This is a genomic window from Pseudomonas cichorii, assembly GCF_018343775.1.
GTDB classification, from domain to species: domain Bacteria; phylum Pseudomonadota; class Gammaproteobacteria; order Pseudomonadales; family Pseudomonadaceae; genus Aquipseudomonas; species Aquipseudomonas cichorii.
Genome location: NZ_CP074349.1, coordinates 1,317,726 through 1,375,396 on the forward strand (window position 1 = coordinate 1,317,726; position 57,671 = coordinate 1,375,396).

The 57,671-nt window shown below is 59.0% G+C and carries 49 protein-coding genes and 1 pseudogene (1 of these 50 only partly in view); 39 read left to right on the forward strand and 11 right to left on the reverse strand.

Annotated elements, in window-relative coordinates; all coding sequences use genetic code 11:
- Positions 1 to 282: 282 nt before the first annotated feature.
- Complete coding sequence (locus KGD89_RS05885; RefSeq protein WP_025258881.1) at positions 283 to 1,527, reverse strand: transporter associated domain-containing protein; 1,245 nt, start codon at positions 1,525 to 1,527, stop codon at positions 283 to 285.
- A 12-nt stretch (positions 1,528 to 1,539) separates the two neighbouring features.
- Entirely contained in the window at positions 1,540 to 2,352 is an 813-nt protein-coding gene (locus KGD89_RS05890) for a cytochrome C assembly family protein (RefSeq protein ID WP_025258882.1), read from the reverse strand.
- A gap of 209 nt (positions 2,353 to 2,561) precedes the next feature.
- Here KGD89_RS05890 and ffh point away from each other — a divergent pair, with 209 nt between their 5' ends.
- The 11 genes from ffh (at position 2,562) to KGD89_RS05945 (ending at position 16,084) form a co-directional block, all read left to right on the forward strand.
- Positions 2,562 to 3,938 (forward strand): signal recognition particle protein, encoded by a 1,377-nt coding sequence (gene ffh, locus KGD89_RS05895; protein WP_025258883.1) that lies wholly within the window; start codon positions 2,562 to 2,564, stop codon positions 3,936 to 3,938.
- 248 nt (positions 3,939 to 4,186) lie between these two features.
- The gene (rpsP, locus tag KGD89_RS05900) at positions 4,187 to 4,444 is read left to right on the forward strand and encodes a 30S ribosomal protein S16 (protein WP_025258884.1); all 258 of its coding nucleotides are present in this window, start codon (positions 4,187 to 4,189) and stop codon (positions 4,442 to 4,444) included.
- Between the two features lie 5 nt (positions 4,445 to 4,449).
- Positions 4,450 to 4,989, forward strand: a complete 540-nt coding sequence (gene rimM, locus KGD89_RS05905) for a ribosome maturation factor RimM (RefSeq protein ID WP_025258885.1) — start codon at positions 4,450 to 4,452, stop codon at positions 4,987 to 4,989.
- Positions 4,990 to 4,994: 5 nt separating this feature from the next.
- Positions 4,995 to 5,747 (forward strand): tRNA (guanosine(37)-N1)-methyltransferase TrmD, encoded by a 753-nt coding sequence (trmD, locus tag KGD89_RS05910; RefSeq protein ID WP_025258886.1) that lies wholly within the window; start codon positions 4,995 to 4,997, stop codon positions 5,745 to 5,747.
- A gap of 44 nt (positions 5,748 to 5,791) precedes the next feature.
- Entirely contained in the window at positions 5,792 to 6,142 is a 351-nt protein-coding gene (rplS, locus tag KGD89_RS05915; RefSeq protein WP_025258887.1) for a 50S ribosomal protein L19, read from the forward strand.
- A gap of 102 nt (positions 6,143 to 6,244) precedes the next feature.
- Positions 6,245 to 7,141: a site-specific tyrosine recombinase XerD gene (gene xerD, locus KGD89_RS05920; protein WP_025258888.1), complete on the forward strand. Its 897-nt coding sequence runs from the start codon at positions 6,245 to 6,247 to the stop codon at positions 7,139 to 7,141.
- A gap of 132 nt (positions 7,142 to 7,273) precedes the next feature.
- Positions 7,274 to 8,014 carry a bifunctional protein-disulfide isomerase/oxidoreductase DsbC gene (dsbC, locus tag KGD89_RS05925; RefSeq protein WP_025258889.1) on the forward strand — a complete coding sequence of 247 codons (741 nt, stop codon included), beginning with the start codon at positions 7,274 to 7,276 and terminating at the stop codon, positions 8,012 to 8,014.
- A 149-nt stretch (positions 8,015 to 8,163) separates the two neighbouring features.
- Positions 8,164 to 9,468, forward strand: coding sequence for a homoserine dehydrogenase (locus tag KGD89_RS05930; protein ID WP_025258890.1), 1,305 nt, complete (start codon positions 8,164 to 8,166; stop codon positions 9,466 to 9,468).
- A gap of 107 nt (positions 9,469 to 9,575) precedes the next feature.
- Positions 9,576 to 10,985 carry a threonine synthase gene (gene thrC / locus KGD89_RS05935; RefSeq protein WP_025258891.1) on the forward strand — a complete coding sequence of 470 codons (1,410 nt, stop codon included), beginning with the start codon at positions 9,576 to 9,578 and terminating at the stop codon, positions 10,983 to 10,985.
- 210 nt (positions 10,986 to 11,195) lie between these two features.
- Entirely contained in the window at positions 11,196 to 14,720 is a 3,525-nt protein-coding gene (locus KGD89_RS05940) for an ATP-binding protein (protein ID WP_051427763.1), read from the forward strand.
- 86 nt (positions 14,721 to 14,806) lie between these two features.
- On the forward strand, positions 14,807 to 16,084 hold the full coding sequence (locus KGD89_RS05945; RefSeq protein ID WP_025258893.1) for an EAL domain-containing response regulator: 1,278 nt from the start codon (positions 14,807 to 14,809) through the stop codon (positions 16,082 to 16,084).
- On the opposite strand, the gene KGD89_RS05950 is transcribed toward KGD89_RS05945, so the two are convergent.
- Positions 16,057 to 16,719, reverse strand: coding sequence for a response regulator transcription factor (locus KGD89_RS05950; RefSeq protein WP_025258894.1), 663 nt, complete (start codon positions 16,717 to 16,719; stop codon positions 16,057 to 16,059). The genes KGD89_RS05945 and KGD89_RS05950 overlap by 28 nt on opposite strands.
- Positions 16,720 to 17,002: 283 nt before the next feature.
- Between KGD89_RS05950 and KGD89_RS05955 the strand changes: the two genes are divergently transcribed.
- Complete coding sequence (locus tag KGD89_RS05955) at positions 17,003 to 17,281, forward strand: DUF3509 domain-containing protein (protein ID WP_025258895.1); 279 nt, start codon at positions 17,003 to 17,005, stop codon at positions 17,279 to 17,281.
- 186 nt (positions 17,282 to 17,467) lie between these two features.
- Here the strand turns inward: KGD89_RS05955 and KGD89_RS05960 are convergent, their stop codons facing one another.
- Positions 17,468 to 18,304: a TIGR02285 family protein gene (locus KGD89_RS05960; protein ID WP_025258896.1), complete on the reverse strand. Its 837-nt coding sequence runs from the start codon at positions 18,302 to 18,304 to the stop codon at positions 17,468 to 17,470.
- A 296-nt stretch (positions 18,305 to 18,600) separates the two neighbouring features.
- On the opposite strand from KGD89_RS05960, the gene KGD89_RS05965 reads away from it, so the two are divergent.
- The 3 genes from KGD89_RS05965 to KGD89_RS05975 all read left to right on the forward strand — a co-directional run bounded on the left by KGD89_RS05965 (position 18,601) and on the right by KGD89_RS05975 (position 22,117).
- Positions 18,601 to 19,143: a YaeQ family protein gene (locus KGD89_RS05965; RefSeq protein WP_025258897.1), complete on the forward strand. Its 543-nt coding sequence runs from the start codon at positions 18,601 to 18,603 to the stop codon at positions 19,141 to 19,143.
- Positions 19,144 to 19,203: 60 nt separating this feature from the next.
- The gene (recJ, locus tag KGD89_RS05970) at positions 19,204 to 20,919 is read left to right on the forward strand and encodes a single-stranded-DNA-specific exonuclease RecJ (protein WP_025258898.1); all 1,716 of its coding nucleotides are present in this window, start codon (positions 19,204 to 19,206) and stop codon (positions 20,917 to 20,919) included.
- Positions 20,920 to 21,010: 91 nt separating this feature from the next.
- Positions 21,011 to 22,117, forward strand: coding sequence for an NADH:flavin oxidoreductase/NADH oxidase (locus KGD89_RS05975; RefSeq protein ID WP_025258899.1), 1,107 nt, complete (start codon positions 21,011 to 21,013; stop codon positions 22,115 to 22,117).
- Here KGD89_RS05975 and KGD89_RS05980 read toward each other — a convergent pair whose 3' ends face one another.
- Positions 22,118 to 24,235 carry a hybrid sensor histidine kinase/response regulator gene (locus KGD89_RS05980; RefSeq protein WP_025258900.1) on the reverse strand — a complete coding sequence of 706 codons (2,118 nt, stop codon included), beginning with the start codon at positions 24,233 to 24,235 and terminating at the stop codon, positions 22,118 to 22,120. It lies immediately after the preceding gene.
- Between the two features lie 284 nt (positions 24,236 to 24,519).
- Between KGD89_RS05980 and KGD89_RS05985 the strand changes: the two genes are divergently transcribed.
- From KGD89_RS05985 to KGD89_RS06050, 14 genes and pseudogenes are all read left to right on the forward strand, one after another.
- Positions 24,520 to 25,260, forward strand: coding sequence for a tellurite resistance TerB family protein (locus tag KGD89_RS05985; RefSeq protein WP_025258901.1), 741 nt, complete (start codon positions 24,520 to 24,522; stop codon positions 25,258 to 25,260).
- Between the two features lie 259 nt (positions 25,261 to 25,519).
- Positions 25,520 to 27,142, forward strand: coding sequence for a methyl-accepting chemotaxis protein (locus KGD89_RS05990; RefSeq protein WP_025258902.1), 1,623 nt, complete (start codon positions 25,520 to 25,522; stop codon positions 27,140 to 27,142).
- A gap of 9 nt (positions 27,143 to 27,151) precedes the next feature.
- Entirely contained in the window at positions 27,152 to 27,688 is a 537-nt protein-coding gene (locus KGD89_RS05995; RefSeq protein ID WP_025258903.1) for a chemotaxis protein CheW, read from the forward strand.
- Entirely contained in the window at positions 27,685 to 28,971 is a 1,287-nt protein-coding gene (locus tag KGD89_RS06000) for a CheR family methyltransferase (RefSeq protein ID WP_025258904.1), read from the forward strand. The genes KGD89_RS05995 and KGD89_RS06000 overlap by 4 nt, the downstream gene beginning before the upstream one ends.
- On the forward strand, positions 28,968 to 29,657 hold the full coding sequence (locus KGD89_RS06005; RefSeq protein ID WP_025258905.1) for a chemotaxis protein CheW: 690 nt from the start codon (positions 28,968 to 28,970) through the stop codon (positions 29,655 to 29,657). Before KGD89_RS06000 ends, KGD89_RS06005 begins: the two co-directional genes overlap by 4 nt.
- Positions 29,654 to 31,301: pseudogene (locus KGD89_RS25950) on the forward strand (chemotaxis protein CheA); the annotation flags it as partial. The gene KGD89_RS06005 and the pseudogene KGD89_RS25950, both read left to right, overlap by 4 nt.
- The gene (locus KGD89_RS25955; protein ID WP_025258907.1) at positions 31,275 to 32,282 is read left to right on the forward strand and encodes a response regulator; all 1,008 of its coding nucleotides are present in this window, start codon (positions 31,275 to 31,277) and stop codon (positions 32,280 to 32,282) included. The pseudogene KGD89_RS25950 and the gene KGD89_RS25955, both read left to right, overlap by 27 nt.
- Before the next feature lie 112 nt (positions 32,283 to 32,394).
- Positions 32,395 to 33,490 (forward strand): peptide chain release factor 2 gene (gene prfB, locus KGD89_RS06020; RefSeq protein ID WP_117148217.1). Its coding sequence is split into 2 segments (ribosomal slippage): positions 32,395 to 32,466 and positions 32,468 to 33,490, totalling 1,095 coding nucleotides; the frame shifts between segments, so codons are not numbered across the junction.
- Positions 33,491 to 33,583: 93 nt separating this feature from the next.
- Positions 33,584 to 35,086 carry a lysine--tRNA ligase gene (gene lysS, locus KGD89_RS06025; RefSeq protein WP_025258909.1) on the forward strand — a complete coding sequence of 501 codons (1,503 nt, stop codon included), beginning with the start codon at positions 33,584 to 33,586 and terminating at the stop codon, positions 35,084 to 35,086.
- Positions 35,087 to 35,200: 114 nt separating this feature from the next.
- On the forward strand, positions 35,201 to 35,926 hold the full coding sequence (locus tag KGD89_RS06030; RefSeq protein WP_025258910.1) for a TetR/AcrR family transcriptional regulator: 726 nt from the start codon (positions 35,201 to 35,203) through the stop codon (positions 35,924 to 35,926).
- 25 nt (positions 35,927 to 35,951) lie between these two features.
- Positions 35,952 to 36,497, forward strand: a complete 546-nt coding sequence (locus tag KGD89_RS06035; RefSeq protein ID WP_025258911.1) for a hypothetical protein — start codon at positions 35,952 to 35,954, stop codon at positions 36,495 to 36,497.
- A gap of 33 nt (positions 36,498 to 36,530) precedes the next feature.
- On the forward strand, positions 36,531 to 37,808 hold the full coding sequence (locus KGD89_RS06040; RefSeq protein WP_025258912.1) for a flavohemoglobin expression-modulating QEGLA motif protein: 1,278 nt from the start codon (positions 36,531 to 36,533) through the stop codon (positions 37,806 to 37,808).
- A 90-nt stretch (positions 37,809 to 37,898) separates the two neighbouring features.
- The gene (locus tag KGD89_RS06045) at positions 37,899 to 38,813 is read left to right on the forward strand and encodes an alpha/beta hydrolase (protein ID WP_025258913.1); all 915 of its coding nucleotides are present in this window, start codon (positions 37,899 to 37,901) and stop codon (positions 38,811 to 38,813) included.
- Positions 38,806 to 39,135, forward strand: coding sequence for a hypothetical protein (locus KGD89_RS06050; RefSeq protein ID WP_025258914.1), 330 nt, complete (start codon positions 38,806 to 38,808; stop codon positions 39,133 to 39,135). The genes KGD89_RS06045 and KGD89_RS06050 overlap by 8 nt, the downstream gene beginning before the upstream one ends.
- A 53-nt stretch (positions 39,136 to 39,188) precedes the next feature.
- On the opposite strand, the gene KGD89_RS06055 is transcribed toward KGD89_RS06050, so the two are convergent.
- Complete coding sequence (locus KGD89_RS06055; RefSeq protein WP_025258915.1) at positions 39,189 to 39,971, reverse strand: OmpA family protein; 783 nt, start codon at positions 39,969 to 39,971, stop codon at positions 39,189 to 39,191.
- A 59-nt stretch (positions 39,972 to 40,030) separates the two neighbouring features.
- A complete protein-coding gene (locus KGD89_RS06060) occupies positions 40,031 to 40,444 on the reverse strand; it encodes a DUF4398 domain-containing protein (RefSeq protein WP_025258916.1) in 414 nt (137 codons plus the stop codon).
- Between the two features lie 426 nt (positions 40,445 to 40,870).
- On the opposite strand from KGD89_RS06060, the gene ppc reads away from it, so the two are divergent.
- The 7 genes from ppc (at position 40,871) to KGD89_RS06095 (ending at position 48,154) form a co-directional block, all read left to right on the forward strand.
- Positions 40,871 to 43,507 carry a phosphoenolpyruvate carboxylase gene (ppc, locus tag KGD89_RS06065; RefSeq protein WP_025258917.1) on the forward strand — a complete coding sequence of 879 codons (2,637 nt, stop codon included), beginning with the start codon at positions 40,871 to 40,873 and terminating at the stop codon, positions 43,505 to 43,507.
- A gap of 258 nt (positions 43,508 to 43,765) precedes the next feature.
- On the forward strand, positions 43,766 to 44,413 hold the full coding sequence (gene adk, locus KGD89_RS06070; protein ID WP_025258918.1) for an adenylate kinase: 648 nt from the start codon (positions 43,766 to 43,768) through the stop codon (positions 44,411 to 44,413).
- 90 nt (positions 44,414 to 44,503) lie between these two features.
- Positions 44,504 to 45,187, forward strand: coding sequence for a tRNA (adenosine(37)-N6)-threonylcarbamoyltransferase complex dimerization subunit type 1 TsaB (gene tsaB / locus KGD89_RS06075; protein WP_025258919.1), 684 nt, complete (start codon positions 44,504 to 44,506; stop codon positions 45,185 to 45,187).
- A 196-nt stretch (positions 45,188 to 45,383) separates the two neighbouring features.
- On the forward strand, positions 45,384 to 45,707 hold the full coding sequence (locus tag KGD89_RS06080; protein WP_025258920.1) for a hypothetical protein: 324 nt from the start codon (positions 45,384 to 45,386) through the stop codon (positions 45,705 to 45,707).
- A 2-nt stretch (positions 45,708 to 45,709) separates the two neighbouring features.
- Positions 45,710 to 46,573 carry a DUF72 domain-containing protein gene (locus tag KGD89_RS06085; protein ID WP_176767548.1) on the forward strand — a complete coding sequence of 288 codons (864 nt, stop codon included), beginning with the start codon at positions 45,710 to 45,712 and terminating at the stop codon, positions 46,571 to 46,573.
- A 55-nt stretch (positions 46,574 to 46,628) separates the two neighbouring features.
- On the forward strand, positions 46,629 to 47,462 hold the full coding sequence (locus KGD89_RS06090; RefSeq protein ID WP_025258922.1) for an isocitrate lyase/PEP mutase family protein: 834 nt from the start codon (positions 46,629 to 46,631) through the stop codon (positions 47,460 to 47,462).
- Positions 47,463 to 47,464: 2 nt separating this feature from the next.
- The gene (locus KGD89_RS06095; protein WP_025258923.1) at positions 47,465 to 48,154 is read left to right on the forward strand and encodes an extensin-like domain-containing protein; all 690 of its coding nucleotides are present in this window, start codon (positions 47,465 to 47,467) and stop codon (positions 48,152 to 48,154) included.
- A gap of 81 nt (positions 48,155 to 48,235) precedes the next feature.
- On the opposite strand, the gene KGD89_RS06100 is transcribed toward KGD89_RS06095, so the two are convergent.
- A complete protein-coding gene (locus KGD89_RS06100) occupies positions 48,236 to 48,859 on the reverse strand; it encodes a hypothetical protein (protein WP_025258924.1) in 624 nt (207 codons plus the stop codon).
- A 96-nt stretch (positions 48,860 to 48,955) separates the two neighbouring features.
- Between KGD89_RS06100 and KGD89_RS06105 the strand changes: the two genes are divergently transcribed.
- Positions 48,956 to 49,738, forward strand: coding sequence for a class I SAM-dependent methyltransferase (locus tag KGD89_RS06105; RefSeq protein WP_025258925.1), 783 nt, complete (start codon positions 48,956 to 48,958; stop codon positions 49,736 to 49,738).
- 108 nt (positions 49,739 to 49,846) lie between these two features.
- Here the strand turns inward: KGD89_RS06105 and KGD89_RS06110 are convergent, their stop codons facing one another.
- A complete protein-coding gene (locus KGD89_RS06110; RefSeq protein WP_025258926.1) occupies positions 49,847 to 50,479 on the reverse strand; it encodes a TetR/AcrR family transcriptional regulator in 633 nt (210 codons plus the stop codon).
- A gap of 91 nt (positions 50,480 to 50,570) precedes the next feature.
- Between KGD89_RS06110 and KGD89_RS06115 the strand changes: the two genes are divergently transcribed.
- Together KGD89_RS06115 and KGD89_RS06120 are read left to right on the forward strand one after the other, a co-directional pair.
- A complete protein-coding gene (locus KGD89_RS06115) occupies positions 50,571 to 51,671 on the forward strand; it encodes an efflux RND transporter periplasmic adaptor subunit (RefSeq protein ID WP_025258927.1) in 1,101 nt (366 codons plus the stop codon).
- 6 nt (positions 51,672 to 51,677) lie between these two features.
- Complete coding sequence (locus tag KGD89_RS06120) at positions 51,678 to 54,737, forward strand: efflux RND transporter permease subunit (protein ID WP_025258928.1); 3,060 nt, start codon at positions 51,678 to 51,680, stop codon at positions 54,735 to 54,737.
- Positions 54,738 to 55,283: 546 nt separating this feature from the next.
- Here the strand turns inward: KGD89_RS06120 and KGD89_RS06125 are convergent.
- Both KGD89_RS06125 and plsB read right to left on the reverse strand, forming a co-directional pair.
- The gene (locus KGD89_RS06125) at positions 55,284 to 55,973 is read right to left on the reverse strand and encodes a DUF4197 domain-containing protein (RefSeq protein WP_025258929.1); all 690 of its coding nucleotides are present in this window, start codon (positions 55,971 to 55,973) and stop codon (positions 55,284 to 55,286) included.
- A 97-nt stretch (positions 55,974 to 56,070) separates the two neighbouring features.
- Positions 56,071 to 57,671, reverse strand: the 3' portion of a protein-coding gene (gene plsB, locus KGD89_RS06130) for a glycerol-3-phosphate 1-O-acyltransferase PlsB (protein ID WP_025258930.1). It continues 886 nt past the right edge of the window; 1,601 of the gene's 2,487 nt are visible here — the last part of the coding sequence; its start codon lies beyond the right edge, outside the window; the stop codon is at positions 56,071 to 56,073.

Consider the following 57,671-nt stretch of genomic DNA (forward strand, 5'->3'; position numbering starts at 1 on the left):
ATATCCCTGACAGTCATCTTGCCTGCGGTGCGTGGCGCGCAGCGGCAAATGTTCATTCTTGTGATTGTGGGCGCAGCGCTGATCAGATTGGCCCGGTTGGGCTGGAGGGCAATGGCAGCGCTCGTGGATGGGAGCGTGTCATGAAAGGTGCGAGTCGTTCAGGCTGAATGACTGGCCGTCTGCGCTGGGTGCGGGTAGCACGCGCTACGGCTGGCTGGGTAAGCGAAGCAATTATAGGAAGGGCTTCGCTTGCGAAACAAGTGGCAACATCTTGCGGGCTGTTTACTTGAAAACCAGGCTTGGAGCGTTTTGCCACATCAAGACCCGCTTCACGCGATTGTCCTCGGTTTCCAGGATTTCCAGCCGGTAAGGGCCGATTTTCAGGCAGACCGGACCTTCGGGGATGGTTTCCAGGGCTTCGGTGACCAGACCGTTCAGGGTCTTGGGGCCGTCGGAAGGCAGATGCCAGCCCAGGCTCTTGTTCAGTTCGCGAATCGACGCAGCGCCTTCCACTTCAAGGCGACCGTCCGCCTGACGGGTGACGTGGGGATTGTTGAGGCTTTGTTCGTTCTCGAATTCGCCGACGATCTCTTCGAGGATGTCTTCCAGGCTGACGATGCCGAGTACTTCGCCATACTCGTCCACCACCACACCGAGCCGACGCTGCTGCTTGTGGAAGTTCAGCAGTTGCAACTGCAGTGGCGTGCTTTCGGGCACGAAGTAAGGTTCGTAGCAGACAGCCAGTAATTGTTCCTTGGTCAGCTCTGCCTTGGGCAGCAGGTGGCTGATCTGGCGGGTGTTGAGGACGCCCTGCACCTGATTGATGTCGTTGTGATAGACCGGCAGGCGAGTGTGTCGGGAAATGATCAGGCGTTCGATGATCTGTTCGATGGGGTCGTCGAGGTTGACGCCGTCCACTTCGTTGCGTGGTATCAGAATGTCATTGACCGTGATGCTGTCCAGGGCGTGGATGCCCGACAGCACATTGGCCCGTGGATGATGTTCCTGTACGCCGTCATGACCGGATTTCTGGGAGGTATCATCCAGATCATGATCCAGGCCTGTCACCTTGCGAACGCCGAAAAGGCGCAACAGGTATTTGGCAATCGTGCTGAAAACGCAGGCCAGCGGCCAGACGATCTTCATTGGAATGCGCAGTGTCCCGTTGCCCAGCAATAGCGTGGCGACAGGGTAGCGGGCAGCAAGACGACGCGGGATAAGTTCGGCAAAGACCAGCATGGCTGCGGCGGTGATGAGCCACGCGATAGTCGGGCCGTTATATAGCCAGCTATTGACGGCGACCAGTGTGGCGATGACGGTGATCAGGGTTTTGATCAGCGTATTGCTCAGGATCAGGCTGTTGAGCTCGAAAGCCAGTTCGGGAAAGGCCGCGGCTTCGTTGGGGCGCTTGCCGACGCGCAAGGTCTTGAGCAGATGATGAGCGGTCTCGACTGCGGTCAGCAGACCGGACCAGAGCATCAGCAGGGTCAGCACACCCAGAAGTGGGCCGAGGGGCAGATTATCCATGATCGACGCCCGTCAGATATGCAGAATGAATTCACGTACCAGCTTGCTGCCGAAATAGGCCAGCATCAGCAGGCAGAAGCCGCCCAGAGTCCAGCGAATGGCTTTGTGCCCGCGCCAGCCGAGACGGTTGCGCCCCCACAGCAGAACGCTGAACACCACCCAGGCCAGGCAGGCGAGCAGGGTCTTGTGTACCAGATGCTGGGCAAACAGGTTCTCAACGAACACCCAGCCGGAAATCAGCGACAGCGACAGCAGGGTCCAGCCGGCCCAGAGGAAGCCGAACAGCAGGCTTTCCATGGTTTGCAGTGGCGGGAAGTTCTTGATCAGCCCGGAAGGATGCTTGTTCTTGAGCTGGTGATCCTGCAGCAGCAACAGCAGCGCCTGGAAGACCGCGATGGTGAACATGCCGTACGCCAGGATGGAAAGCAGGATGTGGCTGAGAATGCCCGGCTCTTCAATGATCGGCTGTACGGTGCCGCTCGGGGCGTATTGGGCCAGCAGGGCGGTGATCATGCCCAGCGGGAACAGCAGCACCAGCAGGTTTTCCACGGGAATTCGCGTGGTGGCGATCAGGGTCAGGGCGATGACTGACACGGCGATCAGACTGGCTGAGTTGAAGAAGTCCAGCCCCAGGCCTGCCGGGCGCATCAGTTGGGAATAAAGGCCGATGGCATGGGCAATGACGGCCAGGGTGCCGAGCAGTACAAGCAGCCGCTTGTCGGGTTTGGCGGTCTGGTTCAGGCGTACGCCCTGATAGACGGTCGCAGCGGCATAGAGGCTGGCGGCGGCGAGGCTTGAAAGAAGACTGGGTGTTAGAGGGAACATAGATCCTGAAGGACGAGCCCGAAAGACGCTGAGTTTGGCATAGAACCGACATTTCACGAAAGACTACATAAGCAGTCAGCGTGGTGTCAGTTCCGCAGAGTCTTCGCTATAATCCGCGACCTGCTCAAGCCGAAGGCTCGCCGAGCGCCATTTTATTGCGGGCCGGGCCGCATCAACCGGGGTTCGACCAGAGCCTGAAAGGATCGCGCATGTTTGAAAACCTTACCGACCGCCTCTCGCAGACGCTGCGCCACGTAACTGGCAAGGCCAAGCTGACCGAGGACAACATCAAAGATACCCTGCGCGAAGTGCGCATGGCTTTGCTCGAAGCCGATGTCGCCCTGCCGGTGGTCAAGGACTTCGTCAATAGCGTCAAGGAGCGTGCCGTCGGCACCGAGGTGTCGCGCAGCCTGACACCGGGTCAGGCGTTCGTGAAGATCGTTCAGGCCGAACTCGAAAGCCTGATGGGTGCGGCCAACGAAGACCTGGTGCTTAACGTCACGCCTCCGGCGGTCGTGTTGATGGCCGGTTTGCAGGGGGCGGGTAAAACCACCACTGCTGGCAAACTTGCTCGCTTCCTTAAAGAGCGCAAGAAGAAAACCGTGATGGTCGTGTCGGTGGACGTCTATCGTCCTGCGGCCATCAAGCAGCTTGAAACCCTGGCCAATGATATCGGCGTGACTTTCTTCGCTTCCGATATCAGCCAGAAGCCTGTGGATATAGCTCAGGCTGCCATCCGCGAAGCCAGACTCAAGTTCATCGATGTCGTGATCGTCGACACCGCCGGTCGCCTGCACGTCGATGCCGAGATGATGACCGAGATCCAGGCGTTGCATGCCGAGGTGAAGCCGGCTGAAACCCTGTTCGTGGTCGATGCCATGACCGGTCAGGATGCGGCCAACACCGCCAAGGCGTTCGGCGATGCGCTGCCGCTGACCGGTGTGGTTCTTACCAAGGTCGATGGCGATGCTCGCGGCGGTGCTGCATTGTCGGTGCGTGCGATTACCGGCAAGCCGATCAAGTTCATCGGTATGGGGGAGAAGAGCGAAGCTCTGGAGCCGTTCCACCCGGATCGTATCGCGTCGCGAATTCTCGGCATGGGCGACGTCCTCAGCCTTATCGAGCAGGCCGAGCAGACTCTGGATAAAGAGAAAGCCGACAAACTGGCCAAGAAGCTCAAGAAGGGCAAGGGCTTCGACCTCGAAGATTTCCGCGATCAGTTGCAACAGATGAAGAGTATGGGCGGCCTTGGCGGCCTCATGGACAAACTGCCCAGTATCGGTGGCATGAACATTTCTCAGATGGGCAATGCCCAGGGCGTGGCCGAGAAGCAGTTCAAGCAGATGGAAGCCATCATCAACTCGATGACGCCGGCCGAGCGTCGTGACCCGGATCTGATCAGCGGTTCGCGCAAACGCCGTATCGCCATCGGTTCGGGTACTCAGGTTCAGGACATCGGGCGTCTGATCAAGCAGCACAAGCAGATGCAGAAGATGATGAAGAAATTCTCCGCCAAGGGCGGTATGGCAAAAATGATGCGCGGCATGGGTGGAATGTTCCCTGGCGGCGGCATGCCAAAAATGTGATTGCGTCGCGCGCAAGAGGCTTTGCGCGCATTCAATTCTGGAGGCCTGGCCTCCAGCAATCCCGCGTCATGCGGGACTCAACCTGCTGTCTCACGACAGTTTCATTGCAAATCTGGATGGCACGCCGGCCTGCGCCGGAAAAAGTCATTTGCAAAAGTCGGGATATTCCTTAGAATATGCGGCCTTTCGGGCACCCATGCCCGCTGTGCATCTTAGATTTGCAGCACCGACTACAGGAACGATGTTCAATGCTAACCATCCGTCTTGCCCTTGGCGGCTCCAAAAAGCGCCCGTTTTACCACCTGACCGTAACCGACAGCCGCAACGCTCGTGACGGTTCTCACAAAGAACAAATCGGTTTCTTCAACCCGATTGCTCGTGGTCAGGAAGTTCGTCTGTCCGTCAACGAAGAACGCCTGAACTACTGGCTGGGCGTTGGCGCTCAGACTTCCGAGCGCGTTGCCCAGTTGATCAAAGAGCACAACAAGGCTAAGGCCGCGGCCTGAAACCTATGAATGCGACGCCTGCATCTGCCGACGATCTGATCGTCATAGGCAAGATTTTCTCGGTTCATGGCGTTCGCGGCGAAGTGAAGGTTTATTCCTTTACGGATCCGATTGATAACCTGCTGGACTACACGACCTGGACGCTGCGGCGCGAAGGGCGGGTGGAAAAACAGGTCGAGCTGGTCAGCGGACGCTTGCAAGGCAAGTTCCTGGTCGCAAAGCTCAAGGGGCTCGATGATCGCGACGAAGCTCGTCTTCTGTCCGGTTGCGAAATCTGCGTGCAGCGTAGCCTGTTCCCTGATCTGGACGATGGCGAGTACTACTGGTACCAGCTTGAAGGCCTGAAGGTCATCGACACGCTCGGGCAATTGCTCGGCAAGATCGATCACCTGCTTGAAACCGGCTCGAACGATGTAATGGTGGTCAAGCCCTGCGCGGGCAGTCTGGATGATCGCGAGCGTCTGTTGCCCTATACGGAGCAATGCGTGCTGGCAATCGACCTTGACGCCGGCGAGATGAAGGTGGATTGGGATGCGGACTTCTGAATGCCATGGCTAGCCTACGCATAGAAGTCATCAGTTTGTTCCCGGAGATGTTTTCCGCCATCAGCGAATACGGCATTACCAGCCGTGCGGTGAAACAGGGGCTCTTGCAGCTCACTTGTTGGAATCCGCGGGACTACACCACTGATCGTCATCACACTGTGGATGATCGCCCATTTGGCGGTGGTCCGGGCATGGTGATGAAGATCAAGCCTCTTGAGGATGCTCTGGTTCAGGCCAGGCAGGCTGCAGGAGATGCGGCGAAGGTAATTTACCTGTCGCCACAAGGCCGCAAGCTGAATCAGTCTGCGGTGCGCGAACTGGCGCAGGAGGAAGCGATTATCCTCATCGCCGGTCGTTATGAAGGCATTGACGAGCGTTTTATTGATGCTCATGTCGATGAAGAGTGGTCGATTGGCGACTATGTATTGTCCGGTGGCGAGCTACCGGCAATGGTGCTGATCGACGCGGTTACGCGACTGCTGCCTGGAGCTTTAGGGCATGTGGACTCCGCGGAGGAAGATTCCTTCACGGACGGTCTGCTGGATTGCCCGCACTACACCCGACCTGAGGTGTATGCGGATCAGCGTGTTCCCGACGTGTTGCTAAGTGGCAATCACGCGCACATCCGGCGTTGGCGTTTACAGCAGTCCCTTGGGCGGACCTATGAACGACGCGCCGATCTTCTGGAAAGCCGCTCGCTTTCTGGAGAAGAGAAGAAGCTGCTGGCGGAATACATCCGCGAGCGGGACGATAGTTAACGTATCGATGGTCGATCCAGACGGATTACCTTAGGAGCACCAGCATGACTAACAAAATCATTCTTGCCCTCGAAGCAGAGCAGATGACCAAAGAAATCCCTACCTTTGCCCCAGGCGATACCATCGTCGTTCAGGTGAAAGTAAAGGAAGGCGATCGCGCGCGTCTGCAAGCGTTTGAAGGCGTTGTAATCGCCAAGCGTAACCGTGGCGTGAACAGTGCTTTCACTGTTCGTAAAATCTCCAACGGTGTTGGCGTTGAGCGTACTTTCCAGACCTACAGCCCGCAAATCGACAGCCTGGCTGTGAAACGTCGCGGCGACGTTCGCAAGGCCAAACTGTACTACCTGCGTGACCTGTCCGGTAAAGCAGCTCGCATCAAAGAAAAACTGTCCTGATACAGTCTTTCGATGCATAAAAAAGCAGCCTTCGGGCTGCTTTTTTGTTGTGTGTCGTTTAATCATGCAACTCATCTGTCGCCACACGGCTTACGAGTGAAAATGTCTGCTATCGACCACCCACTGATCGACCGTTTTCTGGATGCGCTCTGGCTGGAAAAAGGTTTGTCCGATAACACCCGTGACTCTTATCGCAGTGATCTGGCCCTGTTCAATGGCTGGCTGCAGGAGCGCAACGTTGATCTGATCGAAGCCGGGCGTGATGTGATTCTCGATCACCTGTCCTGGCGAATGGATCAGGGTTACAAGCCCCGTTCGACGGCCCGCTTTCTGTCCGGAGCCCGTGGTTTCTATCGCTACCTGCTGCGTGAGCGGCTGATCGCTGTCGATCCGACCTTGCTGATCGATATGCCGCAACTGGGCAAGCCACTGCCCAAATCCCTGTCCGAAGCCGATGTGGAAGCCCTGCTGGCGGCGCCTGATCTGAGCGAGCCGATCGGTGAGCGTGACCGGGCGATGCTGGAGGTGCTTTATGCCTGTGGCCTGCGGGTCACTGAGCTCATCAGCCTGACTCTGGAGCAGGTCAATCTGCGTCAGGGTGTCCTGAGAATCATGGGCAAGGGCAGTAAGGAAAGGTTGGTGCCCATGGGAGAAGAGGCTATTGTCTGGGTCGAACGGTACATGCGCGGTGCTCGTGACGAGCTGCTGGGCGGACGTCCCAGTGATGTTCTGTTTCCCAGCCTGCGTGGTGAGCAAATGACGCGGCAGACCTTCTGGCATCGCATCAAGCATCAGGCAGCGGTCGCGGGTATCAGCAAGTCACTGTCGCCCCATACCTTGCGTCATGCCTTTGCCACTCATTTGCTCAATCATGGTGCCGACTTGCGGGTCGTCCAGATGTTGCTGGGTCACAGTGATCTGTCCACGACACAGATTTATACCCATGTTGCCCGGGCTCGCTTGCAAGAGATGCATGCCAGGCACCATCCACGGGGCTGATCCTGATTTAAGTTGTGTTTGTCCGGGTCGGTGTTACAGGCCTTATGTGATAGGCTTTGGCGGTTTCACAGACTGAAGTCGGCGTCAGTGTTTTTCAGCGCCGCCGGTCTGTCCGCCGTTATAGGAGTTTTCATGCGCTTGCCTCATATTTTTGCTGCCGCCATTGTTGCCCTGGCCGGCTCTTTCAGTGCCTTTGCCGTGGCCGATGCAGTACCCGATCAAGCCATTCGCAAGACGCTGGAATCGCTTCAACTGGAGTTGCCTGTAGAAAGCATTGCAGCCAGCCCGCTCAATGGCCTCTATGAAGTCAAGCTCAAGGGCGGCCGCGTTCTTTATGCCAGTGCCGACGGCCAGTTCGTGGTGCAGGGTTACCTGTTCCAGATCCAAGACGGCAAGCCGGTCAACCTGACCGAGAAGACCGAGCGTCAGGCGATCTCGAAGACCATCAATGGCGTTCCAGTCGCCGAGATGGTGGTTTATCCGGCCATTGGCGAAACCAAGTCGCACATCACCGTTTTCACCGACACCACCTGCCCTTATTGCCACAAGCTGCATGAGGAAGTAGGGCAGTTGAACAAGATGGGGATCGAGGTTCGCTACCTGGCTTTCCCGCGTCAGGGTCTGGGCTCGCCGGGCGACCAGCAACTGCAGGCGGTCTGGTGCTCCAAGGATCGCAAGGAAGCCATGGACCGCATGGTCGATGGCAAGGACATCAAGGCGCCGAAGTGCGAGAACCCGGTGACCAAACAATTTGCAATGGGCCAGTCGATTGGCGTGAACGGTACGCCGGCCATTGTTCTGGCTGATGGCCAGCTGATTCCTGGTTATCAGCCGGCTGCCCAGATTGCCAAGCTGGCGCTGGGTGCCAAATAATCCTGCATCGTCACAGTCTGGTCAGGAAAGCCTCATGGGCATGGGGTGACGCCTTGGCGTCACCCCGCTAAAAAATTGGAGTCGCATGGTGACATGCGGCTGTTTTCCACGGCCGACTTCGGTGCGGCCGTTTTTCGGGGAGTTCATCAGTGAAACCGGTCAAAGTAGGCATCTGTGGGCTGGGTACTGTCGGTGGCGGTACCTTTAACGTACTTCAGCGTAACGCCGAGGAGATTGCCCGCCGTGCCGGGCGTGGAATCGAAGTTGCGCAAATTGCGGTTCGTACACCAAACCCCAACTGCCAGATTACCGGTACACCCACCACCAGCGACGTATTCGCCGTGGCGGAAAATCCTGAAATCGATATCGTCGTCGAGCTGATCGGTGGCTACACCGTCGCCCGTGAGCTGGTGCTCAAGGCCATCGAAAACGGCAAGCACGTGGTGACCGCCAACAAGGCGCTGATCGCGGTACATGGCAATGAAATCTTCGCCAAGGCCCGTGAAAAGGGCGTGATCGTGGCCTTCGAAGCCGCTGTTGCGGGCGGTATCCCGGTCATCAAGGCCATCCGTGAAGGCCTGTCGGCAAACCGTATCAACTGGGTTGCCGGGATCATCAACGGCACCGGTAACTTCATCCTCACCGAAATGCGCGAGAAAGGCCGTACTTTCCCGGACGTCCTGGCTGAAGCCCAGGCCCTGGGTTACGCCGAAGCCGATCCGACCTTCGACGTGGAAGGCATCGACGCAGCCCACAAGCTGACGATTCTGGCTTCCATTGCATTCGGTATCCCGTTGCAGTTCGACAAGGCCTACACCGAAGGCATCACCAAGCTGACCACTGCCGACGTGAACTACGCCGAAGCCCTGGGCTATCGCATCAAGCACCTGGGCGTTGCCCGCAGCACGGAGCAGGGTATCGAGCTGCGGGTTCACCCGACGCTGATCCCGGCCGATCGCCTGATTGCCAACGTCAATGGCGTGATGAACGCTGTCATGGTCAATGGCGATGCTTCGGGTTCGACCCTGTTCTACGGTGCTGGTGCCGGCATGGAGCCAACGGCTTCTTCCGTGGTGGCGGATCTGGTGGACGTCGTGCGTGCCATGACTTCCGACCCTGAAAATCGCGTACCTCACCTGGCGTTCCAGCCCGATTCTCTGTCCGCTCACCCGATCCTGCCGATCGAGGCGTGCGAAAGTGCCTATTATCTGCGCATCCAGGCCAAGGACCATCCGGGCGTGCTGGCGCAGGTTGCAAGCATCCTGTCCGAACGCGGCATCAATATTGAATCGATCATGCAGAAGGAAGTCGAAGAACAGGACGGCCTGGTTCCGATGATTCTGCTGACGCACCGCGTACGCGAGCAGCGCATGAACGATGCGATCACGGCGCTTGAAGCCTTGCAGGATGTGGTAGGCCCCGTTGTGCGGATTCGTGTCGAACATCTGAATTAATTGATAGCGGCAAGCGACAAGCTGCAAGCTGCAAGTCAGAAGCCCGTGTGCTCTTGCTTGAAGCGTGTAGCTTGAAACTTGCAGCTCAAACCAAAGGTTTGAAAAAAATGCGCTACATCAGTACCCGCGGCCAGGCGCCAGCGTTGAATTTTGAAGATGTGTTGCTTGCAGGTCTCGCCAGCGATGGCGGCCTGTACGTGCCGGAAAACCTGCCACGTTTCACTCAGGAAGAAATCGCTTCCTGGGCTGGCCTGCCGTATCACGAGCTGGCTTTCCGGGTCATGCGTCCTTTCGTGGATGGCTGCATCCCGGATGCCGACTTCAAGAAGATCCTCGAAGAAACCTACGGCGTATTCGCCCACAGTTCGGTTGCGCCGCTGCGCCAGCTGGGCGGCAACGAGTGGGTACTTGAGCTGTTCCACGGCCCGACCCTGGCGTTCAAGGACTTCGCCCTGCAATTGCTCGGCCGTCTGCTGGATTACGTGCTGGCCAAGCGTGGCGAGCGAGTGGTCATCATCGGTGCCACTTCCGGTGATACCGGCTCTGCGGCGATTGAAGGCTGCCGTCGTTGCGACAACGTCGATATCTTCATCCTGCACCCCAACAAGCGTGTTTCGGACGTTCAGCGCCGCCAGATGACCACCATCTTCGGCGACAACATCCACAACATCGCCATCGAAGGCAACTTCGACGACTGCCAGGAAATGGTCAAGGCCAGCTTCGCTGACCAGGGCTTCCTCAAGGGCACCCGTCTGGTAGCGGTCAACTCGATCAACTGGGCGCGGATCATGGCCCAGATCGTCTACTACTTCCACGCGGCCCTGCAGTTGGGCGGCCCGGCACGTTCGGTATCGTTCTCGGTGCCTACCGGCAACTTCGGCGACATCTTCGCCGGTTACCTGGCACGCAACATGGGGCTGCCGGTCAATCAACTGATCGTCGCGACCAACCGCAACGACATCCTGCACCGCTTCATGAGCGGCAATCAGTACGTCAAGGAAACCCTGCACGCCACGCTGTCGCCTTCGATGGACATCATGGTGTCGTCGAACTTCGAGCGTCTGCTGTTCGATATGCATGGTCGCAGTGGTGCAGCCATTGCCGGTCTGATGGACACCTTCAAGCAGGGTGGCGGTTTCAGTGTCGATGAAGATCGCTGGACCGAAACACGCAAGCTGTTCGACTCGCTGGCGGTCAGCGACGAACAGACCTGCGAAACCATCGCCGAAGTGTTTGCACGTACCGGTGAAGTGCTGGATCCGCACACCGCAATCGGCGTCAAGGCCGCACGCGATTGCCGTCGTAGCCTCGACACGCCAATGGTGATCCTGGGCACTGCCCATCCGGTCAAATTCCCTGAGGCAGTGGAGAAGGCAGGCGTAGGAAAAGCGCTTGAGCTGCCTGCACATTTGTCTGATTTGTTCGAGCGCGACGAGCGCTGCACTGTTTTGCCAAATGACCTCAAAGCCATGCAGGCCTTTGTCAGCCAGCACGGTAACCGCGGAAAACCGTTATAACCGAATCGTTGTGTAACAACTTAGGGCCCGCCACTTGGCGGGCCTTCTCGTTTTCCCGTGCCAAACTTTGGAGGTTTTCAAGTCTCTACGGATGAGTCAGTTGTTGTGAAACAGGCAAGTATGCAAAGTCGGGTCAGGGTGACCGGCAACCTGATCATTGAACGTGCAGGGCGCACGATTTTATTCCTGCTGTTGCTGTGTCTCGGCCAGATGGCGGGTGCAGCACAGAGTCTGCCTTTTGCACTGAGCGCGCCTTTTGTGGTGCTGGAGGATCTGCATCTGGAGGATGCGGATCGCCAGTGGCTGGAGCAGCGCAAGGTTTTGCGGGTCGGTATTGCGATTGCCGACTACGAGCCGGTCGATATCACCAGCGACCGTAATCGCTATCAGGGCATCAGCGCCGATTACCTCAGCCTGATTGGCGACAAGCTGAACATGCCGATCCAGGTGACCGGTTTTGCCGAGCGCGATCATGCCATTGCCGCACTGCGCAGAGGCGCCATTGATATTGTTACCAGCGCCAACGGTTTCGAGCGCGGGGTGAAGGGCCTGGAGTTTTCCAGCGTCTACATGCCCGATCATTCGGTAGTGGTCACACGAGGCAGTGATCCGGTCCCGTCGCGCAGGCTGGAAGGTAAAAAAGTCGTATTGCTCGACGGATATGCCGACTCGAAAACCGTTCATGCCACCTATCCCGACAGCGAAATCATTATCGCTCCCAACCTCTACAGCGCCCTTGAGGCCTTGAGCCAGGGTGAGGTCGACGCCTTTATCGGCAATGAAGTGATCGTGCGTTCCTACAATGCCTTGCGGCCTTACCTGGGCTTGCAGGTCAAGTTTGAAAGCGCATTGCCGTCAGTGGGGTTTGCGTTTGCCGTACGCCAGGACGAACAGCGGCTATTGAGTCTGATAAACCGGGTATTGAGCAGTCTCGACCCCTCCGTGGGGCGTGAAGTGCTGGGGCGCTGGACCCAGGGGCTGGGAGCTGATGTGGTCGGGCAACGTATCACGCTCTCTGGAGCGGAAAGACGCTGGGTTGCCAAGCACCCCAGCGTAACGGTCTCGACCACCCAGCATCCGCCCTATATCTACAAGGACAACAACGGCAATTGGGTCGGCCTCAATGTCGATGTGCTGGCGCGGATCTCGCGCATGACCGGCCTGCAGTTCGTTCACAAGGAAGTGTCCTCAACCCAGGACAGCATCGAGGTGTTGAAGGCCGCAGAGGCTGAGATGAATACAACCCTGGCCGAAAATGCCGAGCGCAGGCAGTTTCTGGATTTCACCTATTCGTTCGGTGGCAATAGCTGGGTCTTTGTCGTGCGCTCCGACAGCTCTTCGCAAGTGTCCCTCAGCAGCCTTTCCGGACGAGTACTGGCATTGCCGGCCAGGCATGCGCTGGAGGAGGAGATCCAGCGCAACTTCCCGAACATCCAGCTTCGACTGGTCCCCACTTATGCCGAGGCACGCAAGCTGGTGGAAACCGGGCAGGCCGATGCCACGATCCAGAACGAAGCGGGCGCCTATCTCTTTCCGCCCGGCAGTTTGAAAGTGGCGCGCGGTGTCGACGGCAAATGGTCTCCCGATCAGTTTTCGGTGATCAAGTCGCAACCCGAACTGCTCAGCATCCTGAACAAGGCTCTGGAGGCGTTTCCGGTGGCCGAGATGCGCTCCATCCGCATGAAGTGGCTGGGCTCTGTCCTGCCTCAGCCGTCGATCTGGAGCCGGATTCCGCAATGGGTGTTCTGGTGGGTGATGCTTGCCTTGTTGCTCGGTGTGGTTTCTCTGGCGTGGAGCAGCCGTCTCAAGGTACAGATTCGTCAGAGGCTCAAGGCCGAGCGGCAGCTCAACGACCAGTTGGCCTTCAAGCATGCGCTGTTCGATGGCATCCCCAATCCCATTTATGTCCGCGACCTCAAGGGGCGGCTTATCTCCTGCAACCGCAGCTATGAAGAAAGCTTCGGGATCAGCTTCGAGCAAATGAACGGTCGCCGTCTGATCGATATCGACCTGATTCCGCGCTCGGTGTCCGAGCAGATGCATGCCGACTATCTCAGGCTTCTGGAAACCAGGTGCCCGATATTCGCCGACAGGACCATGGAGCTGTCTGGCAGACATGTCGATGCATGGCACTGGACCGTTCCTTTCTTTGGTGCCGATGGCCAGTTGCAGGGACTGCTGGGTGGCTGGGTCGATATCACCGAACGCAAACGGCTGGAGGCGAGGCTGGAGGAAGCGCTGCGCCACGCTGATCAGGCCAGTGAAGCCAAGAGTGCTTTTCTGGCCAGCATGAGTCACGAGATCCGTACACCCATGGGTGCCATCATCGGTCTGCTGGAGCTTGAGTGCGAACAGGCATTGCGCCGGAATGAAACGCCTTCGCAAGGGGTGCAGGTGGCGTGTCGGTCGGCCAGAGAGCTTGTCGCCCTGATTGGCGACAGCCTTGATCTGGCGAGGATCGAGGCGGGCGGGATGCAACTGTCGCAGTCCGTGACCGGGCTTTACTCTTTTTTTGAAGGCATTGTTCAACTGTTCTCGGCCCAGGCCGCGCAGAAAGGAATAGCGCTGAAACTGGAGTTTACAGAGCAGGCCCATGGCGACTACTGGCTCGACCCTTTACGTCTGCGCCAGGTGATGCATAACGTGCTCGGCAATGCCCTGAAGTTCACACAGCAGGGTTCGGTGGTGATTACCGTCGGTGTGCTTGAAGAACACGGCGAGTCGTCGCGAGTACACATCAGCGTCCAGGACAGCGGGACAGGTATCGATCCCCATCGCCAGGAGCAGATCTTCCAGCCATTCATTCAGGCCAGTGACGATATTGCAGCCCGCTACGGCGGCACCGGGCTGGGTTTGAGCATCTGCCGACGGCTTGTTGAACTGATGAATGGCGACATCAGCCTGTACAGTGAGCCGGGGCAAGGCACCCGGGTGACCGTCAATGTGCCACTTGCCAGAGTGAAATGCCTGACGAGCGTGCAGAGTGAACCCCGCCAGCAAGGCCGCAGTGTGGGTGAGCGGAGTCTGCATCTGCTGGTGGTAGATGATATGTCAGCCAATCGTCTGGTGCTGACCCAGCAACTGGAGTTTCTCGGCCATCAGGTCGTACCCGCCGAAGGCGGTGCCCAAGCCCTGACTCTGTGGCGCGAGGGCGCATTCGATGCGGTCATCACGGACTGCAACATGCCGGGTATTACCGGCTACGCACTGACTGAGGCTATCCGCACTATCGAAGTGCAGGAAAAGCGTGCACGTTGTCCGGTCATTGGCTGTACGGCCAATGCGATGACGGACGAAGGTGAGCGCTGCAAGCGCATTGGCATGGATGGGTTGCTGGTCAAGCCGCTGTCTCTGGAGCGATTGTCGATGAAGCTGGCAGAGGTTGTCCGCGAGCAGACATTCGATATCCATACCTTGCGGCGCATGACCCAGGCCAATGATGAGCAGATACAGCGCCTGTTGGGAGAGTTATGGAAAAACCTGAGGCATGAGCGTGAGGTCATGCAGCCTGCGGTCGGTGCCCATGACTGGAAGACCCTGAGTGCTTCCCTGCACCGCCTGAAGGGAGCCGCCTGCCTTGTGGATGCCGTACCACTGGCCAAGGCTTGCGCCTCGCTCGACGTCAGTGTGAAGAGTGAGTCCGGTTCGACCTTGAGCGAACACTGGCCGGTGCTGGATGCTTCCATCGAAAACCTGCGAGCGGATATTGAATTGCAGTTGGTGCAGGTGCCCTGATTTTTTAGGACTTGTCTTATGGGGCATGCCCGATCGGCCCTCTAGAGTAAGGTCACTTTCACCTCGATGTGATCTGGAAAATGACCATGCGCGCTCTCAAAGTTCTGATCCTTGAAGACAACCCTTTCCAATTGATGGCCCTGCACCAGATGCTCAACGCCAATCAGGTGTTCCAGGTGTTGGCCGCAGACAGCGTCGAAGTCGCCCGGCAATCGTTGCTCAATCGGGGAGGGGTCGATATCGCCATCTGTGATCTGCAGATGGATGGCGCGGATGGCCTGGATTTGATCGCTCATCTGGCTCGAAGTGGCCAGGCTCGGGCGCTGATCATTCTCAGCAGTGCTTCGAAGTCGGTGCTCGATGGCGTGGTTCAATTGGCCCGCAGTCAGGGGCTCGAGGTATTGGGGGGCTTGCAGAAGCCGGCTTCGGCAGCCCGGTTGTACGATTTGCTCCAGGCATATGGGCACTTGCCCCACGCTCCGGCTCAAAGCGTATCGAAGTCTCAACATGTTTTCTGTGCCGGGCAACTGCTTGGTCCACAGGCCGGTGAGATCAGCCTGGATATGCTGTCACTGGCCGAGCAATGGATCGCCCACTTTCAACCCAAGGTCAGTGTCGATGGTGAGGTACTGGGCGTCGAGGCGCTGGTCCGCTGGCAGCATCCCGTACATGGCCTGTTGGCACCCGGCAGTTTCATGTCGATGATTGAAAACGAAGGGTTGATCGTGCCGTTGACCTGGCGAGTGCTTGAGCTGGCTCTGCAATTGTCTGCCGACGTCAGGTTCCGGCAGGGCGAGGCGTTGCCTGTGGCCGTGAATATTGCACCGCAGGTGCTTGAGCAGACGGATTTTGCTACGCGAATCACGGGGCTTCTGGTCCTGTATGAACTACCGGCAAGCATCCTGACTCTGGAAGTGCTCGAGCATGACGCCCTGGAGCCTCAGTCCTGGCAACTTGAGGCGCTGCTGCGTTTGCGCATGCTGGGCTGCAAGTTGTCCATCGATGACTTCGGGATGGGAGCATCGAACATCCAGCGGCTGTTACAGCTACCGTTCTGCGAACTGAAAATCCCGACCGAGTTCGTGCGAGGCATGGCGGACGACGCTCGCAAGTCGGCGGTCGTCGCCGGGGCGATGTTCATGGCTCGCCGCCTGTCGATGGACGTGGTGGTGGAAGGTGTGGAAACCATCGATGACTTTCACAGCCTGATGGTGCTGGAGGCCCCTGCCATTCAGGGCTATTTCATTTCTCGGCCATTGAGTGCGGCAGACCTGCTGGTCTGGCTTGCCGAGCGCAAGAGGAACAAACCGCAGGCGGTATCCCGCAAGACGGCGGGTCAGGACAGCCCATGTTCCTGCAGGTAAATGAACAGTGCTGCTTCGTTGCCCAGGCCGAGCTTGCGCATGGCGCTGACTTTCTGGGCGCTGACGGTTTGCTTGCTGCGGTTCAGTTGTGTGGCGATTTCACCGACGGTGTTTCCGGCTGCGAGCAGGCGAACGACTTCCAGCTCCCTGGGTGACAACTGTTCAAGCGGCTTCGGTCTGTCAGTTCCATGATCCCCTGCCTTCAGCAGAACCCGGTGTACCGAGTCGGCCATGAACACTTCCTGTCGGCGGATGCTCCTGATGGCGGCAGGCAACTCGCTCGCCACGCTGGCCTTGCTCAGTAACCCTTTGACATTGAGCGCCAGCATCGCCTGGAACAGTCCCGGGTTGCTCAATGTTGTCACCACGATAACCGGCAGTTGCGGGAAGTCGCGATGAATGCGCTGCAGCAGGCGTAAACCATCGTTCTGCCGTTCGGCTGGCATCATGAAGTCCGTGACCAGCACATCGCACTCATGGTTCTTGAGCATCAGCAGCAGTTCGTTCGGGGTACAGGCCTGTGCCACGACATGGGCGGTGTTTTCCTGCTCGATCACCACGCGCAGACCGATCAGAAAAATCGGATGGTCATCGGCCAGGATGATGCGCAAGGGATGATCAGCGGAAGCGCTCAAGGTATTGCTCCATCGGATGGCGGCCAGAGTCATTGCATACGATGTTGCTGTTCGAGTATCGCCTTGATCTACAGGCGTTCCGTAGGATTATTGACGTAAGTTATGGTGAATTTTCCTATAGTTGTTGAGCCGATCTGAACTCTGGTTTTTTCCCTGTCATATTCCACAGGCATGCTCGGTCATCTGAGCCATCCAATGAACCTCGCAGGCGAAAGAACTTTCCGCGCTTGCCGATGGTCAGTGATAAGCACCTTTGCATTCAAACTGTTGAGTGGTGATCCAGATGGAAAATATCAGCTTACTGCTAAGCGAAGCGCTGGCTCCTTACCAGGTCAGCCTCAGCCCGGAGGGTCTGGTAACACTGAGGGATGCGGCAGGTGCCATTGTGATCGAGCGTCGTTTCAGCGCCGATCAACTGGGCGATAAACGCCAGCTCACAGATGTCGTGGATGGTCTGCACCGGGATTTGATGGTTGCCGAAGGCCGTATCGAACCTTGCATGATCGCCGCGACGCGTCACGCCGAACTGAGCCGTGGGTTCACCGCGCCGGCTTTTGCCTGAACGAGCCAGGAACCTTCCTCCTTGCGAGCGTTCACATAAATTGTGGCAGGTTCGATCATTGTGCTCCGGTGATCGAAAACCTCCCAGGTGTTTGCCCCGGGCAGTTCTCCCCTCTGCCCGGGGTTTCTTTTGTGTGAAATATATCTGCGTATCGGTTTACTGCGCTGAATACATTTCGTACAGCACCTAATTCGTCTCGAAGAATGCCTTGGCATCCTTTATGTACTGCTCACGCAGTTCTGGATCCAGCCAGTTTGCATAGAAATTCAACAGGCTGGTTTCGCGCAGCGTGCGCATTTCCCGGTTGATGATTTCCATGGCTTGCCTGCCTTGCGGGGTGTCGGAGCAGCCAATGTGGGTGAATTGGTATTTGGGCGTGTCCTTGACCGGCAGGAAGGCCAGTTCTTCAGGTCTTATCCCCTGGACCATGGCCAGGGCGCGGGCTTCGGGCCAATAGCTGATCAGAGCCTGCAGACGTCCCAGTCGCTCCATTTGCAGCAGGCTGCCGACGGCATCGTTGCCATAGTGCTCGTTCAATTCCTGTCTTGGGGTATGGCTGAGAACTTCGTCGATCACGCTCCCGTAACTGCGCTCGGCAACGACACCCAGCTTGATGCTCTTGCTGTCCAGCAGCGCCCGCAGGTCGACATGTCCGTCGGCGATGAACGGCGAGAACAGGTGCATATCATCTTTGCGTACCACCAGTCCGTTGCTGAACACGATATAAGTCGGAATCGAAAACACGATGGTCCTGGCCCGTTCCTCGGTCCACAGCAAGGTGGGATCGCAGGTCAGCTTCGGGTCGTTGAGCATCTGTGTGCCCCGTGCCCGGTTGACCCGCATCAGCACATGTTCATACTCGGGCATGCGGGCTGTGAGGACCGGCATGAACAGATCGATAGCGCCCTGGCCCTGATAAGGGCCGGAAAACATCGTCACGGGGGGCATGTCCCGCAGCAGCCAGATCAATGTCTCTTTGGCCTGACTGATGGAGGGCAATCCGGATACCACCAGGATCAGCAGCAGCCTGGTCAGGCGCGATCCTGCAGATGGCGAGGCGAGAAAAGACATTCTCTGGTTTCATCCCGAAAAATAAAATTCAAGTGAACGGACCGTGATTGGATCGCTATCGTCACGCTTACGTCACAAGTGCTTTGAATCCTGACATCAATGCCAACAGGGTCGCTTTTGCCGCGGGCTTAAGTTGCATCAATGCACGTCATCAGGCCAGTGTATTTTGCGTGCCGGGGCAATGAGGTCGTTCCACGGGCCGGTATCGGTTAGACTTGCGCCTTTTCCCCGACTCTAGAAGCCCGTTCATGGCCCAGCCGTCCACGACCTACAAATTCGAACTGAACCTCACCGATCTTGATCGTGGGGTCTATGAAAGCGTCAAGCAGACAATCGCCCGTCATCCGTCCGAGACTGAAGAACGCATGACCGTGCGTCTGCTTGCCTATGCCTTCTGGTACAACGAGCAATTATCTTTCGGTCGTGGCCTGTCTGAAGTAGACGAACCGGCGCTCTGGGAAAAAAGTCTCGATGACCGCGTCCTGCACTGGATCGAGGTCGGCCAGCCTGACGCCGATCGCCTGACCTGGTGTTCGCGTCGTACCGAGCGCACCAGCCTGCTGGCCTATGGCAGCCTGCGTGTCTGGGAAGGCAAGGTGGTTCCGGCGGTCAAGAACCTGAAGAACGTCAACATCGCGGCAGTGCCGCAGGAAGTCCTTGAGCAACTGGCCAAGGACATGCCACGGGTCATCAAGTGGGATGTGATGATCAGCGAAGGCACTGTGTTCGTGACCGATGATCGCGGTCAGCACGAAGTGCAGTTGCAGTGGCTGGCAGGTGAGCGCGGCTGACAGCCCGGCCTTGAACGACACGCCCCGATTGTTGAATACACAGAGAATCAGCTGAACCGCATGCGCATCGAACCCCGTCTGTTGCCCGATACACTGCCTTTTCTTGGCGACCTGCCGCCCTTGCTCACCCGGCTGTACGCCGCACGGGGCGTGACGTCCGAGGCTGAACTGGACAAAGGGCTGGCGCGGTTGATCCCGTATCAGCAGCTCAAGGGGATCGATGCGGCGGTAGAGTTGCTGGTGACGGCGCTGCAGGAGCGCCAGCGTATTCTGATCGTTGGGGACTTCGATGCCGACGGTGCGACGGCCAGTACCGTCGGGGTGCTGGGGCTGCGCCTGTTTGGTGCTGCGCATGTGGATTATCTGGTTCCCAATCGCTTCGAGTACGGCTACGGCCTGACCCCGGAAATCGTCGAAGTGGCCTTGCAGCGCGATCCTCAATTGCTGGTCACTGTGGATAACGGCATTTCCAGCGTCGAAGGCGTGGCGGCGGCCAAGGCGGCAGGGCTGAGCGTGCTGGTGACCGACCACCACTTGCCGGGCCATGAACTGCCGCAAGCTGACGCCATCGTCAACCCGAACCAGCCCGGCTGTACGTTCCCGAGCAAGTCACTGGCAGGCGTCGGGGTGATCTTCTACGTGCTGATGGCCCTGCGCGCCCGTCTGCGGGCCATCGACTGGTTCAACAGCCAGCAACGTGCCGAGCCCAACCTGGGCGATCTGCTTGATCTTGTGGCTTTGGGCAGCGTGGCCGATGTGGTGCCGCTGGACGCCAATAACCGCATTCTGGTGCATCAGGGGCTGATGCGGATTCGCGCTGGTCGTGCCCGGCCCGGGTTGCGGGCCATCCTTGAAGTGGCGCGGCGCGAGCCTTCGCGCATCACCTCCACCGACCTGGGCTTCATCCTTGGCCCACGGCTGAATGCGGCGGGTCGTCTGGACGACATGAGCCTGGGGATCGAATGCCTGCTCTGCGATGACCCGGTCCTGGCGCGGGAAATGGCGGTGCAACTGGATGAGCTGAATCAGGATCGCAAATCCATCGAGCAAGGCATGCAGCGCGAGGCACTGGCCCAGCTCAAGGACTTGCCGGTGGAGTCCATGCCGTTCGGGTTATGCCTGTTCGAGCCCGATTGGCACCAGGGCGTCATCGGTATCCTCGCCTCGCGCCTGAAAGAGCGTTACCACCGCCCGACCATTGCCTTCGCCAGTGCTGGGGAGGGCGTGTTGAAAGGCTCGGCTCGCTCGGTACAAGGTTTTCACATCCGCGATGCCCTGGACGCCGTTGCCGCTCGTCACCCGCAACTGATCAGCAAGTTCGGTGGGCACGCCATGGCCGCAGGCCTGTCCCTGCCGGAAGAGAACTTTCCGATGTTTGCCGAAGCCTTCGACCTGGAGGTGCGGCGTCAACTCAGCGAAGAAGACCTTACCGGGCGGTTGCTCTCGGACGGTACGCTGGCAGTCCAGGAGTTTCATCTGGAGCTGGCGCGTGCGCTGCGCAATGCCGGGCCATGGGGTCAGCATTTCCCCGAGCCGCTGTTTCATGGCGTTTTCCAACTGGTCGAGCAGCGTGTGGTCGGTGAGCGGCACTTGAAAATGGTGCTCAGGACCGAGTGCGGCTCGGTAAAGCTGGATGGCATCGCTTTCGGCGTTGATCGCGACATCTGGCCCAATCCCAACATCCGTTGGGTCGAACTGGCTTACAAACTGGACCTCAACGAGTTTCGCGGCAATGAAACGGTGCAGTTGATGGTGACCCATATAGCGCCCCGCTAATCAGCCGGAACCCGGCCACCTTTCACGTTGTCGACTAGTCTCTGTAGACACAAAACAGTCCAGCGCCTGATTTTCAACCTGAGAGGTCGCCATGAGCCTGCTGCTTGAACCCTACACCCTTCGCCAGCTCAAACTGCCCAACCGCATCGCTGTTTCCCCCATGTGCCAGTATTCCAGTGTCGATGGCCTGGCCAACGACTGGCATCTGGTTCACCTGGGCAGTCGTGCCGTGGGCGGTGCGGGGCTGGTGTTCAGTGAAGCCGTTGCTGTGACCGAAGATGGCCGCATCACGGCCCAGGATCTTGGCCTGTGGAACGATGAGCAGATCGAGCCCCTGCAACGCATTACCCGTTTCATCGAGTCCCAGGGCTCGGTGGCAGGTATTCAACTGGCCCACGCCGGACGCAAGGCCAGCACCTGGCGTCCCTGGCTGGGCAAGCATGGCAGCGTGCCCGAGAGTGAAGGTGGGTGGAAACCCTGGGGGCCATCGGCCATTGCCTTCGATCCGCAACACACGGCCCCGGTGCAACTGAGCGAAAGCCAGATCCAGGGTCTGATCCAGTCTTTTGTCGACGCCGCCCGTCGCTCCCTGGTCGCGGGCTTCAAGGTGGTCGAGATTCACGCCGCCCACGGCTATCTGCTGCATCAGTTCCTGTCGCCATTGAGCAATCAGCGCACTGACCAGTACGGCGGTTCGTTTGAAAACCGTATTCGCCTGACGCTGCAAGTGACTGAAGCCGTGAGGGATGTCTGGCCCCAAGAGTTGCCGCTGTTTGTCCGCGTATCGGCCACCGACTGGGTGGAAGACGGCTGGAACCCTGACGAAACGGTGGAGCTGGCGCGTCGCCTGAAAGCTCTGGGTGTCGACCTGATCGACGTTTCATCGGGAGGCACTTCGGCCAATGCTGAAATTCCGGTCGGCCCCGGTTACCAGACGCGCTTTGCCGAGCGCGTGCGCAAGGAGTCGGAGATTGCCACCGGTACGGTGGGCCTGATTACCGAACCTGCACAGGCCGAACATATCCTGCGCACCGGACAGGCCGACATCATCCTGCTGGCGCGTGAATTGTTGCGCGACCCGTACTGGCCGTTGCATGCCGATGACGATCTGGGCGGACGCAAGGCGGTCTGGCCTGCGCAGTATCAGCGTGCGACCCACCGTGACCAGCCGATTCATGAGTCCGACCTACGGGACTGATCACTCAGGCACAGGGGCCCAGTCAGGTTCCTGTGCAGTTCCATCCAGCAGTTCAGTGATACGGTTGCTCAGTGTGGTGATTGCAAACGGCTTGGTCAGCACATGCATTCCCGGTTCAAGAGTGTCCTGCTCCAGGGCGGCGTTCTCGGCGTAACCGGTCACGAACAGCACTTTCAGATCCGGACGCACCGTTCTGGCCGCATCGGCCACCTGGCGGCCATTCATACCGCCGGGCAAGCCGACATCAGTGATCAGCAAATCAATGGTTACCCTGGATTGCAGAATCACCAGGGCCGCAGCTCCATGCTCGGCTTCCAGAACGTTGTAGCCCTGTTCTTCGAGTACTTCGCTCATCAGCGCACGCACGGCCGGTTCGTCGTCCACCACCAGGATGGTTTCGCCGCCTGCGCTCTGTATGAGTGGAATATCGAGGCTGCTGTCATGTTCGACCGGCTCGCTGTCGCCAATGAGCTGCGGCAGAAGAATGCAGATCTTCGAGCCTTTCCCGGGCCGGGAATCGATTCTGACGCCACCGCCGGATTGCCGGGCAAAACCATAGATCATCGACAGGCCAAGACCTGTGCCCATGCCGATGGGCTTGGTTGTAAAGAACGGATCGAATGCCCTGGCGACCACTTCTTCAGTCATCCCGGTACCGTTATCGCTGACACAGAGTGCCACGTAATGCCCTGCGACCATCTCGTACCTGGCTGCTGTCGCATCATCCAGATAGCGATTGGCAGTTTCGATCTTCAGCGTGCCGCCGTCCGGCATGGCATCCCTGGCATTGATGCACAGGTTGAGCAGCGAGTTTTCCAGTTGATGGGGGTCGACCATGGTCGACCACAGGTCGTGGGTGCGCAGGACTTGCATGTCGATGGCCGGCCCGACGGTGCGGTTGATCAGTTCTTCCATGCCCGCGACCAGTTGATCGACATGGGTGGCTTTCGGCGCCAGGGTCTGGCGGCGGGAGAAGGCCAGCAGCCGATGGGTGAGGGCTGCGGCACGTCTCGAACCTTCAAGGGCGCTGGAGATATAGCGGCCCAGGTCTGTGCGGCCCTGATTCACCCGTGACTGGAGCAGTTCGATATTACCGGTGATTCCCATCAACAGGTTATTGAAGTCATGGGCCAGGCCACCGGTAAGTTGCCCGACAGCCTCCATTTTCTGTGACTGGCGCAGGGCCTCTTCGGCAATGCGCAGGGCTTCGGAGTGCAGTTTTTCATGGGTAATGTGCTTGCCCAAGGCGAAAACCAGGCCGTCGCCCGGCGCAGAGGTCCAGCCGATCCAGCGATAACTGCCGTCCTTGTGCATGTAGCGGTTTTCAAACAATGGCAGCACGTTGTCGATGGCGTGCCGCAGGGCGTCCTGGGTTCTGGATATATCGTCAGGATGAACCAGATCCAGAATCGAGTTCCCGATCAACTCCCGAGGCTCTCGTCCCAGCACTGCGCACCACGCCGGGTTTACCCGCAGGAAATGCCCATTGAAGTCGACCATCGCCAGCAGATCCGGGGAAATATCCCAAAAGGTATTCAGCTCGGCAGTCCGTTGTTCCAGCTTGGCGGTCTGCTGCTTTTCCAGTTCGATCAGGTCGTCGATCAGTTGCTGTCGTTTCTGCTCGCTGGATTCCAGTGCCTGTTTGTCCAGGACATAGCGGGTGGTTTCCTTGGTGATGCAGAACATGCCGACGATCACGCCCTGCTCATCGATCAGCGGAGAAAAGGAAAACGACCACCAGGTCTGTTCGGTCTCGCCATAGCGAGCCATGGTCAGTGGCATGTCCTTGCATTGATAGCTCTTGCCGGCAAGAGCGTCTTGCACCATGGGCGCCACCTGATCCCATACATCGGCCCACAGTTTCGTGGCGTGCTCGCCGATGGCATTGCCCTTGCGCGGCCCAAGAATCGGCGTGTAGGTGTCGTTATGGAAAAAGATCAGCTCCGGTCCCCAGAGCAGATACATCGACTCCGGTGAGTTCAGAATCAGATTCAGCGCGGTTTTCAGTGAGGCAGGCCACTGTTCTACCGGCCCCAGAGACGTCTGGCTCCAGTCCTTGTTTCTTATCGTCCGGGCCGTTTCGCTCATGCCCGCTGGAAAACCAATGCTTGTCGTCACTTCAGGCAAGCTCCGGTAAAGCAGCACGGATGGGATGGCGTATTCATGAGGTGTCTGGAATCTATTATCGATGCACCCGGATGGGCACGTGATGTCTCTGAGGGAATTGACCTTTGAAACGTGTCAGGGTTGCACAAGTTGCGGTTTAACTTTTTCAGGTATGAAGTGATTGACCGGGACGCATCATCTGCAACATTCAGATGCACACCTTAAATCACCCTTGTGAGACTTCCCATTAACCTGCGTGTCAATGAATCATCTGACTAGACCTGTGGAGGTTTCTCATGAATACGCGTGGTTTGCTTGACCAGTTGCTCAAGTCTGGACAAAACATGTTGCAAGACAAGGTAAGCGGCAAATCCGGCAAGCGTTCATCCGGCAGCGACGCGCTGGTAAACGGCCTGGGTAGCCTGCTTTCGGGTTCGAAATCCGGCGGCAAGAGCGGTGGGCTGGGGAGTTTGCTGTCCGGTGCGGGCGGCGGTGCGCTGGCGGCCGGGGCCATGAGCCTGCTCAAGGGCAAACGCTCCGGGATGGGCGGCAAAGTGTTGACCTATGGCGGTCTGGCTGCGTTGGGCGTGCTGGCCTACAAGGCTTACAACAACTGGCAGGCCAGTCAGGGCGTGACTGCCCAGCGTGAGCCCCAGACCATTGATCGCTTGCCCGAGTCTCAGGCCGAAGAACACAGCCAGGCCATCCTGCGGGCTCTGGTGGCGGCAGCCAAGGCTGACGGCCATGTCGACGAGCGTGAGCGCGAACTGATCGAAGGCGAGTTCAGCAAGCTGAGCAACGACCACGAATTGCGACACTGGCTGCACGCCGAACTGCACAAGCCGCTTGATCCTTCGGAAGTGGCACGTGCGGCGAAAACCCCGGAAATGGCGGCCGAGATGTATATCGCCAGCGTGATTCTGGTGGACCAGGAGCACTTCATGGAAAGGGCCTACCTTGACGAACTGGCACGTCAGTTGAAGCTGGCTCCGGGTCTCAAGTCCGAGCTGGAAGAGCAGGTGCGTCAGGCCCAATAAATGGCTGAACAGAGGCGAGGGCTATGTCACTGTCGATAGCCCTCCGGATGACAACGCTTACTTGATACCCGTAATAAACGCACATCTCCCGTCCGCCAGGTTTTCTGAACTAACCCGCCAATATCGCCACTTTCAATTTCCTTTCCTTGCAACACGCTAATACACAAAAGCCTGGGCTATACTCAGGCCGCTTGGACCGTCTGTCGGTCCGCTTCTTGAACACGGCCAGATGCCGTTGTTGAACTCTTGAGGACTGACTGTGAAGAACTGGACTCTGCGCCAAAGGATTTTGGCGAGTTTTGCCGTCATCATCGCGATCATGCTGTTGATGGTGGTTGTGTCTTACTCGCGCTTGTTGTCGATTGAGTCCAGCGAGGAACAGGTCCGCCTCGATGCGCTTCCAGGCGTCTATTACAGCACTCTGGTGCGCAGCTCCTGGGGCGAAAGTTACATTCGCACCCTGGAGCTGATCGGCGAAGGCCGGGCGCGACCACTGACCAAGCAGGAGCAGGATCAGTTCGAAGGGTTCGACGATTATCTCCAGACCCAGATAGATGGTTACAAGAAGTCCATTTTCGACGAGGCTGAAAGAGCCAACTTTGCCTTGTTCGAGAAACGGCGCGAAAGCTATAGCCGCTTACTCAAGGAAGTCCATGCTTCCTATGGCGCGGGCGATTATGCCAAGGCGCGTGCCGAATTCTATGAACAGGTGAATCCGGTCTGGAGTGAGGGCCGCAAACAGCTCAACGATATCATCGTCGCCAACAAACTACTGGCCGACAAGGCGACCGAGAGCATTGTGACTGCCGTTTTGGGCGCCAAGATCAGCATGGTCTTTTCCCTGTTGATCGCGCTCATGGCCGCTGGTACTTGCGGTCTGCTGCTGATGCGCTCTATCACTGCACCCATGCAGCTCATCGTGAAAATCCTCGACGTCATGCGTACCGGCGATCTGAGTTCGCGCCTGAATCTGGCACGCAAGGATGAGTTCAACGCCGTGGAAACCGGCTTCAACGACATGATGACCGAGTTGACCGCACTGGTTGCCCAGGCTCAGCGTTCCTCGGTCCAGGTCACCACCTCCGTCACCGAAATTGCGGCCACTTCGCGTCAGCAGCAGGCCACCGCCACTGAAACTGCCGCCACGACCACTGAAATCGGTGCGACCTCACGTGAAATCGCTGCCACTTCCCGTGATCTGGTCCGCACCATGACTGAAGTGACCTCGGCTGCCGATCAGGCTTCGGTCCTGGCCGGTTCCGGTCAGCAAGGGCTGGCGCGGATGGAAGACACCATGCATCAGGTGATGGGCGCGGCCAATCTGGTCAACTCCAAGCTGGCGATCCTCAACGAGAAGGCCGGTAATATCAATCAGGTGGTGGTGACTATCGTCAAGGTCGCGGACCAGACCAACCTGTTGTCGCTCAATGCCGCCATCGAGGCCGAAAAAGCCGGTGAATACGGGCGCGGTTTTGCGGTGGTTGCCACGGAAGTGCGCCGTCTGGCCGACCAGACCGCCGTTGCCACTTATGACATCGAGCAGATGGTGCGCGAAATCCAGTCAGCGGTGTCCGCTGGCGTGATGGGTATGGACAAATTCTCCGAAGAAGTGCGACGTGGCATGTTCGAGGTCACCCAGGTGGGCGAGCAGCTTTCGCAGATCATTCATCAGGTCCAGGCTCTGGCACCGCGGGTGCTGATGGTCAACGAGGGGATGCAGGCCCAGGCCACGGGCGCCGAGCAGATCAATCAGGCATTGGTCCAGTTGGCCGATGCCAGCAGCCAGACTGTCGACTCATTGCGTCAAGCCAGTTTCGCCATCGACGAGTTGAGTCAGGTCGCGGTAGGGCTGCGCAGTGGCGTCTCGCGATTCAAAGTCTGAGTCCGGGCCATGATGGATCTCTCACCCAAACGTCAGGGCCCTGTGCCTGTCGCGAACAAGCTGTTTCTATTGTTCCGTATCGGCGAGGAGCGTTACGCGCTGGAGGCCATCGAGATCTCCGAAATCCTGCCGCGTGTGAAACTCAAGGCCATCGCTCACGTGCCCCATTGGGTGGCGGGCATCTTCTCCCACCGTGGCGAAATCGTGCCGGTCATCGACATCAGCGCCTTGAGTTCCGGGCAGGCGGCAGCTGCACGCACCAGTACCCGCATGGTGCTGGTGCATTATCGTCATGATGCGGCGCACCCGGCACAGTTGCTCGGGCTTATTCTGGAGCAGGCGACCGAGACCTTGCGTTGTCCGGCTTCGGAATTCAAGGAGTACGGCCTGGAAAACCGCCTGGCGCCTTATCTGGGGCCGGTTCGGGAGTGCGAGCAGGGGCTGTTGCAATGGATTCACGTTCAGGAGCTGTTGACCGAACCCGTGCGTGAGCTGCTGTATCCCATTCCTCCGCTTGATCTGGAGCTTCTTGAGGATGCGCCATGAGTGATGACTCGCGCTTTTTCAGTTTTCTCAAGGATCGCATTGGCCTGGATGTCACCTCCGTGGGCGAGGCCATCATTGTGCGTGCGTTGCGCCAGCGCTCTCAGAACACCACTTCAGCAGACGATGAAGCCTATTGGCAGTTACTGCTGAGTTCGCCTGACGAGCAGCAGGCCCTGATCGAAGCGGTGATCGTTCCGGAAACCTGGTTTTTCCGTTACCCCGAGTCCTTCCTGACCCTGGGCAAGCTGTCATCTGAACGCCTGATGACGCTCAAGAATTCAAGGCCACTGCGTATTCTCAGTTTGCCGTGTTCGACTGGTGAAGAGCCCTATTCCATTGCCATGGCGCTGTTCGATGCCAACATCGGTGCGCAGTACTTCAAGATCGACGCCATCGATATCAGCCCTCTGTCGATTCAAAAGGCTGTTCGTGGCATTTATGGCAAGAACTCGTTCCGGGGCTCTGATCTGGGCTTTCGCGACCGGCATTTCAAGCCGGTGGGGGATGGCTACCAGGTTGAAGACAGGGTGCGGGCACGGGTCAACTTCCAGGCCGGCAATCTGCTGGACCCGGCTCTGGCAACTCAGGAACCCTACGATTTTGTGTTCTGCCGCAATCTGGTGATCTATTTCGATCAGGCCACGCAACGCCACGTATTCAAGGTACTCAAGCGCCTGACCCGTGAAGACGGGGTGTTATTCATCGGTCCGGCCGAGGGTAATCTGCTGAGTCGGGTCGGCATGCGCTCTGCCGGTATCGCGCAATCGTTCGCCTTCAGGCATGCGCCCGGCCAGGACGCCAGTGCGCCTGTACTGGCCGAGCCTGTACCGATTGCCCGCAGCGTTGCGCCACCGGTTCGCGAGCCTGCCCGGCCCGCGCCACGGCCTTTCGCGCCTGCGCCTGCATCGGTCAGTGCGCCTGTTCCTTCCCGGCCCGCGTCCGCTGCCACAGGCGGCGATGATAGCGCGACCCAACTGGCGACCATCGCCAGTCTGGCCAACGAGGGCAAAAGCGTGGAAGCGCGTGCGGCTTGTGAACGTTATCTGCAGCGGCACGAGCCGGTGGCGCAGGTGTTCTACTGGCTGGGGCTGCTCAGCGAAGTGGAGGGTAATGTGGCGCAGGCTCAGGGTTTCTATCGCAAGGCGCTGTACTTGCAGCCGCAGCATCCTGAATCCCTGGCGCAACTGGCTGCCTTGCTGGCCTCGCAAGGGGACAGTGCCGGTGCCCGTCGCCTCCAGGATCGCGCTACCCGTGGCGCCAATAAACAAGGAAGCAATCGATGACGGGGCTGTCCACTCTTGCGAGTCTGACTCACGACGACGCCCAGGACATTGATGATTGCTGGAACCGCATCGGCATTCACGGTGACCGTTCCTGCCCGGTATTGCCGGAGCACATCCATTGCCGCAACTGTGCGGTGTACTCCGCTGCAGCCACTCGCCTGCTCGATCGCTATTCCCTGCTTCAGGAGCATCGCGACCCGTTTCAGGGCAGTCAGTTGCAGCGTGATGTCCAGACCCGCTCGATCCTGGTCTTCCGCCTGGGTGATGAGTGGCTCGGGCTGGCGACCCGCAGCCTGTCGGAGGTCGCGCCCGATCAGGCCATCCATTCGTTGCCCCATCAGCGTTCCCGTGCGCTGCTCGGTGTGGCCAATGTGCGTGGTGCCCTGGTGGCATGCATTTCTCTGGTCGAACTGCTGGGGCTCGACAGCGGATCGGTGCTGGCCACCAGTGGGCGTGTGGTGCCGCGCATGTTGATCATCGCCGCACAAGGCGGGCCGGTGGTGGTGCCGGTGGATGAAGTCGATGGTATTCACGCCATGGAAGAGCGCCATCTGAATGCGGCGTCGGCCTCCGGCACGCATGCCAATGCACGATTTACTCGTGGTGTCCTGCAATGGAAGGGTCGCAGTCTGCGTTTGCTCGATGAAGATGAGTTGTTGGCGGCGATCAACCGGAGCCTGACATGACCCCCGATCAAATGCGCGACGCCTCACTGTTCGAGCTGTTCACCCTGGAAGCCGAAGCCCAGACCCAGGTGCTGAGTGCCGGCCTGCTGGAACTGGAACGCAATCCGACCCTGGCCGACCAACTGGAAGCCTGCATGCGCGCCGCCCACTCCCTCAAGGGCGCGGCGCGGATTGTCGGGGTCAATTACGGCGTCAGCGTGGCCCATGTCATGGAGGATTGTCTGGTCAGCGCTCAGGAAGGGCGATTGCTGCTCCAGGCCGAACACATCGACGCCTTGCTCTTGGGCACCGACCTGTTGATGCGCATTGCCACGCCGACTGACAGCAGCATCGGGCAGAGCGATATCGACAGCTATGTCGAGCGCGTGAATTCATTGCTGACTTCGGGAGTCGGAGCCGCGCGATCGGTCAGTGTTCCATTGCCTGACTCATTGCCAGAGCCGTTACCCGACCTGCTGACAGCCAGCGATATACCGCTGGTCGAGCCGCTGTTGGTGCCAGCGCCGGGCAGCAATCAGGCCTCCCTCGATGCGCTGGCTGCCGCTTTGCGTCTTGAGCCGCCGACGCCCCCCGAGCCTCTGGTGGCCGAACCGGAACCTGCGCCTGCCGCGACACGCGAGCGCCGGGTGTCCGATGGTGGCGAACGAGTCTTGCGGGTGACCGCCGAACGTCTCAATGGCTTGCTGGATCTGTCGAGCAAGGCGCTGGTGGAAACCCAGCGCATGAAACCCTTGCAGGCCGGCATGCAGCGCCTCAAGCGTCTGCAGGTCAGCAGCGACAGGGCCCTGGAAGTGCTTGGGGCATGTTTTGGCGATGCGGGTCTGGAACCTGACGCACAGAAAGCTCTGGATGATGCCCGCGATTTTCTGTCCCAGGCATCAACAGATGCTTATCCAGCAGGCTGCCGAACTGGATGAGTTCGGCTGGCAGTCGGGGCAGCGAGCGCAGTTGCTGTATGACACCGCACTGGCCTGCCGTATGCGCCCGTTTGCCGACGTGCTCACTGGTCAGGCGCGCATGGTTCGCGATCTGGGGCGTGAGCTTGGCAAGCAGGTTCGTCTGAAAATCGAGGGTGACAAGACTCAGGTCGACCGCGATGTGCTTGAAAAGCTGGAAGCGCCTCTGACCCATCTGCTGCGTAATGCCGTGGACCACGGCATCGAATCTCCCGAGCGACGCAAGGAGCTGGGCAAGGACCCGGAAGGGCAGATTCTTCTGCGCGCCTCTCATGAGGCTGGCCTGCTGGTGGTGCAGCTCAGCGACGATGGCAATGGCGTGGATCTCGAACGTCTGCGCAGCAACATCATCGAGCGCAAACTGTCGCCTGCCGAAACCGCTGCGCAGTTGAGCGAAGAGGAGCTTCTGAGTTTTCTGTTCCTGCCGGGTTTCAGCATGCGGGACAAGGTCACGCAAATCTCCGGTCGCGGCGTAGGCCTGGACGCCGTGCAGCATATGGTTCGTCAGATGCATGGCAGTGTCGAATTGCAGCAGTGGGCCGGTGAAGGCAGTTGCTTCCGCATCGAAATGCCGCTGACGCTTTCGGTCGTGCGCAGTCTGGTGGTGGAGGTGGGGGGCGAAGCCTATGCTTTCCCGCCGCCGGTGATCAGGAGACGCATCATGCATGACGTGCAGCCCGACGAATTGAAGACTGCCGATGAAAACTCGGCGATGGTGCTGCTGGTGGACGATCAGGCGATGATCGGTGAAGCCGTGCGTCGTGGTCTGGCCAATGAAGAGTCCATCGACTTCCACTTCTGCGCCGACCCCCATCAGGCCATTGCCCAGGCTATGCAGATCAAACCGACGGTCATCCTGCAGGATCTGGTCATGCCGGGTCTGGACGGGCTGACACTGGTGCGCGAATACCGCAACAACCCCATGACCCGGGACATTCCGATCATCGTGCTTTCCACCAAGGAAGACCCGCTGATCAAGAGTGCGGCGTTTGCGGCGGGGGCCAATGACTATCTGGTCAAGCTGCCCGACACCATCGAACTGGTGGCGCGCATCCGTTACCACTCCCGCTCCTACATGACCCTGTTGCAGCGCGATGAAGCCTACCGCGCCTTGCGGGTCAGCCAGCAGCAACTGCTCGACACCAATCTGGTGCTGCAACGCCTGATGAACTCCGATGGCTTGACCGGCCTGTCCAATCGCCGTCATTTCGATGAATACCTGGAGCTGGAATGGCGCCGGGCGACCCGTGAGCAGAGTCAGTTGTCGCTGATGATGATCGATGTGGACTACTTCAAGGCCTACAACGACAACTTCGGTCACCTCGAAGGCGACGAAGCCTTGCGTCAGGTGGCCAAGGCGATTCGCGCCAGTTGCAGCCGTCCGTCCGATTTGCCGGCCCGTTATGGCGGCGAAGAGTTCGCCATGGTCCTGCCCAATACCACCCCCGGTGGCGTCCGGTTGCTGGCTGAAAAACTGCGCCAGAGCGTGGCGGGCATGAACATCCCGCACATGGCACCGGCGCCGGGCTCGACGCTGACCGTGAGCATCGGCGTGGCGACCGTGATTCCGCAGAACGGCCTCAACAGCCGACAACTGATCCTCGATGCCGACAAGGGCCTGTATCTGGCCAAGCACAGTGGTCGTAATCAGGTAGCGGTAGGCGGCTGATCTTCCTGTAAGCAGTCCGATGCCATAACTCCTGTACAACGGGCTGCTTTCATTACTCTCCCTGGGGTATACTCGTCGGCTTTGAAAATTTCGCCTGCGAGTGCTGCCCACCATGGAAATCAACCCGATCCTAAACAGCATCAAGGACCTGTCCGAGCGCTCCGAAACCATTCGGGGGTATCTTTGACTACGATCACAAGCATGATCGTCTGACCGAAGTAAACCGCGAGCTCGAAGATCCCGCTGTCTGGAACAACCCCGAGTACGCACAGAACCTGGGCCGCGAGCGCGCTTCGCTGGCGCAGATCGTCGAAACGCTGGATGACATGACCTCGGGTCTGGCCGACGCCAAGGACCTGTTGCTGATGTCCGCCGAGGAAGAAGACCAGGCTGCCGTCGACGATGTGGCCGCTGAAGTCGAGCGCCTGCGCGAACTGCTGGAAAAGCTGGAATTCCGTCGCATGTTCAGCGGCGACATGGACCCGAACAACGCCTACCTGGACATCCAGGCCGGTTCCGGTGGCACCGAAGCCCAGGACTGGGCCAACATCCTGCTGCGCATGTACCTGCGCTGGGCTGACAAGCGTGGCTTCGATGCAACCATCATGGAGCTGTCCGCCGGTGAAGTCGCCGGTATCAAGGGCGCGACCGTGCATATCAAGGGTGAATACGCCTTTGGCTGGCTGCGTACCGAAATCGGCGTTCATCGTCTGGTGCGCAAGAGCCCGTTCGACTCCGGCAACCGTCGCCACACCTCGTTCTCGGCTGTCTTCGTCTCGCCGGAAATCGATGACAACATCGAAATTGACATCAACCCGGCAGACCTGCGGATCGACACCTACCGCTCCTCCGGTGCCGGTGGTCAGCACGTAAACACCACTGACTCGGCGGTACGTATCACCCACGTTCCGACCAACACCGTGGTCAGTTGCCAGAACGAACGTTCCCAGCATGCGAACAAGGACACCGCCATGAAAATGCTGCGGGCCCGTTTGTATGAGCAGGAAGTGCAGAAGCGCAACGCTGCGTCCCAGGCGCTTGAAGACACCAAGTCCGACATCGGCTGGGGTCATCAGATTCGCTCCTACGTTCTGGATGCCTCGCGCATCAAGGACCTGCGGACCAACATCGAGCGTAGCGACTGTGACAAGGTGCTCGACGGCGACCTCGACGAGTACCTGATCGCAAGCCTCAAGCAAGGCCTGTAATAACGCGCAGCCACCTCGATCCGTGAGCGTGGCTTGCCCGCGATCCCCTGCCGAGGGCGGGGGACAACGAACCTGTGATGGAAAATCTAAGACATGAGCGACCAACAACTCGACCCGCAAGCCCTGCAACAGGAAGAAAACACCCTGATCGCCCTGCGCAAGGAAAAGCTTGCTGCCGAGCGCGCCAAGGGTCAGGCCTTCCCCAACGACTTCCGCCGCGACAGCTACTGCAACGATCTGCAGAAAAAGTATGCTGACAAGACCAAGGAAGAGCTGGCCGATGCAGCGATTCCGGTCAAGGTTGCCGGTCGCATCATGCTTAACCGTGGCTCGTTCATGGTGATCCAGGACATGACCGGTCGCATCCAGGTCTACGTCAACCGCAAGACCCTGCCGGAAGAAACCCTGGCTGCGGTCAAGACCTGGGACCTGGGTGATATCATCGCCACCGAAGGTACGCTGGCCCGTTCCGGCAAGGGCGACCTGTACGTCGAAATGACCAGCGTGCGCCTGCTGACCAAGTCCCTGCGTCCGCTGCCGGACAAGCACCATGGCCTGACCGACACCGAGCAGCGCTATCGTCAGCGTTACGTTGACCTGATCGTCAACGAAGAAGTACGCGATACCTTCCGTGTCCGCTCGCAAGTCATTGCCCACATCCGCAGCTTCCTGATGAAGCGCGACTTCCTTGAAGTCGAAACGCCGATGCTGCAGACCATTCCCGGTGGTGCTGCTGCCAAACCGTTCGAGACGCACCACAATGCCCTCGATATGGAAATGTTCCTGCGCATCGCGCCTGAGCTGTACCTCAAGCGCCTGGTGGTCGGCGGCTTCGAGAAAGTGTTCGAGATCAACCGCAACTTCCGTAACGAAGGCGTTTCTACTCGTCACAACCCTGAATTCACCATGTTGGAGTTCTACCAGGCTTACGCCGACTACGAAGACAACATGGACCTGACCGAAGAACTGTTCCGCGAACTGGCGCAACTGGTTCTGGGCACCACTGACGTGCCTTATGGCGACAAGGTGTTCCACTTCGGCGAGCCGTTCGTTCGTCTGTCCGTGTTCGACTCGATCCTCAAGTACAACCCAGAGCTGACCGCTGATGACCTGAACGACATCGACAAAGCCCGCGCCATCGCCAAGAAAGCCGGCGCCAAGGTGCTGGGCTTCGAAGGTCTGGGCAAACTTCAGGTGATGATTTTTGAAGAACTGGTCGAGCACAAGCTGGAGCAGCCGCACTTCATTACCCAGTACCCGTTTGAAGTCTCGCCGCTGGCACGCCGCAACAATGACAACCCTAGCGTCACCGACCGTTTCGAGCTGTTCATCGGTGGCCGTGAAATCGCCAACGCCTACTCCGAGCTGAACGACGCTGAAGACCAGGCCGAGCGCTTCCAGGCCCAGGTGGCCGACAAGGATGCCGGTGACGACGAAGCCATGCATTACGACGCCGACTTCGTACGTGCGCTGGAATACGGCATGCCGCCAACGGCCGGTGAAGGTATCGGCATCGACCGCCTGGTGATGCTGCTCACCAACTCCCCGTCGATCCGCGACGTGATCCTGTTCCCGCACATGCGGCCACAAGCGTAATCAGCTACAAGACAAGCCGCCCGACAGGGCGGCTTTTTTATATCCATGTTTCGCGAATGAATCCCCGTAGCGAATTCATTCGCGAAGAGACCAATCAGAAAGGAATCCCCCGTCGTGACAATCGCTCAAGAAGGCGCCGCCGACGTTGCCAGCGCCGTGGCCAGGAGTGTCAGGTATCAGGGCCGCAAGGCCAGTCGGGAGGGGAGTGAGCAGCGTCGGCAGAAGATTCTCGATGCGGCCATGCGCATCGTGGTCCGCGATGGTGTGCGGGCGGTGCGGCACCGGGCCGTTGCTACTGAAGCGCAGGTGCCGCTGTCGGCCACCACCTATTACTTCAAGGACATCGATGACCTGCTGACCGATGCCTTCGCTCAGTATGTCGAACGCAGCGCAGCCTATCAGGCCAAATTGTGGCAGAACACCGAAGTCGTGCTGCGGGAAATGCTGACCCGCGGTACCGCCAATCCGGCTGACCGTTTGCGTCTGGCCGATGATATTGCGCGCATGACCATGGAATACATCCGTCACCAGTTGCAGACTCGCCGTGAGTATCTGATTGCCGAGCACGCCTTTCACCATGAGGCATTGATCAATCCTCGGCTGGCGCCGCTGGTGGTTGCCCATCAGGAGATCCTGCTGCAAGGCACCTATCAGTTTCTGCAGGTTATCGGCTCATCGCAGCCTGTTCAGGATGCTCAGGTGTTGACGGGGATTATCCGCCGGATGGAATATCAGGGTCTGCTTCATGGCCCGCACTATCAGGCGGACGAAGAAATACTCGGTATTCTCACTCGCCAGACGCGTCTGGTCCTTGGGATCGACTCATCGGTCTGCCCATGAGATACCCCTTTTTCAGGAGAGCACCATGAAAGCCTGGCGCGCATTGATTGCGCTGTCGTTCCTGCTCTTGAGCGGTTGTCTGGTGACTTTCGAGGACACCCTTCCCGCAGGCAGCGCCGCCCCGGCCCATTTGCTTGGGCCCTGGACCAGCAAGAATGCCTGGGGCGAGCCCCTCGAACTCGAGCTTTCCCGGATCAGCGGCAACCTTTACAAGGCAGTCAGCTATCGTAAAGGTGATCGCAAGCATCGCGATGAGTACCGCTTCACGGTGACCGAGCATGGCAGCCGCTGGTATCTGTCGGCGCAACTGCCTGAAAAATATGGCTCTCACTATGTAATGGCCGGATTCGAGGTGACCGATGCCCATGAACTGGTTGTCTATAACCTGGATCTGGATCGATTCAGGCAATGGGTGGATCAGCAGAACCTCACTGGCCAGCCAGTGGAGAGTGGGATCGGGCAGGGCATTCTGATCACCAGTCCTCTGGACCAGGTGTTCGATTATCTGGACGATCCGGCCAATTCCGATGTTTTCCTGGAGGTCGCACGCTATCAGCGTGTACCCAAGTAGTAGGGCAGCAGCCCGCCAGCCAAGGAGTACCGGGTGGACGAGTACCAGCAAACCATTCGTGCGTTATCGGATCGAATAGTCTTAGCCCAGACGCCGATTCGTGTACTGGATGCGGTGAAGTGGGATGAAAAAGTACGCAAGGATTTTCTCGCCGCCAAAGGCAAGGCATTGCCTGCCGTTGACCGTGCCTATTACGAGAATCGTCCTCTGGGGTTCGACTCCGGGGCTTTGAAGCTCGAGTTCCAGAACATCGAGCGTGATATCACCCGCCAGTTGGGCCAGTTCAACCCGGTCGGGCAGATCATGCGTCGCATGTGCAAGGAATACCGCATGGTGATCCGCATGCTCGAAGCCCGTGGCACACCGGATTTCGGGCTGATCTCCCAGGAACTGTACGGCGCGGCCTCCGATGCATTTCATGCCGGTGACCCGACCCTGGCGGACCTGGGGCTGATGCTTTCGGATTACCTGAACAATATTGCCGGTCGGGGCGACCTTAAGGACGAACCCAAGATACTCACCGCCAAGGATGCCGTTTCCCTGCTGCAGAGCCGCTTGAACAGGGTATTTGGCGAAGCCGAGGAAACCATCCGGGTGTTTGAGTCAGACGGTATCGTTGCCGATGCGGCGGCGGGGGCCGATTACATCAAGATCCGCTCCGACGCGATGTTCAACGAGCGCGATGTGCGAGCGCTTGAAGTCCATGAAGGGCTGGTGCATGTCGGCACCACGCTCAATGGTCAGAACCAGCCGATCTGCACCTTTCTGTCCAAGGGGCCGCCCTCATCGACCGTGACTCAGGAAGGGCTTGCCATCCTGATGGAAGTCATCGCGTTCGCGTCCTATCCCAGCCGCCTGCGCAAGCTGACCAACCGCACTCGTGCGATTCATATGGCGGAGGAGGGCGCTGACTTCCTGCAGGTTTTCGAGTTCTATCGCGAGCAGGGTTTTGGCATGCCGGAGAGCTATGGCAATGCCAGCCGGGTCTTCCGTGGATCGACGCCAAACGGGCTGCCATTCACCAAAGACTTGTCCTACCTCAAGGGTTTCATCATGGTTTACAACTATATTCAGTTGGCCGTGCGCAAGGGCAAGCTTGAACAGGTACCGTTGTTGTTCTGTGGCAAGACCACCCTTGAAGACATGCGTACCCTGCGTCAATTGGTGGATGAGGGGTTGGTGGTCGCGCCCAAATACCTGCCCGACCAGTTCCGCGACATGAACGCCCTGTCGGCCTGGATGTGTTTCTCCAACTTCCTCAACCACTTGAGCCTGGATCGTATCGAGGCCGATTATTCGAATATTTTGTAGCCTCCTTCGTGAATGAATGCTCCCACACAGACACAAACCTTGTGGGCGAATTCATTCGCGAAAAAAACCACCCGAAAAAGGACCCTTAACGTGAAGCTGATCGGCATTCTCGTGTTGATCTTCAGCCTCACAGGCTGCAGTTCGATGCTGTTCTACCCGGAACCCGGTTTGCCGTTCACGCCTGAAAAGGCCCACCTTCAATACCGAGACGTCACGCTGACAGCGGCCGATGGCACTCGTCTGCATGCCTGGTGGCTGCCCGCCAAGGAAGGCGTCCCGGTCAAGGGCACGGTGCTGCATCTGCATGGCAACGGCGGCAACCTGGCCTGGCATCTGGGGGGAAGCGGGTGGTTGCCCGAGCAGGGTTATCAGGTCCTGCTGCTGGACTATCGCGGTTACGGGCTGTCTGAAGGGGCGCCGAGCATACCGGCCATCTATCAGGACATTCAGGCCGCATTCGACTGGCTGGATGCCGAACCTCAGGTACAAGGCAAGCCACGGATCGTGCTGGGGCAGAGTATTGGCGGTGCGTTGGGTGTGCATTATCTGTCGCAACATCCTGAACAGCGCAGCAAGCTGAAGGCGCTGATTCTTGACGGCGTGCCGGCCAGCTATCGCGATGTCGCCCGCTACACCCTTGGCACGTCCTGGCTGACCTGGCCGCTGAAGACCCCGCTGTCATGGCTGATCCCGGATGCCGACAGCGCCATCAACGGATTGCCGCAACTCAAGGGCACACCGATGATGATCTTCCAGAGCATGGACGACACCCTGGTGCCACTTTCCAATGGCATCCGTCTCTATAAGGCCGCGCCTCTGCCGCGGGTGTTGCAAGTGACCCGTGGCGGCCACGTGCAGACCTTCTCTGACCCGCTCTGGCGTCAGGTGATGCTGCGTTATCTGGAAGACCCGGAGCGTTTCAACGGCCTGCGCCGTCTGGCCGAAGTCCCCAACTACCCGCAACCGGCTATTCAAACCGAACCGGCAGAGAGCCCTCATGAGTGAAGAGCGTAACCTTATCCCACTGATCCTCACCGGCATCGGCACCATCATCGGTACGGTCGGGTGCCTGTGGTTCTATGGCTATCTGCACTTCGCCAGGCCCGAAGATGCCTTGCTGCTCAGTGACTTCACTCTGCTCAAGACCGTACCGGGGGAAGACTACATGATCGCCGCGACGCCAGCCGCAGAGGTTGCGCAATGCATCGATGGCGTACTGGTGCTGTTCGACACCTCCCAGAAAGGCCTGTCGGGCGTGTTGGTCAACAACAAGAAACAGGCCGTGCGCTGCATGGGGCAGGAGACGCCACAGCAATTGAAGCCATAAAAAAGCCCCGCCTGCACGAAGCAGGCGGGGCTTGGGTCAGCTGACTCTCGCGATCAACGCAGCGAAGAGCGCGGTGCCACTGGCTGGTTGTCGTTGGAAATGGTCACTTCCACACGACGGTTCATGGCGCGGCCCGAGTTGCTGGTGTTATCAGCGACCGGGTATTCCTTGCCATAGCCGGTTGCCACAATGCGGGCCGGGTCTACACCCACGCGGACCAGAGCAGCACGCACCGAGTTGGCACGGCTTTCGGACAGCGACTGGTTGTAGGAAGCGGAGCCGGTGCTATCGGTATAGCCTTCGACGATCACTTTGCGATCAGGGTTTTCCTGCAGGAACTGCGCAAGTTTGGCGATGTTGCCCTGTGCGCCCGGCTTCAGGTCGGCACGGTTCAGGTCGAACAGCACGTCACCGAAGGTCACCAAGGTGCCGCGTTCGGTCTGTTTGGCGTTCAGGCTGTTCTTGAGCTGGGCGATTTGTGCGTCGCGAGCGTCCAGTCGGGCCTTGGCGCGTTCTGCCGAGGCGTTTTGCAGGGCCGCTTCGGAAGTGCGCAGGTTGATGGTCTCTTTGGCCAGTTCAACGCGCTGGTTGGTCAGGTAAGCCAACTGGTCGACTCTTTTCTCGTCTTCCTTGTCGCGGAAGGCCTTGTCAGCCTTGTCCAGCCAGTCGCTGGCGTCCTTGGTTTCAAGGGCGGCAACTTTGGTAGCCTGCGGGTTGCTTTGCAGGGCGGAGAAGTTGGTCCGCGCCTGTTCCAGATTCGGGTTCGGTTTAGTGGCACAGGCCGCCAGGGCTACGCTCATGGCCAGCAGGGCAGGGATCATCAATTGTTTGCGCATAATAGGATCGTCCTTTAATCAATTACCAATGCATGAAAAACGCAGGGTGCGATCTGTGCTTATTGCACCTGACGCAGGCCTTCTTCACGTAGTTCTTCGACGCCCTGACGAGCATCCTGCACGGCTTTCTCGGCCTTGGCGGCCTGCGATTTACGCTCTGCTACACGAGCATCCCATTCGGCTTGTTCGGCCAGACGGCGGGCTTCGTCGTATTTGTGTTCCTGCATCGCCAGGTCGGCTTGCTTGAGTTTGTCCTGAGCGGCCTTGGTTTCTACCGCGGCGTACTCGGTCCCGCCAGCGCTGACGGCACTGTTGACGGCTGACTGAGTCACTGCGTACTGCTCGGTTGGTGGATTTCCCGCGCAACCAGCCAGAATGAAGGTGCTACCCAGGGCCAGCGCAGCCAGTTTCAACACGCGCAGGCTTTTGAACTTGGATTTGGCAGTAAGGGTGTTCATGGTGATCAACTCCATTGTCAGACTCCGAACGTGGTTATCCATGACAGTCAGTTTTCCTGGCCGGAAGGCTTCAGGGTATGTTCCCGCTGCCTTGTGGCTTTCTGTAATGGTCAAAGGCTCCGACCTGTGGGTTTTTTGAATAGTTCAGTGAAATTTCTTCAGCATGGTCAGGATTTTTCACCGGACGCTTTGCGTAATGGCATTGGGTGATGTCAGGAAAATATAGTCAGCCTGCGGGAAATATCAGGCTCGCACGGGCTTGCGGGACGATTGGAGAGTGCTCGCCAAAAGACAGATCGACTGTTGCCGGGATGCAAGAATTTGTCGCGGCACAGGTTTTTGGTGCACTGTTGGACACAGTTCATTGAAAGCTACCCGTACACGTCACCCATACAAGTCACCCATACAAGTCAGTCATACAAGAACAGGGGAGAGAGAACGATGGCCGATATCGATGCGCGTTTGCGCGAAGACGTTCACTTGCTGGGCGAGCTTTTGGGAAACACGATTCGCGATCAGCGCGGGGCCGCCTTTCTCGACAAGATCGAGCGTATTCGCAAAGGGGCGAAGGCCGGCAGGCGAGGCTCTGCGGCGGGTGCCGAGCAGTTGAGCTCCAGTGTCGACAGCCTGGACGATGACGAGCTGTTACCCGTGGCGCGAGCGTTCAACCAGTTCCTGAACCTGGCCAATATCGCCGAGCAGTATCAATTGATGCGCCGTCGCGATGACACCCAGCCTCAGCCTTTCGAGGCCCGGGTTCTGCCTGAACTGCTTGATCGGCTCAAGGCTGAAGGCCACTCTCCCGATGCGCTGGCCCGCCAGTTGGGCAAGCTTGAAATCGAACTGGTACTTACTGCGCATCCCACCGAAGTGGCGCGCCGCACGCTGATCCAGAAATACGACGCCATTGCAGCGCAACTGGCGGCGCTGGACCATCGGGATCTCAATAGCATCGAGCGCGAGCAGATCACTTCCAGACTGCAACGACTGATCGCCGAAGCCTGGCACACCGAAGAAATCCGCCGTATTCGCCCTACGCCTGTCGATGAGGCCAAGTGGGGGTTTGCGGTCATCGAACATTCGCTCTGGCACGCGATTCCAAGCTATCTGCGCAAGGCCGATCAGGCGCTGCAAGCGGCTACCGGCCTGCATTTGCCACTGGAAGCGGCGCCGATCCGCTTTGCTTCGTGGATGGGCGGCGACCGGGATGGCAACCCCAATGTCACGGCCAGCGTTACCCGTGAAGTCCTGCTGCTGGCCCGCTGGATGGCGGCCGATCTGTTCCTGCGGGATGTGGATCAACTGGCTGCCGACCTTTCCATGCAGCAGGCCAGCGATGCCTTGCGCGCCAGCGTCGGTGAGAGCGCTGAACCCTATCGTGCTGAACTCAAGCGTTTGCGCGAACGTCTCAGGGCCACCCGAAACTGGGCCAATGCTTCGCTGACCGCGCCACAGCCTGCGCCGGATGCCGTGTTGCACGATAACCGTGAACTGCTTGAACCTCTCATGTTGTGCTTCCAGTCGCTGCATGACTGTGGAATGGGAGTGATCGCCGATGGCCCGTTGCTCGATTGCCTGCGTCGTGCGGTGACTTTCGGGCTTTTTCTGGTGCGTCTGGACGTGCGCCAGGATTCCAGCCGTCACTGCGCGGCCATGACCGAAATCACCGACTATCTGGGCCTGGGTCGTTACGAGGACTGGGATGAGCCGACGCGCATCGATTTCCTGCTGCGTGAATTGAATAACCGTCGTCCCTTGCTTCCCGCTCATTTCAAACCGGCTGCCGACACCGCCGAAGTTCTGGCAACGTGCCGCGTCGTGGCGGCTGCACCGGCGGCTTCGCTGGGTTCTTACGTGATCTCCATGGCCGGTGCCGCATCGGACGTGCTCGCGGTACAACTGCTGCTCAAGGAAGCTGGCCTGCAACGGTCTATGCGCGTGGTGCCGCTGTTCGAGACCCTGGCTGACCTGGATAATGCGGGGCCTGTGATCGAGCGGCTTCTTGGGCTGCCGGGTTATCGCTCGCGGCTGCACGGCCCGCAGGAAGTGATGATCGGCTATTCGGATTCCGCCAAGGATGCCGGCACCACTGCCGCGGCCTGGGCGCAGTACCGGGCGCAGGAAAAACTGGTGGAAATCTGCCGCGAGCAGCAAGTCGAACTGCTGTTGTTCCATGGCCGTGGAGGCACCGTCGGGCGCGGTGGTGGTCCGGCTCATGCGGCGATTCTGTCGCAACCGCCGGGTTCGGTTGCGGGGCGTTTCCGCACGACCGAACAGGGTGAGATGATTCGTTTCAAATTCGGCCTGCCTGACATTGCCGAGCAGAACCTCAACCTTTATCTGGCTGCCGTTCTGGAAGCGACCCTGCTGCCACCTCCTTTGCCTGAGCCGTCCTGGCGGAAAATGATGGATCAGATGGCCACCGACGGGGTGAATGCCTACCGGGCCGTTGTGCGGGAAAACCCCGAGTTCGTCGAGTACTTCAGTCAGGCCACGCCCGAGCAGGAACTGGGTCGCCTGCCGCTGGGCAGTCGCCCGGCCAAGCGTCGTGCGGGTGGTGTCGAAAGCCTGCGGGCCATCCCGTGGATCTTCGCCTGGACCCAGACGCGCCTGATGCTGCCTGCCTGGCTCGGTTGGGAAGCCGCCCTGAGCAAGGCTCTGGAACGCGGCGAGGGTGACGTGCTGGCGCAGATGCGCGAGCAGTGGCCATTCTTCCGCACCCGCATCGATATGCTGGAAATGGTGCTGGCCAAGGCCGACTCGGACATCGCCCAGCTCTACGATGACCGTCTGGTGAGCGCTGAACTGCAGCATTTGGGTGCGCATTTGCGCGGCCTATTGTCGCAGGCGTGCAAGGTTGTCCTAGGCCTCACCGGGCAGCAGCAACTGCTGGCCCATAGTCCGGAGACCCTGGAATTCATCAGTCTGCGCAACACGTATCTGGACCCGCTGCATCTGTTGCAGGCCGAGCTTCTGGCGCGCTCCCGGTATCGTGAGTCCAGCCTGGACAGTCCTCTGGAACTGGCTTTACTGGTGTCTGTTGCAGGTATTGCAGCCGGATTGCGCAATACCGGCTGACAGTCCTTATTCCGGTTGCTTGCAGGCCATTGCCGGGACAGATGTGTATTGCGTGAAAGCGGGTTGAGCAGGTGCGGGTTTGCACAGGTGGGCGCAACTGCCGTCATGCCTTGGGTTGCTGCGACTTTTGGCGTCTTGTGCGGCCTGTGTCTGCTGTGTATCTTGGTCAGCCTTTTGGCCTTTGGCCGACGTTTATTTTTCAGATTGGCCCAAGAGGCGAATCCGACGATTGACTATAAAAATTTGAGGAGCATGACGATGCGCGTGATTCTGCTGGGAGCTCCTGGAGCCGGTAAAGGTACTCAGGCAAAATTCATCACTGAAAAATTCGGCATCCCGCAGGTTTCGACTGGCGATATGCTGCGCGCAGCGGTCAAGGCCGGCACTGAACTGGGCCTGAAGGCCAAAAGTGTCATGGACTCGGGTGGCCTGGTTTCCGATGACCTGATCATCGGCCTGATCAAGGATCGCCTGGAACAGCCTGACTGCAAGAACGGCGTATTGTTCGATGGTTTCCCGCGCACCATTCCTCAGGCTGAAGCCCTGTTGAAGGCAGGTCTGGACATCGACCATGTGCTGGAAATCGCCGTTGATGACGAGGAGATTGTCCAGCGCATGTCGGGCCGTCGCGTCCATGAAGGTTCCGGCCGTATCTACCATGTGCAGCACAATCCGCCGAAGGTTGAAGGTGTTGACGACGTCACTGGCGAGCCTCTGGTTCAGCGCAAGGACGATGTCGAAGAAACCGTGCGCCATCGCTTGTCGGTCTATCACGCACAGACCAAGCCGCTGGTTGCGTTCTACAGCGAACTGAGCAAGAAGAATGGCAAGCCCAAGTGCAGCCATATCGAAGGTGTCGGTTCCGTGGATGCGATCACCGCCAAGGTGCTTGCTGCATTGACCTGAGCCCGAAAGGTCTGAGTTCAACAATGGCCCGCTTGCGGGCCATTTGTCATTTATACTGCGTCACTTTTTCCAACGAAGACGGATACACCGATGACCACCTTGCTGGCCCTGGACACCGCCACTGAAGCCTGCTCGGTCGCTTTGCTGCATGACGGCAAGGTACTGAGCCACTATGAGGTGATCCCGCGTCTGCATGCCCAGCGCCTGCTGCCCATGATCAAGGATCTGCTGGCCGAGGCGGGCATTGCAATGTCGGCGCTGGATGCCATCGCCTTCGGGCGGGGGCCGGGCGCTTTCACCGGCGTGCGTATCGCCATCGGCGTGGTTCAGGGGCTGGCCTTCGCGCTGGAGCGTCCGGTGCTGCCGGTCTCGAACCTGGCGGTGCTGGCGCAGCGTGCCTGCCGCGAGTACGGCGCCCAGCAGGTCGCTTCGGCCATTGATGCCCGGATGGATGAAGTCTATTGGGGTTGCTATCGCGAAACTGCCGGTGAGATGCGTCTGGTCGGCAACGAAGCGGTCTTGCCGCCCGAACAGGTTGCCTTGCCTGTCGATGCCGACGGTCAATGGTTCGGTGCCGGTACCGGCTGGGGGTATGCCGAGCGTATTCCGGTTTCGCTGGTCGGTCAGGACGCGAGCATGTTGCCCCATGCCCAGGATCTGCTGACCCTGGCGACGTTTGCCTGGAACCGTGGCGAGTCGATTCCGGCAGATGATGCCCAGCCGGTCTATCTGCGCGACAAGGTGGCTACGCCCAAGGGGCCTCAAGTCAAGTAAGGGCGTAACACCCACGAAAGACGGGAAAAAGCTACGAAAATATCAATTAGCCATCTACCACTTGTCGACTAATCCGTTCGTTATGCCCGACGGCGCAAACAATCTGCAATATGTGTGGTCTAGTTATCGTTCACGTATTTGCCAAGTTCCGGCCTGTGACGTTAAATTGCCACTACAAGACGCCGAGTAGATATCGATGCGCATAGACGGACCCTCATCACGTTCATACCCTATCAAGCGAAAGCCGAAGAAGGCTCCTTCGACCGTTGAAGGCACCTTTGAAGAAATCGATGGCGATGTAGACGTCGAATTGCCTGCGCGGCCTGCTCAGGCCTCGCGCCGCGAGTCTTCCGGTGACGCTCAGATTGGCTCCACTGCCAACGTCCCTGCTCGCCCGCAGGACATCATCTTCCCTCGCTCCATGAGCACTCGTGTCGCCAACGCTTTGGCCAGCTATCTGACCACTGCCAGTTTTGTGGATTGGGATCTGGAAGTGTCGGGGCTCGATCTCCACGTCTGACCGTGCCCAGCCTGCCTTACTACCTGGGATGTCCGTCATGGAGCGAAAGCGCATGGCGTGAGTCGTTTTACCCCGAAGATGCCCGTCCCACCGACTTTCTGCGTCTCTACGCCCAGGTCTTCAATGTCGTTGAAGGCAATACCACGTTCTATGCACGTCCCGCACCCGCCACTGTCCAGCGCTGGGCTGAAGTCCTGCCACAGGATTTTCGTTTCACGGCCAAGTTTCCCCGGGACATCAGCCATGACGGCGACCTGCGCCTGCAACTGGATGCCGCTGAAGCCTTTGTAAAACTGCTGGCCCCTCTTGGCGAGCGTGTTTCACCGTTCTGGCTGCAACTGCCAGCCAGTTTCTCGCCTCATCGTCTGGCGGAGCTGGCGGGTTTTCTCGATGAGCTCAAGGTGCCTCTGGCGGTTGAGGTGCGGCACATGGCCTTTTTCGAGAAGGGCGACGAAGAGCGCATGCTCAACCGAATGCTGCTGGACCGAGGCGTGGAGCGGATCTGCCTGGATTCCCGGGCACTGTTCAGTTGTGTCTCCACGGATCCGGCAGTGCTGCATGCCCAGTCCAAGAAGCCCAAGGTGCCCACGCGCCCGGCGGCCTTGACCCATTCGCCGCAGGTTCGCTTCATTGGCCGCCCGGTGCTGGAGGACAATGACCCGTTCCTGACTCAATGGGTCGAGAAGGTCGCCGTCTGGATCGAGGAAGGGCGCACTCCCTACGTGTTTCTGCACACCCCGGACAACCTTAAGGCGCCTGACCTGGCTCAGCGTTTTCATGGCTTCCTGATGGCGCGCCTGCCGGGGCTGCCGCCATTGCCCGAGCTGGATCGTGGCCCGCAAGTGGAGCAACTGGGCTTGCTCTGAGGTCGATAGTTGTGGGTTCAATAGGCCCCCACCTCACGATGACCTGGAAAAGCTCATGGACTCTCGACAACTGCACCGGGCACACACCTTCAAGGCCTTGCATGAGCGCGACAGCGCCTTTGTAATTCCCAACCCATGGGATGCAGGTTCGGCAAAGTTGCTGGCCTCGCTGGGCTTCGAGGCTTTGGCGACCACCAGTGCCGGTTTTGCCTTCAGCCTTGGGCGAGCCGATGCCGAAGGTGCAATCAGTCGCGATGAAACCCTGGAAAATGTCGCTGACATCGTCGCTGCAACGGACCTGCCCGTGGCGGCTGATCTGGAAAACTGCTTCGCCGACAGTCCCGAAGATTGTGCCGAAACCTTGTTGAAGGCTGCCGCGACCGGGATTGTCGGTGGCTCCATCGAGGATGCCAGTGGCGATGCGGGACAACCCATCTACGATTTCGAGCTGTCTGTCGAGCGGGTGAGGGCGGCGGCTGCGGCGGTGAAGGGGCTGCCATTTCCGTTCCTGCTGACGGCGCGTGCCGAGAACCTGCTGCACGGCCGACTGGATTTTGCCGACACCCTGCGTCGCCTTGAAGCCTACGCCGAAGCCGGTGCTGACGTACTGTATGCGCCGGGGTTGCGGACCCGTGAGGAAGTCATCGCCGTGGTTCGTGCTGTCGCACCCCGGCCAGTGAATGTGCTGATGGGGCTTGGCGGCGTAACCTTGTCGGTCGCTGAGCTGAGCGAGTGTGGCGTCAAGCGCATCAGCGTGGGTTCTTCCATGGCGCGAGCGGCCTGGGGCGCGCTTTATCGGGCGGCCGAAGAGGTTCGCACCCAAGGCACCTTCAGCTACGCCGATCAGGCATTGCCGTTCCATCGGCTCAATACTCTGTTCAAAAGCTGAGGATGCGGATTTTTCTGCTGGTCCTGTTGCTGTGTGCGGCAGCTGTGATGGCGGTCTGGCGAGGCTGGGTCGATGTTCCGCCGCAGTGGAACCCATGGGCGCCTCTGGATGTTCAAGTTGAGCCCAACCTGCTGACGCCCTTCAAGCTGGCGCGGTTGAAGGATGATCCGGCGCTGTGCGATCTGGCGCTGGGCTCATCGAGCCTGCGTTACAGCCGTCAGGCCGACAGCGACCCGTCTGCCCGATGTCCCTTGCAGAACACCTTGCGCATACAGGGCGGCGACATTGCCTTGAGCAGCAGCTTCCTGGCCAGTTGCCCGCTGGCCGTTGCCTACGCCCTGTTCGACATCCACACCTTGCAGCCTACGGCCCAGACGGTTTTTGGCCAGCGCGTCGCACGGATCGATCACCTGGGCAGTTTCGCCTGTCGCAATATCTATAACCGCGCCAATAGCCGCCTCAGCCAGCACGCCACCGCCAATGCTCTGGACATCGCCAGTTTTCGTCTGGCTGACGGGCAGAGAATCAATCTGCTCAAGGACTGGAGCGACGAAGGCGACAAGGGGCGTTTTCTGAGGCTGGTGCGCGACGGCGCCTGCAAGAATTTCAGCACGGTGCTGGGGCCGGAATACAACGCGGCGCATCGCGATCATTTTCATCTGGATATGGGGTTGTGGCAGGTGTGTCGTTAGGCTCTATATGAAATGTATCTGCGCTCGGTGATGCTGCGTTAAAACAGGCTCACCTTCGCTCGAAAGCATTTCAAACAGAGCCTAGGCAGCCATGCGCAGGTTTTGCAGGATCAGCGGACGAGCCCAGCCATTTTCATAGTCGAACTGGCGCTGTTGAGCCTGGATGGTTTCTTCGTCAAGTGGCAGAGCAGGCTTGTCGGCCAGTTCCCACTCGAGTTCGGCAATCGGCAGGTGCAGAGGACGCGGTTGTGGACCTGGCCCTGGGTTGCCGTTGTAGTTGTAAGGGTTGACCACGGTCGGACGGACCCAGTTGCTGTCGAATTCCAGGTGGCGTTGCTGTTCGATGATTTCGCTGATGCTGAACGGCTCGGCAGCCGGTGGCAGCAGGTCGAGTTCAAATTCGGCAATCGGCAGGAACAGCGGTTCTGGTGGCTTGACCTGAGTGTCGGTGACCGGGCAGGCGCGCTGCTCGACGATCTTGCTCAGGGTGCGTGCGCCAGTGACCGGTTCGCCGGTTTCAACATCGACTTCGATCTTGATTGGCGCTTGCTCAGGCTTGCTGCCATCACCGATCTGTTCTGCCATCGCGCGTGCAAATGCATCCGACCACAACTGCGTCACACCGGTCAGGGTGCGGCTGTTGCTGAGGCTGTAGTCGCCTGCGTGCGACAAGTAGCCGATGGATGATTGAACAATCTCTGACATGGCGATCAGTTCTGGCCTTGGGTCTGGCAAAATGCCCGATACTTGGTTATCGGCAGATTTTGCCGATCATTAACATTTTTTGAGTGTGTGCAGCGAATGAGTGAGCAGCAAGCGGGCAGCCGTATACGGGTCGAAGCCCTGACGGTGAGCGGACAGGATCAGGCATCGCAGTGGGCGCAGCGTCTGAACCTGCCTTTGCAGGATGAGCAGGCCGACTTTGCCCTGCAAGTGAGCGACGATGGCCTGCAATTGCAGCAACTGGGCGATGATGTTCCAGGCCCTGTGCGAGTGGACTTTGTCGAGGGCGCTGTGGCCCATCGCCGTCTGTTCGGCGGTGGCAGCGGGCAGATGATTGCCAAGGCCGTCGGTATTCAACCGGGTGTGCGGCCAAGGGTGCTTGATGCCACGGCAGGCTTGGGCAAGGATGCGTTCGTGCTGGCCAGCCTGGGCTGTGAAATGAGCCTGATCGAGCGTCAGCCGATCATTGCTGCCCTGCTGGAAGATGGTTTGCTGCGCGGTCGTCATGATGCCGATGTGGGTGGCATTATCGCGCAGATGCGTCTGCTGACCGGCAACTCCATCGAGCTGATCCGTGCCTGGGAAGGCGAGCCTCCGCAGGTGATCTACCTCGACCCCATGTTCCCCCATCGCGAAAAGACCGCGCTGGTGAAAAAGGAAATGCGCCTGTTCCGTCCCCTGGTGGGCGATGACATGGACGCACCGGCCTTGCTGGAGGCCGCCCTGGCTCTGGCGACCCACCGCGTAGTGGTCAAGCGTCCGCGCAAGGCTCCCTGCATCGCAGGCCCGAAACCGGGGTATGCGCTGGATGGCAAATCCAGCCGTTATGACATCTACCCGAAGAAAGCGCTCAAGAGCTGAATTCCCGCGTGTCTAGGAGCGAATTCATTCGCGAGAGGCAGTAAATCCAGCGCAACGTGACCTTCGCGACTGAAGTCGCTCCTTCAAAGTCTGTACAGTTTTGCAGTGCTAAACCCCATAAGCCCGCATAAACAATGCCACCACTTCCCGGACATGCTGCTCGGCCTTTTCTGCGTCGGGCATCCCTGCGCAGCCCACCAGAAGACGGAAGTGGAAGAGTCCTTTGACCATGGTCAGGAAGTGCTCGGCGGCGGTTTTCGGGGATTCGATACGCAGCTCGCCTGCCTTGTCGATCTGGATCAGCAGGCGTTCCATCTCGTTGAGAATGCGTTGCGGGCCGGCCTCGAAAAAGATCATCGACAGTTTCGGGTCCTGGGTGCCCAGGTTGACCATCAACCGGTTCAGCTCCAGGGATTCGGGGCTGTTGATCAGCGTGTGGAAGGCGCGAGCGACATTCAACAGCACTGTCTCAACCGGCAGATCACTGCCCAGATGCACGAACAGGGCAGGCATCTGCTCTTCGCAACGGGCGACTACCGCGGCAGAGAACAGCGTTTCCTTGTCGGTGAAGTGGCTGTAGACCGTGAGTTTGGAGACGCCTGCTTCGGCGGCGATGCTGTCCATGCTGGTGTTGCCATAACCGTGACGCACGAAAAGGTCTTTCGCGGCTTCGAGAATGGCTTTGCGCTTTTCCGGATCCTTTGGGCGACCCGGACCTGAGGTCAACGAAGTGTTTGGCATATGTTGAAATAATGAACTGGAGAGTTTGAAAAAATTTAATATACTCGCCAGTACAATTATTCCAAGCCCTATTCGTGCAAAGGTCCACATCATGTTCCGCGATGCTTTGTCTCTCGTCGTGCCGGTTTGTCTGCTGTCATTGCTCACAGCCTGCAGTCAGGAAGTGGCTGCGCCTGTAGTGGTGCGCCCGGCCATGGTGGCCCAGCCACTGCTTTCCTCCCAATCGGTGGACAGTTATCCCGGCGAAGTGCGGGCTCGTTTTGAACCTGAGCTGGCATTCCGCATCGGCGGCAAGGTCAGCAAGCGTCTGGTGGAAGTGGGGCAAAGGGTTAAGGCCGATCAGCCGCTGGCTGAGCTGGATGCCGAGGACGTGCGCCTGCAACTGGAAGCGACCCGCGCCCAGGTCGCTGCCGCAGAAGCCAACCTGAATCTGGTGCGCTCCGAGCGTGATCGCTACAAGACCCTGCTGGATCGCCAGATGGTCAGCCGCTCGCAATATGACAACGCGGAAAACCTCTATCGCTCCGGCGAAGCCCGGCTCAAGCAGATCAAGGCCGAGTTGACCGTCGCCGACAACCAGACCCGCTACACCGTTTTGCGTGCTTCCCAGGATGGCGTCATCGCCGGGCGTTCGGTGGAAGTCGGGCAAGTGGTTGCGGCCGGCCAGACGGTTTTTACCCTGGCGGCAGATGGCGAGCGTGAAGTGTTGATCAGCCTGCCGGAACAGAATTTTGCCCGCTTCAAGGTGGGTCAGCCGGTGTCCGTCGAGCTGTGGACCGTGCGCGATCAGCGTTTTGCCGGTCGTATCCGTGAGCTGTCACCGGCTGCCGATCCGCGTTCTCGTACCTTCGCTGCGCGCATTGCCTTTGCCACCGGGCAGGTTCCGGTCGAACTGGGGCAGAGCGCCCGGGTGTTTATCGCGGCAGAGCATGCGGTTCCGCTGTCCGTCCCACTCTCGGCGGTCAGCTCGGAAAATGGCGCCAGCTACGTCTGGCGGGTCAGCCCTGACGGCATTCTCAAGCGTGCTCCCGTGCAGCTTGGGGCATACGGGCAGGAATCGGTGCCGGTACTCGAAGGCCTGAAAGAAACCGACTGGATCGTCGCCGCTGGCGTGCATGTGTTGCGCGAAGGCGAACGGATCCGCCCGGTGGACCGCAGCAATCGTGCGGTAAAAATGGCGGCCGGGGAGTAGACGCAGATGCATTTCAATCTTTCCGAATGGGCGCTGCGTCATCGCCAGGTCGTCCTGTACCTGATGATCGTGCTGGCGGTTGTTGGAGCGCTTTCCTACACCAAGCTTGGGCAAAGCGAAGATCCTCCTTTCACCTTCAAGGCCATGGTCATCCGTACCTTGTGGCCGGGCGCCAGTGCCGAGGAAGTGGCGCGGCAGGTGACTGATAAAATCGAAAAGAAACTGATGGAAACCGGTGAGTACGAGCGGATTTCCTCGTTCTCGCGTCCCGGTGAGTCGACCGTGACGTTCATTGCCCGCGACTCGATCTTTTCGGCGGCGGTGCCCGAGCTCTGGTATCAGTTGCGCAAGAAGATCGGCGATATCCGCCAGACCTTGCCACAAGGCGTGCAGGGGCCGTTTTTCAACGATGAGTTCGGCACCACGTTCGGCAATATCTATGCACTGAGCGGCGAAGGGTTTGATTACGCCGTGCTCAAGGACTATGCCGAGCGCATTCAGATACGTTTGCAGCGGGTCAAGGATGTCGGCAAGGTCGAACTGATCGGCCTGCAGGACGAGAAGGTCTGGATCGAACTGTCGAACGTCAAGCTGGCCACCCTCGGCTTGCCCATGGAGGCCGTGCAGCAGGCCCTTGAGGCGCAGAACGCGGTGTCGTCTGCCAGTTTCTTTGAAACCCCGGCCGAGCGTATCCAGTTGCGGGTCAGCGGGCGCTTTCAGTCGGTGGACGAAATTCGCAACTTCCCGATCCGGGTCGGTGATCGCACATTGCGCATCAGCGATCTGGCCGACGTGCATCGCGGCTTCAACGATCCACCGGCACCGCGCATGCGCTTCATGGATGAGGATGCCATCGGTCTGGCGGTGGCCATGAAGGACGGTGGCGACATTCTGGTGCTGGGCCGTGCCCTGGAAGGCGAGTTTGCCCGCCTGCAGAACAACCTGCCCGCCGGCATGCAACTGCGCAAGGTTTCCGATCAGCCAGCAGCGGTGAAAACCGGTGTGGGCGAGTTCGTTCAGGTACTGGCCGAGGCGCTGATCATTGTCTTGCTGGTGAGTTTTTTCTCTCTGGGGATGCGTACCGGCATGGTGGTTGCCCTGGCGATTCCGCTGGTCCTGGCCATGACCTTCGCCACCATGTATTACCTGGGGATCGGCCTGCACAAGATTTCCCTTGGCGCTCTGGTGCTGGCGTTGGGCTTGTTGGTGGATGACGCGATCATTGCAGTGGAAATGATGGCGATAAAAATGGAGCAGGGCTACGACCGGCTCAAGGCGGCCAGCTTCGCCTGGACCAGCACGGCCTTCCCGATGCTGACCGGCACCTTGATTACCGCAGCCGGGTTTCTGCCGATTGCCACTGCGCTGTCGAGTACCGGCGAATACACCCGCTCGATCTTTCAGGTCGTGACCATTGCGCTGATCGCTTCCTGGATTGTGGCGGTGATGTTTGTGCCTTATCTGGGCGACCGCCTGTTGCCGGATCTGGCGAAGATTCATGCGGCCAAACATGGCTCTGACGCTCCCGATCCTTACGCGACCCCCATGTACAAGCGTGTGCGTGCGCTGGTGGGCTGGTGCGTAGAGCGGCGCAAGACCGTGATTGTCGCCACCGTCGCGCTTTTTGTGTTGTCGGTGGTGATGTTCCGTTTCGTTCCGCAGCAGTTCTTCCCGGCATCGGGACGACTGGAACTGATGGTCGATCTGAAGCTGGCGGAAGGCGCGTCCCTGCAAAACACCACCGAGCAGGTCACCCGGCTGGAGCAGATGCTCAAGGATCATCCGGGTATCGATAACCACGTGGCTTATGTGGGCACCGGTTCGCCGCGTTTCTATCTACCGCTGGATCAGCAACTGCCCGCGCCAAGCTTTGCCCAGATCGTGGTACTGACCAAGACCATCGAAGATCGTGAAGCCCTGCGCAGTTGGCTGATCACCAGTCTCAACGAGCAATTCCCTACTTTGCGTTCACGGGTGACACGCCTGGAAAACGGCCCGCCCGTGGGGTATCCGGTGCAGTTCCGGGTGACGGGCGAGCATATCGAAGTGGTTCGGGAGCTGGCTCGTCAGGTCCGGGAGAAAGTGAGGGAGAACCCGCACGTCTCCAATGTCCATCTGGACTGGGAAGAGCCCAGCAAGGTCGTGCATTTGAATATCGATCAGGACCGGGCGCGGGCGCTGGGCGTCACCACGGCGGATCTTTCGGCCTTCCTGCGAAACTCCCTTACCGGTTCCAGCGTGAGCCAGTTCCGTGAGGACGATGAACTGATCGAAATCCTGCTGCGCGGCACCCGCAACGAACGTGAGCAACTGGGTAATCTGTCGAGTCTGGCGGTGCCCACGCAAAGTGGAGCCAGCATTGCGCTGTCGCAGGTTGCGACCCTGGAGTATGGTTTTGAAGAGGGTGTCATCTGGCATCGCAATCGTCTGCCCAGCGTGACGGTGCGTGCCGATATCTACGGCAAGGAACAGCCGGCGACACTGGTCCAGCAGATCCTGCCGACCCTTGAGCCGGTACGTGCTGAACTGCCGGATGGCTATCTGCTGGAAGTGGGCGGTACGGTGGAGGATTCGGCTCGCGGGCAGAACTCGGTGAATGCCGGTGTGCCGTTGTTCATCGTGGTCGTGCTGACCTTGCTGATGATCCAGTTGCGCAGTTTTTCACGCATGTTCATGGTGTTCGTGACTGCGCCGTTGGGTTTGATCGGCGTGACGCTGTTCCTGCTGATCTTCAACCAGCCGTTCGGCTTCGTTGCCATGCTGGGGACCATCGCCCTGTCCGGGATGATCATGCGCAATTCGGTGATTCTGGTGGACCAGATCGAGCAGGATATCGCCAGCGGCCAGGATCAATGGCACGCCATCATCGAAGCCACGGTGCGCCGTTTCCGCCCGATCGTGCTGACGGCACTGGCTGCCGTCCTGGCCATGATTCCGCTGTCGCGCAGCCTGTTCTTCGGCCCGATGGCAGTGGCGATCATGGGCGGACTGATTGTCGCCACGGCGCTGACCTTGCTGTTCCTGCCAGCGCTTTATGCAGCGTGGTTCAGGGTAAAGCGGTCGTAGGAGCCAATGTATTCGCGAAAAACCATTCGCGGATGAATCCGCTCTCATCAAACAAGACGCAAGACCATGAATTAGAAAGTATTTTATGTAGGGTAAAAACGTTATCCGGCGTACATATCCATTATCGGCATGTGTTGGTCCTACTGGTTCCGCCTTTACGGCGGCCCCCTTTTGTTTCGGCAAAAGGGGGGAAAACCATCCGCTCCGGTTCGGCCCCGCCTTGGGGCGGGGTTCCCTCGCTCCGGCATTGCTCCGTGGGTACGCGCCGACGGGCCTTCCATGGCCCTGCGGCGCTTGCTCGGCGTCCTGCCTCGCACCCCACTGCGCAATACCTCCACTCGGCCGTCACCCACGTCGCAATCGGCGGTGTCTGGAAGATTTTTGCTCATCCCTGTAGGAGCGAATGAAGCTCCTACACAACAATCGTGAGAGCGCCGCAGAACGCGCCGTAAAGGCGCAAGGCGGCCTCAAGCCGAACCATGAATCTGGAAACACCTGCTCCTGTTTGCTGCGCGACAGCGCGGCGCCGGGTGATCTCCTACTCGGTTAAAGTGCTCCAAACACCTTCTTCGCCAATCCGGTCGCTGCTGCAGCCGGGTTGGCGCGGATGCTTTCTTCCTGTTTGGCGATCATCTCGAACAGGCCGTTGAGCGCCTGCTCGGTCACATAGCCTTCAATATTTGAGCTTTTCGCGTCCAGAACGCCCAAGGTGGCGGCCTGACCGGCAAAGGCGTTGTATTTCTGGGCCAGGCCTACCTTGTCGGTGGCCTGCTTGACGATAGGCAGGAATTTGGCGCGGATCTGCTCACGGCTGCTGCTATTCAGGTACTGAGTGGCGGAGTCCTTGCCGCCACTGAGGATCGACTTGGCATCGGCCACGCTCATTTTCTTGACCGCATCCACCAGCAAGGCCTGAGCCTGGGGAACGGCAGCCTCGGCGGCCTGGTTCATGCTGGCTTCCAGTTGATCGACCTGAGCGCCCATGCCGAACTGTTTCATCTTTTTCGCGACCTTGCCCAGATTCCCCGGCAATTCGATACGCACTTCCTGGTTATTGCTGAAACCTCCGGGCACGCCCAGTTGCTTGACCGCTACCTGAGCGCCCTGGGTCAGTGCATCCTTGAGCCCGCCAGTGGCGTCCGATTGCGACAGGTCACCCAGAGACAGGGCAAACACGTTGGCCGACAGCAGCAGGCCTGCGCACAGGCCGGCAAAGCTAAACGATGGGCGAAGCATGGCAGCATCCTTATTTTGTGGAGTCTTGAAAGTCGCGCTGACATGAACATCAGCGCGACCCTGCATTGAGGTTATCAGGGAACCTGAAAAGCGTGGATCAATCTGCGGCAGGCGTTTCTTCGATCTCGTTATGCAGCGTCACCTGCCGGATCGACAGGCGGATATCGCCCGGCAGCACACGCTTGGCTGCGCCTTCCGCCAGTTCTCCGAGCAACGGATGATGGCTCAGCTTGCCAGCGCCGTCCTTGCGCAGCACACCGAGGTCGAGCAAGGTCTGGATGAAATGCCGGAACAGGCTCTTGTCGAAGAACTCCGGGGCATTTAGGCCATGCAGGATCGATAGCCGCTGGGCCATGACCGTACACAGGTCTTCCAGCTCCTCTGCGCTCAGCGTGTTCTGGCCGCTGTTGAGCAGCAACGAGATGGCCATGTAGAAACGCTGCAAGGTCTGGGCGATGGCCTTGGACAACAGCGTCAGTTGCACATACTCCCTGGAACTCGGTTCCGGACGGACATAGGCATCGTTCTTGAAGCGCAGCAGGCCTTGCTCGACCAGTGCGGCCAGCCATTGGTCGACGACTTCATCCAGCTCTTCCAGGGGCCAGCGAATGAACAGCTCCGATTGCAGGTACGGATACAACGCACGGGTGTAGCGCAGGATCTGCTCGCGGTTCATGCGCGACGAGCTCTGGAAGAAGCTTGCCAGCAGCGAAGGCATCGCGAAGATATGCAGCACGTTGTTGCGGTAGTAGGTCATCAGGACTGCATTCTGTTCGTTCAGATACAGAATCTTGCCCAATGCATCCTTTTGCTCGGCCAGCAGATCCATGCCTTTGACATGCTCGATCAGTGCCCGGCCATTGCCTTCGGGCAATGTCGTGTGTGGTGAATACGGTACTTTGCGCAGCAGTGCCAGATACAGATCCAGCACCCGCTCCATGGCCTGATCGTCCAGCGCCAGCCGTTGGGTGGAAAGCAGTGCTACGGCCACCAGATTCATCGGGTTCACGGCTGCGGCTTCGTTCAGATGCCGGGCTACTCGCTCGCCCAGGCGGTTGGTGGTCTCATTGAGCCACGCCGGACGGAATTGCGGCCCCAGTTCCTGTTCGCGCCAGTCGGGCTGTTCGCTGTCGAGGAACTGCGCCAGCTTGATCGGCTCGCCAAAGTTCACCGACACTTGCCCGAAGCGCTGCTTGAGGGCGCCGATGACCTTGAAGATATCGAAGATCGATTCTTTCTTCTTGCTGGCCCCGCGCAGTTCGCCCAGGTAAGTACGGCCTTCGAGTACCCGCTCATAGCCGATATACACCGGCACGAACACGATGGGCATACGCGAATTGCGCAGGAAGCTGCGCAGGGTAATGGCGAGCATGCCGGTCTTGGGTTGCAGCATGCGTCCGGTACGCGAACGGCCACCTTCGACGAAGTATTCGACCGGAAAGCCCTTGGTGAACAGGGTGTGCAGGTATTCGTTGAACACGGCGGTGTACAGCGGATTGCCCTTGAAGGTCCGACGCATGAAAAACGCGCCACCCCGACGCAGCAGGCCACCGATCACCGGCATGTTCAGGTTGATGCCTGCTGCAATGTGCGGTGGCGTCAGGCCGTTGCGAAACAGCAGATAGGACAGCAGCAGGTAATCGATGTGGCTGCGATGGCAGGGCACATAAATCACTTCATGGCCGGGCGCGACGTCCT

Coding starts and splice junctions, on each gene's coding strand:
- KGD89_RS25955 (WP_025258907.1), top strand. CDS start 31,275: ATGCATGACGTGCAGCCCGACGAATTGAAGACTGCCGATGAAAACTCG.
- tsaB (WP_025258919.1), top strand. CDS start 44,504: ATGACCACCTTGCTGGCCCTGGACACCGCCACTGAAGCCTGCTCGGTC.
- KGD89_RS06090 (WP_025258922.1), top strand. CDS start 46,629: ATGGACTCTCGACAACTGCACCGGGCACACACCTTCAAGGCCTTGCAT.
- KGD89_RS06115 (WP_025258927.1), top strand. CDS start 50,571: ATGTTCCGCGATGCTTTGTCTCTCGTCGTGCCGGTTTGTCTGCTGTCA.
- KGD89_RS05885 (WP_025258881.1), bottom strand. CDS start 1,527: ATGGATAATCTGCCCCTCGGCCCACTTCTGGGTGTGCTGACCCTGCTG.
- lysS (WP_025258909.1), top strand. CDS start 33,584: ATGAGCGACCAACAACTCGACCCGCAAGCCCTGCAACAGGAAGAAAAC.
- adk (WP_025258918.1), top strand. CDS start 43,766: ATGCGCGTGATTCTGCTGGGAGCTCCTGGAGCCGGTAAAGGTACTCAG.
- trmD (WP_025258886.1), top strand. CDS start 4,995: ATGGCTAGCCTACGCATAGAAGTCATCAGTTTGTTCCCGGAGATGTTT.
- KGD89_RS06055 (WP_025258915.1), bottom strand. CDS start 39,971: ATGCGCAAACAATTGATGATCCCTGCCCTGCTGGCCATGAGCGTAGCC.
- rimM (WP_025258885.1), top strand. CDS start 4,450: ATGAATGCGACGCCTGCATCTGCCGACGATCTGATCGTCATAGGCAAG.
- KGD89_RS06110 (WP_025258926.1), bottom strand. CDS start 50,479: ATGCCAAACACTTCGTTGACCTCAGGTCCGGGTCGCCCAAAGGATCCG.
- KGD89_RS05955 (WP_025258895.1), top strand. CDS start 17,003: ATGGAAAATATCAGCTTACTGCTAAGCGAAGCGCTGGCTCCTTACCAG.
- KGD89_RS06095 (WP_025258923.1), top strand. CDS start 47,465: ATGCGGATTTTTCTGCTGGTCCTGTTGCTGTGTGCGGCAGCTGTGATG.
- KGD89_RS05940 (WP_051427763.1), top strand. CDS start 11,196: ATGGCGGGTGCAGCACAGAGTCTGCCTTTTGCACTGAGCGCGCCTTTT.
- KGD89_RS05975 (WP_025258899.1), top strand. CDS start 21,011: ATGAGCCTGCTGCTTGAACCCTACACCCTTCGCCAGCTCAAACTGCCC.
- KGD89_RS06035 (WP_025258911.1), top strand. CDS start 35,952: ATGAAAGCCTGGCGCGCATTGATTGCGCTGTCGTTCCTGCTCTTGAGC.
- KGD89_RS06125 (WP_025258929.1), bottom strand. CDS start 55,973: ATGCTTCGCCCATCGTTTAGCTTTGCCGGCCTGTGCGCAGGCCTGCTG.
- ffh (WP_025258883.1), top strand. CDS start 2,562: ATGTTTGAAAACCTTACCGACCGCCTCTCGCAGACGCTGCGCCACGTA.
- xerD (WP_025258888.1), top strand. CDS start 6,245: ATGTCTGCTATCGACCACCCACTGATCGACCGTTTTCTGGATGCGCTC.
- dsbC (WP_025258889.1), top strand. CDS start 7,274: ATGCGCTTGCCTCATATTTTTGCTGCCGCCATTGTTGCCCTGGCCGGC.
- KGD89_RS06005 (WP_025258905.1), top strand. CDS start 28,968: ATGACGGGGCTGTCCACTCTTGCGAGTCTGACTCACGACGACGCCCAG.
- KGD89_RS05985 (WP_025258901.1), top strand. CDS start 24,520: ATGAATACGCGTGGTTTGCTTGACCAGTTGCTCAAGTCTGGACAAAAC.
- thrC (WP_025258891.1), top strand. CDS start 9,576: ATGCGCTACATCAGTACCCGCGGCCAGGCGCCAGCGTTGAATTTTGAA.
- KGD89_RS06120 (WP_025258928.1), top strand. CDS start 51,678: ATGCATTTCAATCTTTCCGAATGGGCGCTGCGTCATCGCCAGGTCGTC.
- KGD89_RS05965 (WP_025258897.1), top strand. CDS start 18,601: ATGGCCCAGCCGTCCACGACCTACAAATTCGAACTGAACCTCACCGAT.
- KGD89_RS06060 (WP_025258916.1), bottom strand. CDS start 40,444: ATGGAGTTGATCACCATGAACACCCTTACTGCCAAATCCAAGTTCAAA.
- KGD89_RS06100 (WP_025258924.1), bottom strand. CDS start 48,859: ATGTCAGAGATTGTTCAATCATCCATCGGCTACTTGTCGCACGCAGGC.
- ppc (WP_025258917.1), top strand. CDS start 40,871: ATGGCCGATATCGATGCGCGTTTGCGCGAAGACGTTCACTTGCTGGGC.
- KGD89_RS05995 (WP_025258903.1), top strand. CDS start 27,152: ATGATGGATCTCTCACCCAAACGTCAGGGCCCTGTGCCTGTCGCGAAC.
- KGD89_RS05945 (WP_025258893.1), top strand. CDS start 14,807: ATGCGCGCTCTCAAAGTTCTGATCCTTGAAGACAACCCTTTCCAATTG.
- KGD89_RS05890 (WP_025258882.1), bottom strand. CDS start 2,352: ATGTTCCCTCTAACACCCAGTCTTCTTTCAAGCCTCGCCGCCGCCAGC.
- rpsP (WP_025258884.1), top strand. CDS start 4,187: ATGCTAACCATCCGTCTTGCCCTTGGCGGCTCCAAAAAGCGCCCGTTT.
- KGD89_RS06050 (WP_025258914.1), top strand. CDS start 38,806: ATGAGTGAAGAGCGTAACCTTATCCCACTGATCCTCACCGGCATCGGC.
- rplS (WP_025258887.1), top strand. CDS start 5,792: ATGACTAACAAAATCATTCTTGCCCTCGAAGCAGAGCAGATGACCAAA.
- KGD89_RS06080 (WP_025258920.1), top strand. CDS start 45,384: ATGCGCATAGACGGACCCTCATCACGTTCATACCCTATCAAGCGAAAG.
- recJ (WP_025258898.1), top strand. CDS start 19,204: ATGCGCATCGAACCCCGTCTGTTGCCCGATACACTGCCTTTTCTTGGC.
- KGD89_RS06105 (WP_025258925.1), top strand. CDS start 48,956: ATGAGTGAGCAGCAAGCGGGCAGCCGTATACGGGTCGAAGCCCTGACG.
- KGD89_RS06000 (WP_025258904.1), top strand. CDS start 27,685: ATGAGTGATGACTCGCGCTTTTTCAGTTTTCTCAAGGATCGCATTGGC.